This window comes from Pseudomonas sp. TR47 (assembly GCF_044143025.1).
Classification (GTDB): domain Bacteria; phylum Pseudomonadota; class Gammaproteobacteria; order Pseudomonadales; family Pseudomonadaceae; genus Aquipseudomonas; species Aquipseudomonas putida_E.
In genome coordinates this window covers 1-57,120 of record NZ_JBHFCS010000025.1, presented here as the reverse complement: position 1 = coordinate 57,120, position 57,120 = coordinate 1, and the positions used below count along the sequence as shown (strand labels likewise).

Here is a 57,120-nt window from a genome sequence, read left to right as displayed (position 1 = left end):
CGTGGGGCTTTCGCCAGATCGCATGCTGCAGGGCCGCGTGTTCGCCTATGCCGATGCGCATCGCTACCGCGTGGGCACCAACCATCAGCAGTTGCCCGTCAACGCGCCACGCTGCCCGGTCAATAGCTACCAGCGTGATGGTTCTATGGCTTTTGGTAGTTATGGCGGTGCGCCCAATTACGAGCCCAACAGCTATCGCGACGCGCCTAAGCAGTCGCCTGACCATGGCGAACCTGCATTGGCCCTCAATGGAGCAGCTGATCGCTACGATCACCGTGAAGACAACGACTATTACAGCCACGCCGGTGCACTGTTCCGCTTGATGAGCGACGAGCAAAAGGCACTGCTGATCAGCAATATCGCTGGAACCATGGCAGGCGTCAGTGAAGATGTCATCCAGCGTCAGTTGCAGTACTTCTTCAGGGCTGATCCGGCCTACGGTGAAGGCATCGCCAAGGCATTGGGCGTGAATCTCGCCTAACTCGAAGTGATAAGGAGAACCGCCCTCATTTGGGCGGTTTTTCAATGAATATCACTACTGTTTACCCGATTTTTTGCCCCTGATTGCGCAGTTTTCAGTGACCGCAAGCAATTCCTGGTTCAAACTATGTTTCATTAGACGTATCCACACGGAGAATCAGGGCGATGCAAGGTCACCCGGACGTAATCAATTATCTCGTCACGTTGCTGAAGGGCGAACTGGCCGCACGCGATCAGTACTTCATTCACTCGCGCATGTACGAAGACTGGGGCCTGTCCAAGCTCTACGAACGCATCAACCATGAGATGGAAGAGGAAACCCAGCACGCCGATGCGCTGATGCGGCGTATCCTCATGCTCGAAGGCACCCCCGATATGCGCGCGGATGACCTGGAAGTGGGCAGCACCGTGCCGGAAATGATCGAAGCGGACCTCAAGCTTGAGTACAAGGTTCGTGCCGCCCTGTGCAAGGGTATCGAGCTGTGCGAGCTGCACAAGGACTACATCAGTCGCGATATCCTGCGTGCCCAGCTGGCCGATACCGAAGAAGATCACACCTATTGGCTTGAGAAGCAGCAGGGCCTGATCAAGGCCATCGGCCTGGACAACTACCTGCAGTCGCAGATGTAAGTTATCCACAGACTAAAAAAGAGCCCCTGGCACCATCGGTAACCAGGGGCTTTTTCATGCACAGGCAGATCAGGCCCGGTCACGCTCCAGAAGCGGTTTGAGATAGTGCCCTGTGTACGACTGCTTCATCTTTGCCAGCTCTTCCGGTGTACCGCTGGCAATAATTTGCCCACCCTTTGAACCACCCTCCGGGCCCAGGTCAACCAACCAGTCCGCGGTCTTGATCACATCAAGGTTATGTTCGATAACCACCACGGTGTTGCCGTGGTCGCGCAGGCGATGCAACACATCCAGCAACTGCTGGATATCGGCGAAGTGCAGGCCGGTGGTCGGCTCGTCAAGGATGTACAACGTCTTGCCAGTATCGCGCTTGGACAGTTCGCGTGAGAGCTTGACCCTTTGCGCTTCACCGCCCGACAGCGTGGTCGCCGACTGCCCCAGTTTGATGTAAGACAGCCCCACATCCATCAGGGTTTGCAGCTTGCGCGCCAGTGCCGGCACCGCATCGAAGAATTCGCGAGCATCCTCGATGGTCATTTCCAGCACCTCGTGGATGTTCTTGCCCTTGTATTTGATCTCCAGGGTTTCGCGGTTGTAGCGCTTGCTCTTGCACACGTCGCACGGCACGTAGATATCTGGCAGGAAGTGCATCTCCACCTTGATCAGCCCATCGCCTTGGCACGCCTCGCAACGCCCGCCCTTGACGTTGAACGAGAAACGCCCTGGGCCGTAGCCGCGCGAGCGCGATTCCGGCACGCCGGAAAACAGCTCGCGAATCGGGGTAAAGATGCCGGTATAGGTCGCCGGGTTCGAACGCGGTGTGCGGCCGATCGGGCTCTGGTCGATATCGACAACCTTGTCCAGGAGCTGCAGGCCATCCATGTTGCTGTGCGGGGCGGCTTCCAGGCTGCTCGCACCATTGAGGGCTGTAGCGGCCAGGGGATACAGCGTGTTGTTGATCAACGTCGACTTGCCCGAGCCGGATACGCCAGTCACGCAGGTCAGCAGACCGATCGGGATTTCCAGATCAACGTTCTGCAGGTTGTTGCCACGCGCACCCTTGAGCTTGAGGGATAGCTTTTTGTCGCGGGGGGTGCGTTTGGCCGGTACAGCGATTTTCTTGCGCCCGGACAGGTACTTCCCGGTCAGCGAGTCGGGATGTGCCATGACTTCCTGAGGCGTGCCCTCGGCAACGATCTGGCCACCGTGTACGCCGGCACCCGGGCCGATGTCCACCACGTAGTCAGCCAGGCGAATGGCGTCTTCGTCGTGCTCGACCACGATCACGGTATTACCCAGATCGCGCAGGTGGTTCAGGGTGGCGAGCAGGCGGTCGTTGTCGCGTTGATGAAGACCGATGGACGGCTCATCAAGGATATACATCACTCCGACCAGCCCTGCGCCAATCTGGCTGGCAAGGCGGATCCGCTGCGCTTCGCCGCCGGACAGGGTGTCGGCACTGCGATCCAGGGTGAGGTAATCCAGGCCGACGTTGACCAAAAACTGTAGGCGTTCGCAGATTTCCTTGAGGATCTTTGCAGCGATTTCACCACGACGCCCGGTCAAGGTCAGCTCGCCGAAGTAGCTGCTGGCTTCACCGATAGGCAGGTTGGTCACCGCCGGCAGGGTTTTTTCGCCTACCCAGACATGACGGGCTTCCCGGCGCAGGCGGGTGCCGCGGCAGTCGGGGCAGGGCTGGGTGCCGAGGAACTTGGCCAGCTCCTCGCGCACCGTGGCCGACTCGGTCTCGCGGTAACGCCGCTCCAGGTTGGGCACGATCCCTTCGAACGGGTGCGAACGCTTGACGATATCGCCACGGTCGTTCAGGTACTTGAAGTCGACGCTCTGCTTGCCGCTGCCTTGCAGGATCACTTTCTGGTGTTCGGCCGACAGCTCGCCGAACGGCTCCTCCAGGCTGAAGCCGTAATGCGCTGCCAGCGAGCCAAGCATCTGGAAGTAATAGACGTTGCGCCGATCCCAGCCGCGGATAGCACCCTCGGCCAATGTCAGCTCGCTGTTGACCAGACGCTTGATATCGAAAAATTGCTTCACCCCCAGGCCGTCGCAGGTCGGGCAGGCGCCGGCCGGGTTGTTGAAGGAGAACAGCTTGGGCTCCAGCTCGCTGATCGCATGGCCGCAGACCGGGCAGGCGAAGCGGGCGGAGAAGATCGTCTCTTCGCCTTCTTCATCGTCCATCGGTGCAACCAGGGCGATGCCGTCGGCCAGCTTGAGAGCGGTCTCGAATGACTCGGCAAGGCGTTGTTGCAGGTCGGCGCGGACCTTGAAGCGGTCCACTACCACATCGATGCTGTGCTTCTTCTGCTTGTCCAGCTTGGGCAGTTCGTCGAGTTCGTAGAGCTTGCCGTTGACGCGTGCCCGAACGAAGCCCTGGGCACGCAATTCGTCGAACACGGCCAGGTGCTCACCCTTGCGCTCGCGGATCACCGGTGCCAGCAGCATCAGTTTGCTGCCTTCCGGGCGCTCCAGCACCAGGTCGACCATCTGGCTGATGGTCTGCGCCTCCAGCGGAATGTCGTGGTCCGGGCAGCGCGGCGTACCCACGCGAGCATAAAGCAGGCGTAGGTAGTCGTAGATTTCGGTGATGGTACCTACCGTCGAACGCGGGTTGTGCGAAGTCGACTTCTGCTCGATGGAGATGGCGGGCGACAGGCCTTCGATGGTGTCGACGTCAGGTTTTTCCATCATCGACAGGAATTGCCGGGCGTAGGCCGACAGCGATTCCACATAGCGGCGCTGACCCTCGGCGTACAAGGTATCGAATGCCAGGGAAGACTTCCCCGACCCGGACAAGCCGGTGATCACGATCAGCTTGTCCCGCGGCAGGGTCAGGTCGATGTTCTTCAGGTTGTGGGTACGTGCCCCACGAATCAGGATCTTGTCCACTGCGGCCTCGCTTGGCGGGCATAAACAAGGAAGTATACGGCGCGCTGCCAGTACGCGGCAAAGCGTCGCGTAGATGCCGTCAAGCTGTCGGACTGATAGAATCGCCGCCGGTTCACACGAGGTTAATCCATGCACGACACCCACAACGAGCGCATGAGTGGCAGCGAAACGCGCGCCGCTGGCGGCCTGGCCCTGGTCTTTGCCTTTCGTATGCTGGGCATGTTCATGGTCCTGCCGGTGCTGGCCACTTACGGCATGGACATGGCCGGCGCCACGCCCGCGCTGATCGGCCTGGCCATCGGTGCCTATGGCCTGACCCAGGCGTTTTTTCAGATCCCGTTCGGGATGATTTCCGACCGCATCGGGCGACGTCCGGTGATCTATCTGGGCTTGGTGATCTTCGCCCTGGGCAGTGTGCTGGCGGCTCAAGCCGACTCCATCTGGGGTGTGATTGCCGGGCGCATTCTGCAAGGCGCCGGGGCAATTTCTGCTGCAGTCATGGCGCTGCTGTCCGACCTGACCCGCGAGCAGCACCGTACCAAGGCCATGGCCATGATCGGCATGAGCATCGGCCTGTCGTTCGCCGTGGCGATGGTCGTCGGCCCGCTTCTCACCAGCGCCTTCGGCCTGTCAGGATTGTTCCTCGCCACGGCAGGACTTGCCCTGGTCGGCATTTTGCTGATCGCTTTTGTCGTGCCCAACACCCACAGCACTTTGCAGCACCGCGAGTCGGGTGTGGCGCGCCAGGCGCTCGGCCCAACCCTGCGCCATCCGGACCTTCTGCGCCTGGACACCGGTATCTTCATCCTCCACGCGATCCTCATGGCGAGCTTCGTCGCGCTGCCTCTGGCCTTCGTCGAGCGCGGCGGCTTGCCCAAGGAAGAGCATTGGTGGGTATACCTGACCGCGCTGTTCATCTCATTTTTTGCAATGGTCCCGTTCATCATCTACGGCGAAAAAAAGCGCAAGATGAAACGCGTATTGGCTGGAGCGGTCAGTGTGTTGCTGCTGGTGGAGGTGTTCTTCTGGCAGTGGGCTGACAACTTGCGCGGACTGGTGATTGGCACCGTGGTATTCTTTACTGCATTCAACCTGCTGGAGGCATCGCTGCCGTCGCTGGTTAGCAAGGTGTCGCCTGCTGGCGGCAAGGGGACGGCGATGGGGGTGTATTCCACCAGCCAGTTCCTTGGCGCAGCGCTGGGTGGAATCCTTGGTGGCTGGCTGTTCCAGCACGGTGGGCTGAACACGGTGTTCCTCGGTTGCGCGGTGCTGTGTGCCGTATGGCTGGTGGTCGCGTTGCGCATGAACGAGCCGCCTTATGTGACCAGCCTGCGCATGCCACTGACGCCTGAGGCAGTCCGGGAAGCCGGCCTGACCGAGCGCCTGATGGCCGTGCCGGGTGTGACCGACGCCGTTGTGGTGGCAGAAGAAGCTGCCATCTATATCAAACTGGATACGAAAATTTTGGACCGTGCGACCCTCGAGCGTCTGGTGAACCCAGCCTCATCGGCGTGCGAAGCCTAGGAGAACGTTATGGCCCGTGGGGTTAACAAAGTCATTCTGGTCGGCACCTGTGGCCAGGATCCCGAAGTCCGCTACCTGCCCAACGGTAACGCCGTGACCAACCTGAGCCTGGCTACCAGCGAGCAGTGGACCGACAAGCAGTCGGGCCAAAAGGTCGAGCGTACCGAGTGGCACCGTGTGTCGATGTTCGGCAAGGTTGCTGAAATCGCTGGCGAATACCTGCGCAAGGGTTCGCAGGTGTACATCGAAGGCAAGCTGCAGACCCGCGAGTGGGAAAAAGACGGCATCAAGCGTTACACCACCGAAATCATCGTCGACATGCAGGGCACCATGCAGCTGCTCGGTGGCCGTCCGCAGAACCAGCAAGGTGGCGGCGACCAGTACAACCAGGGTGGTGGTAACAACTACAACCAGGGTGGCCAGCAGCAACAGTACAACCAGGCCCCACCGCGTCAGCAGGCCCCGCGCCCGCAACAGGCCCAGCAGCGCCCAGCGCCGCAACAGCCCGCGCCGCAGCCGGCTGCTGACTTTGACAGCTTTGATGACGATATTCCGTTCTGATAAAAACGGTCAGGCGTCGCGCTACACCGAAACCCAGGGCATTTGCCCTGGGTTTTTTCATATGTGAGTTCATACCCCGCTGTCCAGCGCTGCTTAGGCAAATTGCGCGTCCAGCTCAGGCGTTGCGCCGCTGATACCGATACCGCCGATGTGTTCGCCGTTCGCGTCCAGGATCGGCAGACCGCCACCCAGCAGCGTGAAACCTGGCAGTGACGCGTATGGCTTTGCTGGCAGCGCAGCGCTTCGCCCGCCCGAGCTCGGCAGCGTTCTCAATGGTTTCGATGACGTCGCTTAGCAGTTCGCTGACGTGGGGCAGGACGTTGGGTGGATACATATCGGATTGGACGGTGAATAATGGTGTGATGGCAGGTTTGCGGGGGGGGACGATCTTTTCATGGCATGTGAACTTTGTTCGGCTTAAGGAAACTGCCACCTAAATCTTTCTCACGGATTATGGTTGGCAGCCGTGCACGGGGTGAGAAACCGAGGAACAAATGCAAACCTCGCCAGGACAAGCCTGCCTGCGCACGGCCGCAATAACTGCGATGCATTGTATCAGTCGAGTTCTCACGGCCGGTTGTCTAAACGACCCTAAAACGTTATCCCTGAGGCATTTCCCAGACAGCAGCGATACTTCAGCAGCGCGAGTAGGGCAATTCCCAAGCATGCTGATTCTGAAGCATTTGGTTTAAGGTTCAGAAATGTCTTACGGCAAATGGATGTATTGCTTCTGGGTGCATGGCAGGAAATGTGGTGGGGCCCGATGTGTTTGGCGCAAAAATTCAGCGCCCATGATATCGACCCGCCCGCGCGTCGCGGGCAAACCGCCTCATACTCGATCCGGCGTTTCTGAGTCGAAGAGCCCGGGTGAGTATAAGGGACATTTAAGAGTCCGATGTGCCGAATCAAAGAAGGTGCGATACTTTCAATAGGGCATTACATGGTTTGAGGAAGGAGTGCAAGTCTGCGTGTGGGGTATATCCGTGCAGGTTGAGGGGGTAGGATTTGAACGTGCCATTAAACACGTGACTCCTTAACAAATACGGAGTGTTCATATGTCAGAGCGTGCTGCTGTTAAACAAAATCTGGAGCAAGTCACAGATATACTGAGGTCAGATCCTTTCGAAGGGCGAGACTTTTTCTGGGAAACAGCATCGGTTTGCCAGGGATGGATACTTGAAGATTAATAACCTGATCCATCCTGAAGTACGCGATCAAATTTCTGTCGATGTGAAGTACCTCTTGGCAAATTTTTCAAAGCGCCGGGATTTTTTGATTGAATCGACGGGCAACACGCCGCGCTATTTGAGTAACGTTCCTCAGGAAAGCATCGAAGCCCATGGGCGGTATATTCCGCATGCTTATAGGTCTCGCTACCTGAGTAGTTTGATCAGTCACATAGTTAAGGAGGAGGTTATCCCAACCCCTTGGAAGTGGGATAACTTCATCATTAACAGTCAGCATAAGTCAGGTGATACCCATGGTTGGCATTGGGGCGACTACCCCTACACGATCATTTGGATCGTCGAGGCACCGGCACTCGAGGCAGGAGGTTTGTTGGAGTGCGTACCGCATACGTATTGGGATAAGCAGAACCCCCGAGTAGAAAACTTATTGGTGGAAAACAAGATCGACTCCTACTTCCACGTCACAGGTGATGTCTATCTGCTCAAGGCAGACACCACGCTGCATCGGGTTAAACCACTGACACAAGATGTCACCCGCATCATTCTCAACACCACGTGGGAAAGGGCGAGGGACAAGGATCGGGAAGTCGAGCACGAAACCTTCGTCTTCCGGGATTGAAGTTTGAGGATTAGCGCATGACCAAGGTCAAATACTCACACGCTAACCTGATCGCCACTGACTGGAAAAAGATAGCCAAGTTCTATGTTGATGTATTTGGCTGTGTTCCGGTCGGCCCTGTGCGTCGGCTTTCAGGGCAATCGGTGGCAGATGGTACCGGGTTGATAAAACCGGAGATCGAAGGCATACATCTTCGGTTGCCCGGTAACGGGGAGGGCGGGCCGACGCTAGAAGTATTTCAGTATTGTCATTTTCATGATGAACCGGAAAAGTTTGCCAATTCGCGCGGCTTTAGCCACATCGCATTTGAAGTTTCCGACGTGGAAGCTGTATGTGCAAAAGTGATCAGCTCAGGTGGATGGCTGCTAGGGAAGTTGGCGAGGCAGCCTGTCGAGGGGGTAGGTATTTGCACCTTCATATACGTCCGTGATCCCGATCGAAACATTATCGAACTCCAGGCCTGGGAGGCACCATGAAGCGTGTACTTGCACATTTCGATCTGGTGAAACCCAAGTTTCCCAAGGGAGACACCAGAATGGAAGAGTTCTATGCCTCGACCAGCTATGTGAACGCTCTAGCTGAGCAACATCCGGGGTTCATCTGGCGTGAGACCGAAGAGGATCAGCCGCTGCTGGATCAGTTATGGGGCGAGGGTTATCTCTACACGCTCTCGCTGTGGAGGGACGTCGAATCACTCAAGGACTTTCTCTATAACACCTCGCACAAGTCATTCATGCGGCGTGGAAGGGAGTGGTTCGAGCCCATCTTACGCCCCCGGGTAGTGTTGTGGTGGGTCGAGGAAAGTCATATCCCCACCTTACGCGAGGCCCATACCCGACTCACGCGATTGCACGAGGTTGGGCCATCTCATGACGCTTTTGACCTGCGCTGCAGCGAAGTACCGACCGTTCTGTACTGAGGAGTGGAGATGAAAGAATTAGCTCGGAATACACAACAGCAACTTGCCGACTATTATCGCTGTTTTCTCGGAGATCCGGCACAACTTGTGGCTGCACGGCAATCGGTCAGATTGGCCCGCAACATTGTGGAGCAGATGGAGGATGAATGGACCGCGGTCGAGGAGGGCCTAGTTGATCTGCGTGACCTGCCCACTACACAGGATGCATTTCTCTCGTGGTACGTCATGTACGAGAAGAGGATCAATGAAGATATTCGCTTCTTCGTGGACTTCATGCGCCACCAGGCCAGTTCTGAACAGGTCGCTTACTACATCTGCATGGAGGAAATGGTTGATGGTTCTTTCGATGACCTGATGGCAGTGGCTCAGTTGGGTATGCCGATTCGGTGCAAGATGGTCGCCGGCGAGAACTATTGGGATGAAATGGGCAATGGAGACTTCGCCGCCGTGCACACCACGATGTTCCGCACCTCTTCCAGCTACATGCGTGATCTGTTGGAAAAGGCGGGTGTCAGCGTGCAGGTGCCCCCCCTTGAGTGCCTGATGAATGGCAACATCCTGCTGATGTGGGCCGTACGCCGCGAGTTCAACATGCGCCTTATCGGTGCGATGGGGTTGGTGGAGGGATCGGCGCCGGTACGCTTTGGTGCCACCACGGCGGCCATGGAGCGCTTGGGCTTGCCAAAAGACGTGATCGCCTATCACAAGGCCCATATCAGCATCGACACCCGGCACAGCGCCGCCTGGTACGAAACAGTGCTGCAGCATTACGCGGCGGGTGGTGAGGATGTAGTGCGCGAACTCTCTCTGGGCGTGATGATCCGCTACAACGTCGCGCTGCGTTACTACCACTACATGTATAAGACCATGCGGAGCCTGGGATGATAACTCATCGACAGACGGTGGTCGTCATCGACCCGATCAGTTCGGCCCGGCGCTATGGACATGATATTCGCCATAAGGGTTATCACGCGTTGGCCCTAGTGACCCGCAAGCAATTTCCCGGGCGTTTGCAGAAGCTGCATGGAGTCGACGAATTCGACGAGGTGGTGCATGTCGAGAACCTGGAACAGGCGAAGATCAGCATGGCCGGAAGAGAGGTGCATGCGGTCATCCCCGGTTCCGATTCTGCATTGCGAATAAGCGACGGGTTGGCGGCTTACTTGGGCTTGGCGGGCAACCCGATCCCAACCTGTGCTGCGCGGATCAACAAGCTTGAAATGAAGCGTCGTCTGCAACACGAGGGCGTCCCGGTCATGCCTGCGTTCAGGCTTTCCATGAATGACCTGGCCGAGGGCCATGATCCGGGTATTGCTTTCCCCGTGGTGGTTAAGCCGACCGAGGGCACAGGTGCGAGGAATGTTAGGGTCTGCCAGTCCAGAGGTGATATGTACAAGGCTCTGGGGGCCATCGAAAGCAATTTCGAGCCTGGAGCGCAGGAGGAAAAGCGTGCTTTGGTGGAGGCGTATGTCGAAGGCCCTGAATACTTTATTGTTACTGCAAATCTGGGGGTGTCGGGGCGACAGATTCTCTGCTTCGCCGAATACGAAAAGATTCGCGTCGGCGACCACCCCAGTGTCTATCGCAACATTCGATCCATTTCGCCCTTAAGCGATCAGGCGCGCCAGGCATTTGCCTACATATCCGAAGTCAACTCGGCCATCGAGGCCAACATTGGCATCAACGATATTGAGTTCAAGATCAACTCGGCGGGACACTTCATTATCGAACAGAACGGCCGCCTGCCCGGTGCAAATGTGCCTTCATTGATCGAGTTGTGCACCGGGCTTAACTGCTACGACCTCAACATAGATATCTATTTGGGTCATGCGCCGCTCACCTTGGCAGTCCCGCACTACGACAAGCATTTCTGTATCTGTTGCCTGATTTCTGAACAGAGCGGCACTGTGACGGGAATTGAAGGTATCACGCTGATCGAAGAGCTCGATTCGTTTCATGAGCTTGGCTTTTTTGTGAAGAAAGGCGAGGCCATCAAGGCGACACGAGACTTTCTGTCGGCTTGGGGTTTTGTCTACCTCATCCATAAGGATCCTGAAGTACTGCGCAGGCATTCGGATACCGTTCATGAGCGTCTGAAGCTGGCGTTTGCCTAGCTAGAGGATCAACGGCAGGTGTTGGTTAGGGCAAATCCATGTCGAACTGGTTAGTGCTGGTGTGTTTGATCTTGCTCGCCTGTGCAGTCTGCGGGCGTGTGGCTACGATGCTTGGCCAGAACCGGGTAATCGGGGAAATCGTTGCCGGTATACTGCTGGGTCCCACTTTGTTAGGGGCTTGGTTTCCGCAAGTGTCGGCAAAGGTGCTGACACCTGAATCGATAGAGATTGTCCGAGCGCTCGGCGAACTGGGGCTGATCATGCTGATGGTCGAAGTTCCCTGGCATGCCGCAGGTGTCGGAGAGTGGCGGGGAGGGCAACGTGCCCCGGCCTTGATCGCGAGTCTCGGAATCGTGCTGTCGTTCTTCATCGGCTGTGTCATCGGCGCCTGGTCGAAACCGTCTATTGCGCCGACGCCGCCCTATTGGTCCTACGTGATCTTCTGTGGGGTCGCACTGTCGGTGACAGCGCTGCCGGTGTTGGTGAGGATTATCCAGGAGCATGGAGGCATTGATGGGCAAGCCGGTCGATTGTCGCTCTCGGCGGCGGTGTATACCGATGTGTTCGCCTGGTTTGCACTGGCGATGGTGTTGGCATTGCACTTAGGTGGGGCGGGCGGCGTGTCCGAGAGCTTACTCAAGGTATGCGGTCTTTTAGCTTATGCCGGTCTGATGTTCGTAGTGGTCCGCCCATGGCTGAAAAACCGCATCGCTCACACTGCATTAAGTGAGCGTTCCCGTGTCGCAGTTGCCTTGGTCTATTGCCTGGGATCAGCGCAGGTTACCGCGATGCTCGGGTTCCACCAGGCCATCGGCGCGGTCATGGCGGCCTACGTGTTTCACGACCTGTTCTCGATGGAGCAGGCATGGCGCCGCTGGATCGGCAGGTTCGGTCATCTTTTTCTTACCCCGATTTTCTTTGCCTGCTCAGGTATTCAGGTTTCGCTGGCCGCTTTCGGGGAGCCTAGTCTTTGGTTGTGGCTGCTGTTGTTCCTGCTGGGTGGGACTATCGGCAAAGTGCTGGGCTCATATATAGGTGCTAGGGCATCGGGGTTGAGACCAATTGTTTCCATTGAAGTCGGCGTACTGATGAATACGAAAGGTCTTGTGGATTTGGTTGTGCTTGGCGTAGGACTCGAGGTAGGAGTGTTGTCGGAAAGTTCCTATAGTGTTCTTTTGGTACTGGCTGTTGTTTCAACTGCATTGACTAATCCGCTAATTTCGTTGCTAGCTTCGCGCTCGCGAAAGAGTATGCCGGGTTTATAAGGCCCCGTCCCGCGGGGTTTGATTTTTGTCATAAACCCGACTACTGTCTGGAGCGATCAGGGATCATTTATAATAAGGAACATTGCCTTGGACGTATTCATGGGGTTGCTGGCGGCGGCGTTCTGGGGAGCGACGGACTTTTTGGTCGGCGTGAACGCACGAGCAGTTGGGGTTAAACGAGCGGTGTTTTTCGGGCAGTTGCTGGGCTTTGTTCTAATGGCAATTATTATTGTCTTTTCAGCCAGTCAGTTGGAAAAGTTCATGTCTGCGCCTTGGCGCGCGCTAGGTGTTGGGGTAGTAGCATCTTTATGTACCGTTGTGGGGGCATTGGCGCTGTCGAAGGCATTTGCTGCTGGCAAAACTGCAGTTGTGGCGCCCCTAGTCACCTCGTATGGCGTTTTTACCACCCTGTTGGCGTGGCTGGGGGGGGACGCCCTGTCAGGGTGGCAGGTGAGCGGTATTCTCGTTTGCTTCTTCGGGGTTTTACTGGCCAGCCGAAGTCATCATGACGGTGATTTCGAGCGCAGGATCACCAGCACGATATCTGTAGGGTTTGCCTTGCTGGCGGCCATGCTTTACGGCATCAGCTTCTGGATTCAGGGCAAGTACGCCTTGCCGCAGCTGGGGCCGGTTAACATGTTGGCGCTGGGCTATGCAGTGGGGGTCATGTTTCTAATCCCTGAGGGATTCAAGTTGCTGCGGGACCACGCGACGATCAGCTTGAAGACCTTCGGTTCACTGTGCGGCGCCAGTCTTTTGAACCTGGGCGGGTTCTCCGCGTTTTCTTGGGGCGCACTCAATGGCTCGGTTTCCGTCGTCACCGTCATCAGTACCCTGTCGGGCGGCATTGCTGCGATCCTAGGGTACTTCTTTTATCGCGAGCGGCTGTCGGTCACTCAGGTTGGTGGGGTCAGTCTGGTGTTGTTAGGGGCTGTGCTTCTGCATCTTTACGGATGAAGCTTTTTCGCAGCGATGCAATTTTTTGCGGTGATTTCTTTTGGGGCCCTTTGCCAAGGGCGTATGTTTTAGTTGCTGGCCTAAAGATATGAGTGGTCATAATAATGGACTATCGAGGCTATCTTCCAAAAAGTCATGTAGATATGTTGCCTTGCATGGCGGCATTTGCTGTTGTTGTTGAAGCGGGAAGCTTTGTGGATGCGTCGGCCCGGCTAGGACTGACTGCATCCGCAGTCAGCAAGCAAGTATCGAAGCTTGAGAATGCATTATCGATTCGATTGCTCGAACGCAGCACTCGGCAGCTGAAAGTCAATGCCGAGGGGGCTCAGGTCTATTCACATTGCAAAGAGCTGCTTGAGTCTTCGGCGAATATATTTAGGCTCAAGGAGCGATTTCTTGAGAGTCCGCAAGGACTTATTCGCATCGCGGTCCCACGGTCCTTGTATGGAACATGTCATCAACTTATTCCCGAATTTCTCGAGCGTTACCCGGGTGTGAATGTGCAGCTCATTTCGAATGAGGGAGCTTTGGACTTCATCGCTGAAAGCATAGACATCGGTATCAGAATTACCGATACCCCGCCGTTAGGGTTGGTCGCGCGCAAGTTATTCCCTGTCGACTTTGTAGTCTGTGCTGCAGGCAGCTACATAGAAAAATATGGTCGACCGGTACACCCTTCCGAGTTGGCGGAGCACAGTTGCATACCTTTTTCCGACTTCAGCGAAAGCCAGACCTGGGAATTTTTATCGGCGCAAGGTGCTTGTGACGTCAGTTTTTCAGGTCGCTACGTTTCAGACAGTGCGGAAGCTGTATTGAACGCAACCCTCTCGGGGCTGGGTATTTCCTGTCTTACTGCCAGGCTGGCTGGCCAAGCGATTGCCGTCAACGACTTGGTGGAAGTGCTGCCCGAGTGGAAGTACGTGGGGGCTTTGCAGGGAATGGCGTGGATCCTCCATCAACCTGGGCGACATGTGTCACAGAAGGTCAAGGTGATGGTCGATTACCTGGTCTGCGCATTACGCAGGACAGGGCGAGCCTGAGAGCAGGATCACTGACGCAGTCGACAAGGAGATAGCGATGAAGGCACGGGTTGCCGAGTACTATTGTGAAACCTGCTGGTATTCCTACGACCCGGCACGGGGTGATCCGGAAAATGGTATCGAACCGGGTACGGCATTCGAAGATGTTCCGCAGCAATGGTGCTGTCCCGACTGCGGCCTGGGCAAGGAGGCTTTCGTCCCCCAGGAGCGTTGAGCGCTGGGCAGTGACACTCGCTGCCGATTCCCTGACCCATGTCATCGCACCTTCCCGATTTTTGACTAGTCTTGCCTACTGGCGACCAGCAAAAATCCGCCACCGTGACTACCTAGAGGCGTCGGTCATGTTCCGTGCGTCCACCACACTGGCGCAAGCCCTGTGGGTGCAGGTTTACCCGCGAAGAAACCAGCACCTGCCTCAAGGCCTGCGTTCGAAGTTCTTCGCCGCCGCCGCCGCCAGGTCCGGTGGCAGGAAGTCCTTGTCCGGGTTGTAGTCCGCCTTCAGGTACCGCTTGAGGTCCACCAGGTCCTGTGGGCTCAAGGTGCCGGCCGCCTGCTTCAGGCTCAGGTTGTCGAGAATGTAGTCGTACCGGCTGTTGTTGTAGTCGCGAACCGAGGTGTACAGCTGGCGCTGGGCATCGAGCACGTCGACGATGTTGCGGGTACCGACCTGGTAACCGATCTCGGTGGCTTCCAGCGCGCTCTGGTTGGAAATGATCGACTGCTTGCGCGCTTGCACCTGTTCCACATCGGTATTCACGGCACGGTGCAGGTTGCGTGTGTTCTCCACCACCTGGCGGCGCAGGCTCTCGCGTTGTTGCTCGCTCTGGCTCAGGCGCTGGTATGCCTCGCGTACCTGCGAGCTGGTCAGGCCGCCGCTGTAGATCGGAATGTTCAGTTGCAGGCCGATGCTGGTCTGCTCCACGTCACCGCTGTAGGGCACGCCCAGTTGCGAAGGGTTGGTGAAGCCCAGGCTGTCGTTGTCGCCTTTCTGGTACTTGGCTACCGCATCCAGGGTCGGGGCGTGGCCGGCCTTGCGCTGGCGCAGGGTTTCTTCGGCGGCATCGACTGCGTAGTTGGTTGCCAGCAGGCTGAGGTTCTGCCGCCCGGCAGTCTCGACCCAGGCCTTGGCATCGTTGGGCGTGGGCACCTGTATGGGCAAGGTGTGGACAACGCCCTGGATCGACGTGTATTCGCGGTTGGTGAGGGTCACCAATGCCTCGAAGGCATCCTGCACCTGGCGTTCGGCGATGATCCGGTTGGCCCGGGCGGTGTCATAGCTGGCCTGGGACTGCAGCACGTCGGTCTTGTCGGACAGGCCGACATCGAAACGTTCGTTGGACTGGTCGAGCTGGCGCTTGAAAGCCGATTCTTCGGCCTTGGTGGCTGCAAGGTTGTCCTGGGCTCGCAGCACGGCAAAGTAGCTTTGCGCGGTCTGCAGGATCAGATTCTGTTCGGTGGCAGACAACTCCAGCGCTGCCTGCTCATTGACAGCTTCGGCGGCCTGCAACTGGAACCAGCGGTCGGCGCGGAAGACAGGTTGCGCCAGGGTTGCACTCCAGGCGTTGCCGCTGCGGTTGGAGGTGATCGAGGGTTCGTCGAGCTTGGTGCGGGTGTTCATCATTTCGGCACCTGCCGACAGGTTGGGCAGCAGGCCGGCGCGGGCCTGGGGCACCACTTCGCGGCGCGCGCCATAATCGGCGCGCGCGGCGGCAAGATCGGCGTTGTTGTCGACCGCTTCCTGGTAGACGCTGACCAGGTCAGTCTTGACCGTCATGGGCACATCCGCTGCCCAGGCCACTCCGTTGGACGCACAAGACACGGCAATCGCCAGTGAAAGTTTGCGCAGCATAGAGGCAATCCTTGTACGAAATTTAATTACTGAACTGTTGAGTATCGAGCGTTGAGGCAGTGTAGTGCCATGCGCAACTGGCAACAATCGTTGGCTGTGCCTTTCATCATCCCCCCGTTTTACACGCTTGGCTTTGCCGGCCACTCCAGTCTAGACTGCGCACGTTCTTGTCGGGGTGCCTTGAAGCAAAGGCTGAGATCGCATAGGTGCGGATCCCGTTGAACCTGATCAGGTTAGCGCCTGCGTAGGGAACAAGATTGCTCGCCTTCCCGGGGAGCCTCTTGTGCCAGGTCCGGGAATGTCGCAGCTGCAAGCAGCTCAAGGCACTCCATGTATCCGGCACTGCATGCCCGCCAAGGGGTGCGTCCGCGTCTTTCAGGTTCTCCCCGACATTCCACCGCTAGGAAGCTGTCTGGAGCCTGTGATGAGCAAACAAGAAAAAACGATCAACCTCAGCGAGTCGGCGCAAGTCGATCAGCAGTCCGTGCAACCCTTCCCGCGTTCGCGCAAGGTCTATGTCGAGGGCTCGCGCCCGGACATACGCGTGCCGATGCGCGAAATCAGCCTGCACGACACCCCCACCGACTTTGGCGGCGAAGCCAACGCGCCGGTGATGGTCTATGACACTTCCGGCCCCTACACCGATCCTGACGTCATCATCGATGTGCGCAAAGGCCTGGCCGATGTGCGTTCGGCCTGGATCGACGCCCGTGGCGATACCGAGCGCCTAGGTGGGCTGAGCTCGAACTTCGGCCAGCAGCGGCTGAACGACGCCGAACTGGCCAAGCTGCGCTTCAACCATGTGCGCAACCCGCGCCGCGCCAAGGCTGGCGCCAACGTCTCGCAGATGCACTACGCCCGCCAAGGCATCATCACCGCCGAGATGGAATACGTCGCCATCCGCGAGAACATGAAGCTGCAGGAGGCCCGCGCTGCTGGCTTGCTCAAGCAGCAGCACGCCGGCCACAGCTTCGGCGCCAACATCCCCAAAGAGATCACCGCCGAATTCGTGCGCGAGGAAATCGCCCGCGGCCGCGCGATCATCCCGGCCAACATCAACCACACGGAACTGGAGCCGATGATCATCGGCCGCAACTTCCTGGTGAAGATCAACGGCAACATCGGCAACAGCGCCCTGGGTTCCTCGATCGAGGAGGAAGTGGCCAAGCTGACCTGGGGTATTCGCTGGGGCTCGGACACGGTCATGGACCTGTCGACCGGCAAGCACATCCATGAAACCCGCGAGTGGATCATCCGCAACTCGCCGGTACCCATTGGTACCGTACCGATCTACCAGGCCCTGGAGAAGGTCGGCGGGGTTGCCGAGGACCTGACCTGGGAGCTGTTCCGCGACACGCTGATCGAGCAGGCCGAGCAGGGCGTGGACTACTTCACCATCCATGCTGGCGTGCTGCTGCGCTACGTGCCACTGACCGCCAAGCGGGTCACCGGTATCGTCAGCCGCGGCGGTTCGATCATGGCCAAGTGGTGCCTGGCGCATCACCAGGAGAATTTCCTGTACACGCATTTCGATGAGATCTGCGAAATCATGAAGGCTTACGACGTGAGCTTCTCGCTCGGTGACGGGCTACGCCCAGGCTCGATTGCCGATGCCAACGACGCTGCGCAGTTCGGTGAGCTGGAAACCCTTGGCGAGCTGACCAAGATCGCCTGGAAGCACGACGTGCAGTGCATGATCGAAGGCCCTGGCCATGTGCCGATGCAGCTGATCAAGGAGAACATGGACAAGCAGCTGGAGTGCTGCGACGAAGCGCCGTTCTACACCCTCGGCCCTTTGACCACCGACATTGCGCCTGGTTACGACCACATCACCTCGGGCATCGGTGCGGCCATGATCGGCTGGTTCGGCTGCGCCATGCTGTGCTACGTCACCCCCAAGGAGCACCTGGGCCTGCCGAACAAGGATGACGTCAAGACCGGCATCATCACTTACAAGATCGCCGCGCATGCAGCCGACCTTGCCAAGGGCCATCCGGGCGCGCAGATCCGTGACAATGCCCTGTCCAAGGCGCGTTTCGAGTTCCGCTGGGAGGACCAGTTCAACCTGGGCCTGGACCCTGACACCGCACGGGCCTTCCACGATGAAACCCTGCCGAAGGAATCGGCCAAGGTCGCGCACTTCTGCTCGATGTGCGGGCCGAAGTTCTGCTCGATGAAAATCACCCAGGAAGTACGGGAATACGCCGCCAACCTGCGCATCGATGCGGTGGATGTATCGGTTGAGGAGGGGATGCGCGAGCAGGCCGAACGGTTCCGCCAGGAAGGCAGCCAGCTGTACCACAAGGTGTAAGCCGCAGCGCTGATCTGTTGCAGGAGCGGCCTTGCCGGTGCGCCGCTCCTGCAACGACCGTGTCGATTTGTTTTCTTTTGTCGAGTAACAACAATGACAACTCCCAGCCATTTTTCCCCCGACCACCCTGTCCCCACCAGCCAACGCCCGTTCGGTGGTCGCGACCTGTTCTCGCTCTGGTTTTCCCTCGGTATCGGCCTGATGGTCCTGCAGGTTGGCGCGATGCTCGCTCCAGGCCTGGGCCTGGCCGGCGCGGTGCTGGCCATCGCCCTGGGCACCGGCGTGGGCGTGCTGCTGCTTGGGGCGGCAGGCGTGATTGGCAGCGATACGGGCCTTTGCGCCATGGCCACCCTGCGCCTGAGCCTGGGCAGCCAAGGCGTGCGCCTGCCAGCGCTGCTCAACCTGCTGCAACTGGTCGGTTGGGGCGCGTTCGAGATCATTGTCATGCGTGACGCCGCCAGCCTGCTCGGCGCGCGCACCTTCGGTGAAGGCAGTCTATGGAACAGCCCGATGTTCTGGACCCTCTGCTTCGGTGGCCTGGCTACGCTGCTCGCGGTCAGCGGGCCGCTGGCATTCGTGCGCAAGGTGCTGCGCAAATGGGGGATCTGGCTGTTGTTGGGCGCTTGCCTGTGGCTGACCTGGAACCTGTTCGCCAAGGCTGACCTGGGCGAGCTGTGGCGGCGCAGCGCAGATGGGTCGATGTCGCTGGCTGTGGGCTTCGACATCGTCATCGCCATGCCGCTGTCCTGGTTGCCATTGATCGCCGACTACTCACGTTTTGCCCGCAGCGCCAAGCGAGTGTTCGGCGGGACCGTGCTGGGTTACTTCATTGGCAATACCTGGTTGATGAGCCTTGGCGTGGCCTACACCCTGGCCTTTGCGCCGAGCGGTGAGGCCAATGCGCTGCTGCTGGCCCTGGCCGGTGCCGGGCTGGGTATTCCGTTGCTGCTGATTTTGCTGGACGAGTCGGAGAAGGCCTTTGCCGATATCCACTCGGCTGCGGTATCGACCAGTCTGCTGGTACGCCTGAAGGTCGAGTACCTGGCGTTGGGCATCGGTGTGCTATGCACCCTGATTGCCCTGCTGGCGCCGCTTGCCCAGTACGAAAACTTCCTGCTGCTGATCGGCTCGGTGTTCGCGCCGCTGTTCGGTGTGGTGCTGACGGACCACTTCGTGATCCGCCGCCGCCGCCTTCCAGCACAAATTGATGGTTTGCACTGGCAGGCGCTGCTGGCCTGGGCGGTGGGTGTGGTGGCCTATCACAGCATCGCTGCGCAAGCGCCAGAGTTCGGCGCTACCCTGCCGGCATTGTTGCTGGCGGGTGGGCTGCATGCGCTACTGAGTCTCAGCCGCGGCCGGGGAACAGTTCGGGCTTGAGCACGCCGTTCAGGCGTGGGTAGGGGATTTTCAACTCCACGTGGCCCATGGAGTAGGGCGCGATGGTATAGACCTCATATTTGACCACCACTGCGCCGTACGTCAGGGCGATGTGCGGCGACTTCTTGAATGGCCAGGTTTTGACGAACTCGGCATCCTTGTCCATGCCCACGCTGATCAACCAGGCGCGGTGCGATTCTTCTACCGTTTTCCAGAAGGTATCTTCCTGGCCCGGGACCAGCATGTCTTGCAGGGCCAGCACCTTGTCCAGCTTGCGCGAATAGTTGATGAAGCCCCGGCCTGGCATGCCATGGGCGCCGCCGCTGTCGAGGTAGCTGGACAGCTCGATGATCACCAGCCCGTCATGCTGTTCACGTACCTTGGCTTGCAGGTAGCTGCTGTTGCGTTTGTCGGCGGTGGCCAGGTATTGCTGCTCATACGCCTGCAAAGTGCTTGGTGCGGTGCCATGCTGGTTGTCTTCGGTCAGTTGCAGCAGGCGTTTTTCGACGATGCCGTCGAGCTTGGGCAGGTCCGGGAAGTGAATGGTGTCAATGTTCACCAGTGGGCAGTCACTCTCGCTGCAACCTGGCTTTACGTGCTCCCAGGCCTCGCGCTTTACCTCCAGTGGGGCACGGTAATTCGGCGCGAACAGGCTCTGGCAGGCACCGAGGGCCAAGGCCAGCACAGCCACGGCAGTCAGTTTGACAAGTGTCATGATGATCCTTGCAATACAGGGAAAAGTCGGCCTTTGACCGCCTGCGCGGCCTTCAGTTCGCCACTAAGCTAACAGAGAGAAGAGCCGCTGTCCCGACTGCGCGAACGGTTACCGGAAAGGGGTGAAACAGGCAGGCGTGCAGAGTAGGATGGCGCGAAGCAGTATTTGAGGTAATGAGGATTTCCATGTCAGACGCGTTGAATTCAGTGCCCAAGGGCTTCGACATCATCGAACGGGCCAATTGCTTCCAGGGCTTCTACAAGCTCGACAAGCTTCGCCTGCGCCATGAGCTGTTTGCCGGGGGCATGGGCCGCGAGATCAGCCGCGAACTGTTCGTGCGCCATGATGCCGTTTGCGTGCTGCCTTACGATCCACTGCGTGATGAAGTGGTGTTGATCGAGCAGTTTCGCGTCGGCGCGCTGGATAAAGTCGACAATCCCTGGCTGATCGAGATGGTCGCCGGCCTGATCGACAAGGACGAACAGCCTGAAGAGGTCGCGCATCGTGAAGCCGAAGAAGAAGCCGGTCTGACCTTCAGCGCCCTGTGGCCGATGACCCGTTATTTCCCATCGCCCGGCGGCAGTGATGAATACGTGCACCTGTTCCTTGGCCGCTGCAGCAGCGAAGGCGCCGGGGGGCTGCACGGCCTGGAAGAAGAGGGCGAGGATATCCGCGTGCGGGTCTGGTCGTTCGAAGATGCCTTGCAGGCCGTGCGCGACGGGCGCATCTGCAATGCGGCGACGATCATTGGCCTGCAATGGCTGGCGCTCAACAGAGATGAAGTACGAGGTATGTGGAAGTGAACCTGCTGCGTGAGCGTTATCGGGTCGATCTGGCCGGGCTGCAGGCAGCCTGTGAGGCCAACTACGCCCGGCTCATGCGCCTGCTTCCCGACATGCGTACCACGCAGAGTTCGCGCCGCATCGGCATGACCCAGGGCGACCAGATGCTCGGCGTGCTGGTGCTCGATGTGGTGCTGGCCTGCCCCTACACCACCACCCTGCGGGTGCGCCAGGAGCACAGCCTGCCTTGGCTGCCGGTGCCCCACCTGGAGGTGCAGGTGTACCACGATGCGCGCATGGCCGAAGTGGTCAGCGCCGAGCATACCCGGCGCCTGCGCAGCATCTACCCGTATCCCAACCAGTCCATGCACCAGCCGGATGAAAAGGCCCAGCTCAATCTGTTTCTCGGGGAATGGCTGAGCCACTGCCTGGCCTGTGGTCACGAGCTGGCAAGTGTGCGCTGAAATGTGATGCCGGTCGGTTTCGACTATTTGCTCGCAACCAATCCCCCGCCATAATTCGTGCTGAATTCCCCGAGGAGACGGCCGGTGCCGCACCCAGACCCCTCTCAGGCACCCGTATGCGTGGTGCAATTGACTGACGCTCACCTGTTCGCTGACCCTGCGGGCACGCTGCTGGGGCTGCGCACGCGCGACAGCCTGCGCCATGTGATCGCCCAGGTGCGCCGCGAACAGCCGTGTATCGATTTGCTGCTGTGCACCGGTGATCTTTCGCAGGATGGCAGTGCTGCCTCGTATCAGGCGTTCCGTGATCTGACGGGTGACTTCGCCGTACCGGCGCGCTGGTTGCCGGGTAATCATGATGAAGCCAGGGTCATGGCCGAGGTGGCGCCGGAGCTGGTGCAGGCGGTAACCGATATCGGCGCCTGGCGTATCATCATGCTCAATTCGGCGGTGCAGGGTGCGACCCATGGGCTGCTTGAGCCGTCACAGCTGTCGCTGCTCGATGATGCGCTCTTGTCGGCAGGTGGGCGCCATTGCCTGATCTGCTGTCACCATCAACCTGTGGATATCGGCTGCGCCTGGATCGCACCGATCGGTTTGCGCAATGCTGACGAATTGTTGCGCCGGCTTGAGGGTTATCCACAGGTGAAGGCGCTGCTTTGGGGGCATATTCATCAGGAGTGGGATGAGCTGCGTGGCGGTTTGCGCCTGCTGGCCACGCCATCGACCTGCATACAGTTCGCCGCTCGTAGCGAAGACTTCAAGGTGAGCGAGGAGCAGCCGGGTTACCGGTGGTTGCGCCTGCATGCCGACGGGCGGCTGGAGACCGGGGTGCAGCGGGCCACGGACTTTGAGGTGAAGCTCGATTTTGATAGCCCGGGCTATTGAAACCAGGGGCCGCCGTGCAGCCCAAAAATTGTTGCGAAAAACCCGCCGCAGCGCCAAAACACGGCGAACACGCTACACTGCGCATCCCTGCGCCTCCACCATCGGGCGCGAAGCCAAAGATTCCGGGGGCAGCATGTCGGGTTCCATCCTCTATATCCATGGCTTGAACAGCTCACCGCTCTCCACCAAGGCGCGTCAGCTCCAGGCTGTGATGCAGCAGCTAGGCCTGTCAGGCCAGTTGCGCGTACCCGCCTTGCACCATCACCCGCGCCAGGCCATTGCACAGCTCGAAGCCGCCATCGCCGAACTGGGGGCGCCCCTGCTGGTCGGCAGTTCGCTCGGCGGCTACTATGCCACCCATCTGGCCGAGCGCCATGGCCTCAACGCCCTGCTGATCAACCCGGCGGTCACCCCGCACAAACTGTTCGACGGCTACCTGGGCACCCAGCGCAACCACTACAGCGGCGAAACCTGGGAACTGACCCACGATCATGTCCAGGCCCTCGCTGAACTGGAAGTGCCGGCCCCAGCGGACGCCAGCCGCTATCAAGTGTGGTTGCAGACCGCCGATGAAACCCTGGACTATCGTCACGCCGAGCGTTATTACCGGGCGTGCGCGTTGCGTATCCAGGCCGGTGGCGACCATGGCTACCAGGGTTTTGCCGAACAGATACCAGCCCTGCTTGCCTTCGCCGGAGTTGCCCGGGGGCAGTATGCGGCGCTCGATTTTTCTGTATTTTGATTTTTTCGCATTCACCAGACTGACGACGAGAACCCATGGCCAATCCCAGCGCTAGCGCCTATAACGCAGACGCCATCGAAGTCCTCTCGGGCCTTGACCCGGTCCGTAAACGGCCGGGCATGTACACCGATACCAGCCGGCCGAACCACCTGGCCCAGGAAATCATCGACAACAGTGTCGACGAAGCCCTGGCTGGCCACGCCCGTTCGGTGCAGGTCATCCTGCATGCCGACCACTCGCTGGAGGTCAGCGATGATGGCCGCGGCATGCCGGTGGATATCCATCCGGAAGAGGGTGTATCGGGGGTCGAGCTGATCCTCACCAAGCTGCACGCCGGCGGCAAGTTCTCCAACAAGAACTACCAGTTCTCCGGGGGCCTGCACGGCGTCGGCATCTCGGTGGTCAATGCCCTTTCGACCCAGGTGCGCGTGCGCGTCAAGCGGGACGGCAATGAATACCAGATGACCTTCGCCGATGGCTTCAAGGCCAGCGAGCTGGAAGTGGTCGGTACGGTCGGCAAGCGCAACACCGGTACCAGTGTGTACTTCAGCCCCGACCCGAAGTATTTCGATTCACCCAAGTTTTCCATCAGCCGCCTCAAGCACGTGCTCAAGGCCAAGGCCGTATTGTGCCCGGGCCTGTTGGTCAGCTTCGAGGACAAGGCCAGCGGCGAGAAGGTCGAATGGCACTACGAGGATGGCCTGCGTTCCTACCTGGTCGACTCGGTCAGCGAGTTCCAGCGCCTGCCGGACGAGCCCTTCTGCGGCAGCCTGGCCGGTAACAAGGAAGCCGTGGACTGGGCCTTGCTGTGGCTGCCAGAAGGTGGTGACAGTGTTCAGGAAAGCTACGTCAACCTGATCCCCACCGCCCAGGGCGGTACCCACGTCAATGGCCTGCGTCAGGGGCTGCTCGATGCCATGCGCGAGTTCTGCGAGTTCCGCAACCTGCTGCCGCGTGGGGTCAAGCTGGCGCCCGAAGACGTCTGGGAACGCATCACTTTCGTGCTCTCGATGAAAATGCAGGAGCCACAGTTCTCTGGGCAGACCAAAGAGCGCCTGTCGTCCCGCGAGGCTGCGGCATTCGTTTCGGGCGTGGTCAAGGATGCCTTCAGCCTGTGGCTCAATGCACACCCCGAGCTGGGCATGCAACTGGCGGAACTGGCCATCAGCAACGCCGGCCGCCGCCTCAAGGCCAGCAAGAAAGTCGAGCGCAAGCGCGTCACTCAGGGCCCTGCGCTGCCGGGCAAGCTGGCCGACTGCGCAGGCCAGGACCCAATGCGGGCCGAGCTGTTCCTGGTCGAGGGTGATTCGGCCGGTGGCTCTGCCAAGCAGGCTCGTGACAAGGAATTCCAGGCGATCCTGCCGCTGCGCGGCAAAATCCTTAATACCTGGGAAGTGGACGGTGGCGAGGTACTGGCCAGCCAGGAAGTGCACAACATCGCCGTGGCCATCGGTGTCGACCCGGGCGCTGCCGACCTGTCGCAATTGCGCTACGGCAAGATCTGCATCCTCGCCGACGCCGACTCCGACGGCCTGCACATCGCGACCCTGCTGTGCGCGCTGTTCGTCCAGCACTTCCGTCCGTTGGTCGAAGCAGGCCACGTCTATGTCGCCATGCCGCCGCTGTACCGTATCGACCTTGGCAAGGAAATCTACTACGCCCTCGACGAGGCTGAACGCGACGGCATTCTCGACCGCCTGGTGGCCGAGAAAAAGCGTGGCAAGCCACAGGTCACCCGCTTCAAGGGGCTGGGCGAGATGAACCCGCCGCAATTGCGCGAAACCACCATGGACCCGAACACCCGGCGCCTGGTCCAGCTGACACTGGATGACCTGCAGGGTACTACCGAAATCATGGATATGCTGCTGGCCAAGAAACGCGCGGGCGATCGCAAGAACTGGCTGGAGACCAAAGGCAATCTGGCCGAGGTTCTGGTTTGATTCGTCTGTTTGTCGCGGTTTTATTGACGCTGGTTACTCTGCCGAGCCTGGCAGCCGACTGGCCGGAGCTGAAGCTGGCATCCGAGCATCCGATTGACGGCATGCGCGGCGGCAATCTGTCCGGGCTGGCTTTTTGCCGGGGTGCGCTGTGGGGTGTTTCAGACCGTGATGATGACCGTATCTACCGCTTCGACCAGCACAATGAGGTGTGGCGCGCCCAGCCTTTGACCTTTTCCCCGCCCCCGGTGCCGGAGAGCGGGCTGCCTTGGGGGCTGAAGTCGCGCAACTGGGCGGTGTCGTACATTCGTGGTGGCCAGTTTGATTACGAAGGTATCACTTGCGATCAGGCCGGTAATATCTACCTGGTCAGCGAAGCGCATGTGGCCGTGCTGCAACTGCCGGTCGTAGGCGCGCCTGCCTGGCTCAGGGTTGACCCGGCGATGATGCGCCAGGCCAGGGCCACTGGCATGCTGCTGAACTTCAATGCCCTGTTCGAAGGCCTGGCGATCAACCCTGCCGGTGACCGCCTGTGGCTTGCGGCCGAGCGTGAGCGCCGCGGCTTGGTAAAGATAGAGCGCCAGCAGTCGGTATGGACGTGCGGACGCACTTGCGTACTGCTCAGTGAAGCCGGGGTCGAGATGCAACCGCCTCAAATGCCCAATGCCCGTGCGCTTTCGCGTGATTTCGCCGACCTGGCCTGGTTCGAGGGCAAGCTGTTCACCCTCGAACGTAATGCATACCGTGTGTGCCGACGCCATGCCGACAGCGGTGAGGTCGAGCGCTGCTGGTCGTTCGCAGCCGATGCTCTGGTACCCGAGCGACGCTATGATCAGCCGTTCGGCCTGGCCGAAGCGCTGGTCATCGATACCAAGGGCGCATGGATCGGTCTTGACAACAACAACGCTGACCGCGCCGATGGTGAAAGCCGGCCGGTCGTCTGGCGCTTCGCCGCGCCGCAGGGCGGTTGGAGTGCCACACCATGAGCCAGCCACCGGGCAAGCGTGCGGGCAGGGTACTGATGATCGTCGCCTGGGCGGCGGCGATGTTCCTGGCTACGCGCTTTTTCGGTGAGTGGGAGGCGCGCGAGCGCAACCCCAATACCCAGGTGCAGTCCGAGCACGGCGAAGGCTTCATCGAAGTGCGCCTGCTGGGTAATGGCCAGGGCCATTTCGTGGCAGATGGCGCGATCAACGGCAAGGCTGTGCATTTCATGCTCGATACCGGGGCCACCGACGTGGCGATCCCCGAGGCGCTGGCCCGTGACCTGAGCCTGCAACGTGGCAGCCCGGTCATCCTCAGCACCGCCAACGGTCGCACCGAAGGGTACCGCACGCGTCTGGACAGCCTGCAACTGGGGGACATCCGCCTGCAGGGCGTGCGCGCCCTGGTGGTGCCGGGGCTGGATGGGCAGACGGTGCTGCTCGGCATGAGCGCTCTGAAACAACTTGAATTTACCCAGCGCGGCGGCACCATGCTGCTGCGCCAGAACCTGAAATGACGAGGCCCGCATGAGCGACTCACTGGAACTCAGCCTCGACGGCGTCGAACGCCGTTCGCTGGCTGACTTCACCGAACAGGCCTACCTCAACTATTCCATGTACGTGATCATGGATCGGGCCTTGCCGCACATCGGCGACGGCCTCAAGCCTGTGCAACGACGCATCGTCTATGCCATGAGCGAGTTGGGGCTCGATGCCGATGCCAAGCACAAGAAGTCGGCGCGTACCGTCGGCGACGTGCTCGGTAAATTCCACCCCCACGGCGATTCGGCCTGCTACGAAGCCATGGTGCTGATGGCGCAGCCGTTCAGCTACCGCTACACGCTGGTCGATGGCCAGGGTAACTGGGGTGCGCCGGACGATCCGAAGTCGTTCGCGGCGATGCGTTACACCGAAGCGCGCCTGTCGCGCTACTCCGAGGTGCTGCTCGGTGAGCTGGGCCAGGGTACCGTGGACTGGGTGCCCAACTTCGACGGTACCCTGCAGGAGCCTGCAGTATTGCCGGCACGGCTGCCGAACATCCTGCTAAACGGCACCACCGGTATTGCCGTCGGCATGGCCACCGACGTGCCGCCACATAACCTGCGCGAAGTGGCCAGTGCCTGTGTACGCCTGCTCGACGAGCCCAAGGCCACCCTTGAGCAACTGTGTGAACACATCCAGGGGCCGGACTACCCGACCGAAGCCGAAATCATCACGCCGCGTGCCGAGATCCTCAAGATCTACGAAAGCGGCCGCGGTTCGATCCGTATGCGCGCCGTATACCGGGTCGAGGACGGCGACATTGTCGTCACTGCGTTGCCGCACCAGGTCTCCGGGGCCAAGGTGCTGGAGCAGATCGCCGCGCAGATGCAGGCGAAGAAGCTGCCGATGGTCGCTGACCTGCGTGACGAGTCGGACCATGAAAACCCCTGCCGTATCGTGATCATCCCACGCTCCAATCGGGTGGATGCCGATGAACTGATGCAGCACCTGTTCGCCACTACCGAGCTGGAAAGCAGCTATCGGGTCAACGTCAACATCATCGGCCTGGATGGCCGGCCGCAGCTCAAGAACCTGCGTGCCTTGCTCCTGGAGTGGCTGCAGTACCGTATCGGTACCGTTCGTCGCCGCCTGCAGCATCGCCTGGAGAAGGTCGAGAGGCGCCTGCACCTGTTGGAAGGCTTGCTCACTGCATTCCTCAACCTCGATGAAGTCATCCACATCATCCGTACCGAGGAGCATCCCAAGCAGGCATTGATCGCTCGTTTCGACCTCACCGAAATCCAGGCCGACTACATCCTCGAGACGCGCCTGCGCCAGCTGGCCCGTCTGGAGGAGATGAAAATCCGCGGTGAGCAGGACGAACTGCTCAAGGAGCAGGCCAAGCTGCTGGCCCTGCTCGGCAGCGATGCCAAGCTACGCAAGCTGGTGCGCAGCGAACTGATCAAGGATGCGGAAACTTACGGCGACGACCGCCGGTCGCCGATCGTCGCGCGCGCCGAAGCCAAGGCGCTGTCGGAAAACGAGCTGATGCCGACGGAGCCAGTCACGGTCGTGCTGTCGGAAAAAGGCTGGGTGCGTTGCGCCAAAGGCCACGATATCGATGCAACCGGCCTGTCGTACAAGGCCGGGGATGGCTTCAAGGCTGCAGCGGCGGGGCGTTCCAACCAGTTTGCCGTGCTCATCGACTCCACCGGGCGCAGCTACTCTGTGGCGGCGCATACCTTGCCATCGGCGCGTGGCCAGGGCGAGCCGCTGACCGGTCGCCTGACGCCGCCGCCGGGGGCTACCTTCGAGTGCGTGCTGTTGCCGGACGATGATGCGCTGTACGTGGTGGCATCGGATGCCGGTTACGGCTTTGTGGTCAAAGGTGAGGACCTGCAGGCCAAGAACAAGGCCGGCAAGGGGCTGCTCAGCCTGCCTAACGGTGCCAAGGTCATCGGCCCGCGCCCGGTGGCCAACCGTGAGCAGGACTGGCTGGCGGCAGTGACCACCGAAGGCCGCTTGTTGGTGTTCAAGGTCGCTGACCTGCCACAACTGGGCAAAGGCAAGGGCAACAAGATCATCGGTGTGCCCGGTGATCGGGTCGCCAGCCGTGAAGAATATGTTACAGATCTGGCGGTGATCCCCGAGGGCGCGACCCTTGTATTGCAAGCTGGCAAGCGTACCCTGTCTTTGAAGCCGGACGACCTTGAGCATTACAAGGGCGAGCGTGGACGGCGGGGTAGCAAGCTGCCGCGCGGGTTCCAGCGCGTTGACGGTTTGCAGGTGGAAGTTCCGGCGTAACCGGTAGAAATGTCTGGGGCGGCAATTTCAGCGCCGTTCCAGGCAGAAATGCTGGAGTCGGACCGACATTTCGCGGATGATAGTGCCCTTGTGGTGCCGGCGTGGCCGTGTGCCCGATTGAATCTATATCAGTATCAATGCGGTTAGCCTGGTGGCGACCGCCTGGATGGGATGAATGAAATTTCTGCGCCTTCCATTTGCGCTATTGATGACGGGCCTGCTGGGGCTGAGCGGATGCAGCATGCATCAGCCGGTTGCCCTCTATCAGCTCGACAGCGGTGATCCTGGCCAGCCCTCGCAGAGTGCGGGCATGGCCGTGGTGCTCGGCCCGGTATCGGTTGCCGATTACCTGCAGCGTGAAACCTTTTTGCAGCGCCAGGCTGATGGCAGCCTGAGTTCGGCGACGGACGGTCGTTGGGCCGGTAGCCTGTCGGCAGACATCGATCAACTGTTGGTGCGTCAGCTGGCCTGGCGCCTGGACAGCCAACGGGTGGTTCTGGCGCCGGCCAGCAGTGGCTTCTCGCCTGACGTACAGGTATTGCTGTCGATCACCCGCCTGGACTCGGGCAAGAACCAGCCGGCCATCCTCGACGCGCAATGGCGTTTGCTGGACCGTCGCGGCAATGTGCGCGACAACCGTATCGTTCACCTCGAGCAGCCGCACGAAGGCAGCGAGTCGTCGCAGGTGCAGGCTCAGGGGCAGTTGTTGCAGAAGCTGGCAGAGCAGTTGAGCGCTGCAGTCAAACCCTTGGCCAACCAGCCAGCGATTGCCGAAGAGTCGCGCAAGAAGCCTGCAGCACCGGTTCAGGTCAAGAAAACACCGGAGAAGTCGAAGATCCCCATGGCTTCCCCTATCCGGACCGATATGGAAGTTTATCGGTTCTGATGTTTGCCCCCAGATACAAAAAAGCCCGCACATGTGCGGGCTTTTTTGTGGGTGTCAGAGCAGGGGGCTCGATATCAGGCCCTGCGCTCGTGCATCCGCGCCAACTGTCGCTCCAGCATCGAGGGGTAAGGCTCCATCAAGCGCTCGACACAGCAGGCGCCTTCAGGGCTGGCAATCGGCCGAATCCGCGCACGCTGGCGAATCAGCGAGTCATCACTGATCTGCCGCTCCACCAGCAGTAGGTTGCGGCTGTGCTGGGAAAGAGCCAGGGCGTCCTGGGCTTTTTCGGTCATCAGCAGGTCTACCTGTTCCAGCCCATGCAGGTCATCGCCCAAGGCCAGGCCCAGTTGCAGTTGCAAGGTGATGCCGCTGTCGGCTACCTCGATCTGCAGGGCGTGGCCGAGGGCGCGCAGCAGCTCGCCGCAGCAGATTGCGTTGGTCAGGTAATCCTCGCCGCAGTCGCGGCTGTGGAACAGCACCAGAGTGCTGCCGTCGTTGAGCGTGTGGGTCTCGCCATCGTACAGCGACGCGGCCTGCTCCAGGCAGTCGCGGTAGCGTTCCAGCAGCTCGGTCAGGCGGGTGCGTGGCAGCCGGCGCAGTTGCTCCTGCGAGCCTAGCTGAACGGCCAGCACCGCAGTGCTCTGCGGCTCGTCGGAGTCGACTACGGCGGCCTTCGGCGCGCTTTCTTCGTGGTCCAGCAGGCCGGCAAAGGCTTCATCGTCGTCTTCGTCGTCTACCTGGGCGGCAACCTTGGCCCGTGGCGCGGCTTTGACCGGCGCAGGGGTATCGTGCAGGTCGTCGAAGTCGTCTTCGTCTTCGTACTCATCCGGCTCAGGCTCCGGAGGTGGCGGCGGGGCCAGGCGGGCATGCAGCTGGCGGGCAATATCGCCGATCTCATCCTGACGATCGATTGCCGGGGTGTAGGGGTGCGGGTCGCGCAACCATACGCGCAGTTGCAGCAGCGGCAGGGTGATGTGGCGGCCTTGGCGCAGGCTCAGGCTCAGCGCCAGGGCCAGCAGGATCGCGGCCAGGATGCCCATGCTCTGCAGGCTGATCAGCATCGGCTGCTGGAACTGGCTCATGTCCAGGCTGATGCGCAGTTGCCCGGCGGTCACGTCCTGGAAGGTGATCTTGGTCTGGTACAGGCCTTCGGCCTCACCCAGCAGGCTGTTGCGTGGGCGCTGCCCGGCCTCGGCCAGGATGCGGCTATCCACGCTATATATAGCCGCATGGGCCACCAGCGGGTTCTTCACCAGGTTGCCCAACAGCACGTTGAGGCTGAGGATGTCGTTGGACACCAGCAGCTCGGTCGCCGATGTGGCTGTCTGGGTGGTCAGGCTCTGGCCAAGGGCGTCAGCCTGCTCGTGCATGGCCTGCTTGAACTGCAGACCCATCACGCAGGCATAGATCACCAGCGCCAGCGCCACCAAGAAAATGTTGGTGCTGGCGATGCGCAGTGCCAGGGGAACGCGACGTTGGCGCAGGGCACGGAAGATCATGAGGAAGAAGTTGTCTGGTTTGACGGGCGTGGGCCGGTTCACAGAGCGCGGCTCTTAATGGCATGAAAGTGCGCGCAGTATAGCGACCCGAGTTTTGTCGGCAAAGTATCGTTGGCGCCCGATGGTCACGGAAAATCGGTAGAATGCGCATTTTTCATCGAAGTCGGAGCCAGGTTGTGCGCGAAATCGTTCTGATCAACATCACCGGTGAGGACCGCCCGGGTCTCACTGCCGCCATCACCGGCGTCCTGCTCCAGGGCGGTGTGAACATTCTCGACATCGGCCTGGCTGTCATGCACGGCACCCTGTCGTTCGGCATTCTGGTCGATATACCGGACAACGAAGTGGCCACCAGCCTGTTGCAAAGCGTGCAGTCCAAGGCCCATGAGCTGAATCTGCAGGCCCGCTACACGCCGATTTCCGAGTCCGATTACCAGCACTGGGCCGATGGTCAGGGCGAGGCTCGCTATATCGCTACCGTCCTCAGCCGCAAGATCACCCCGGAGCAACTGCAGAGTGTCAGCGCGGTCATCAGCCAATATGGCCTGACCATCGAGCGGATCGAGCGCCTGTCTGCACGTGTTGCGCTGGGCGCGCAGCGCGAGAAAGGCAAGGCTGCCCTGGAAATTTCCGTCCGCGGTGAGCCAAGCGATGCCCAGGCGCTGCGCGCCGACTTCTTTGCATTGTCCGAAGCGCTGAACATCGACATCGCCTTCCAGAAGGACGACCTGTTCCGTCGCAACCGCCGCCTGGCCGTGTTTGACATGGATTCGACCCTGATCGAGGCCGAAGTCATCGACGAACTGGCCAAGGCTGCAGGTGTCGGCGAGCAGGTGGCGGCGATCACCGAACGTGCAATGCGCGGCGAACTGGACTTTCGCGCCAGCTTCAAGGAGCGCATGGCGCTGCTCAAAGGCCTGGATGTTGGTGTGCTGGACCAGATCGGTGCTTCGCTGCGCCTCACCGAAGGTGCCGAGAACCTGTTCGCCGAGCTCAAGCGCATGGGCTACAAGACTGCAATCCTTTCGGGTGGCTTCACCTACTTTGCCAAGCAGGTGCAGGCACGCTTGGGCATCGATTATGTGTTCGCCAACGAGCTGGAAGTGGTCGATGGCAAGGTGACCGGCGTGGCCGTCGAGCCCATCGTCGATGCCCAGCGCAAGGCAGAACTGCTGCAGCATTTGGCGAGCGAAGAGGGCCTGCAACTGGAGCAGACCATTGCTGTAGGTGACGGTGCCAACGACCTGCCGATGCTGTCGCTGGCCGGCCTGGGCGTCGCCTTCCGCGCCAAGCCACTGGTACGTCAATCGGCCAAGCAGGCCATCTCGACTCTGGGGCTGGACGGCGTGCTGTATCTGCTGGGGCTGCGCGACCGCGACGCGCGGGGTTGACACAAGCCTCGCTGACAAAAAGGCCCTGCATGACTTCAGTCATGCCGGGCCTTTTCATTTTTTGCCAGAATCAAGCCTGCGCGGGAACCGCCAACAGCTCACCCATGCGCGTTGCCGAACCGGCACCCAGGGTTTCAGCCCACTTCACCTGCTCCGGCCCAAACAGCACGATAGCCGTGGAGCCCAGCTTGAAGCGGCCCAGTTCCGCACCCTTCTCCAGATGGATCGGCGCACGGCTGCCTTCGTCATAGCGGAAGGTTTTAAGTTCGCGCTTGGGCGGAGTGACCAGGCCGGCCCACACGGTCTCGATCGAGGCAACGATCATCGCCCCCACCAGCACGACGGCCATCGGCCCGCGCTCGGTGTCGAACAGGCACACCACACGCTCGTTGCGGGCAAACAGCTCGGGGACGTTTTCTGCGGTGGTCTGGTTAACCGAGAACAGGCGACCTGGCACATAGACCATTTCGCGCAGGGTACCGGCCAGCGGCATGTGCACGCGGTGGTAGTCCTTCGGTGACAGGTAGATGGTAGCGAATTCACCACCCATGAACGGGGCGGCCAGCGCCGGGTCGCCGCCGAGCAGCTCCAGAGCGCTGAAGCTGTGGCCCTTGGCCTGGAAGATGCGACCGTGCTCGATCGGGCCCAGCTGGCTCACAGCGCCATCGGCCGGGCACAGGATTGCCCCCGGGGTTTCATCCAGCGGGCGTGCACCCGGCTTGAGGGCACGGGTGAAGAAGGCATTGAAGTGCTCGTAGGCGGTGAGGTCTTCGACCAGTGCCTCGTTCATGTTCACCTGGTAGCGCTTGGCGAACCAGGCGGTGAAGGCATTCTTGAACCAGCGTGAGCGGCACTCGGCGACGCAGCCGGCGAGCCGCGACAGAAGATGGTGCGGCAGCAGGTACTGGCTGATGATGAACAGACGGGATTTCATGCAGGTTCCTTAAACTTCTACAGGCGTGTCCGGGTGGTTGCCCCATTCGCTCCACGAGCCGGCATAGGCCTTGACGCGTGGATAGCCGAGGGCTTTGGCCACCAGGTAGGTAAAACCGGAGCGGCGGTGGGACTGGCAATGGGTGATCACCTCCTTGTCGGGGGTGATGCCCAGTTGCTGGAGGACTTCGGCGATGTCCTTGCGGATGCGCAGATGGTCGTTGAGGTCCATGCCGGCCGTCCATTCAAAGTTGACCGCGCCGGGTATATGGCCACCCCTGGCTGCCAGGACCTTTTCACCAGAGAATTCTTGCGGGGCGCGGGCATCCCAGATCACCAGGTCATCGGCGCCCAGGCGGCTTTGCAGGTATTCGCGAGTGGCAGTCGGTTCGCTGTGCAATTGCAGGCGTACCGGTGCGGTGGCGGGCGCGGGTGCCTCCGTCGAGAGCTTGTCCGCCGGCCAGGCCTGGATGCCGCCATTGAGGTAATGGCAGGCCTTGTGGCCGATGACGTCGAGCAGCCAGATGAAGCGCCCGGCCCAGCCGCCGCCCTCATCGTCGTACACCACGTAGACCGCATCATCCCGGTGGCCGAGTTCGCTGAACAGTTTTTCCAGGTCGCCAATGGCCGGCAAAAGCCCCGGCGCGGGCGGCATGCCCAGCTGGGTGCGCTTGCCTTCGACGAAGCGGGCGCCCGGGATATGACCGCTGACATAGCGGTTGGCGCTGCTCAGGTCGACCAGGATCAGCTGGGGGGAAGCCAGGCGCGCAAGCAGGTCCGCGGGCTCGATCACCAGCGGTAGTCCGGCAAAATCAGTCATCCACGGTCTCCAGTGTGGAAAGAGGGGCGATTGTAGCGCAAGGGTCAGGCATTGCGGTTGGCAAACACCGCAAGGGCGCGCTCGATACATTGCGCGGTTTTGCCGAACGCCTGGACACTGACATCGGCCAGCGGTTTGCCGCCTTGGTCGGCCACCGCCAGCATCAGTACCTGGTTGTTGACTGCCAGCGAGCGCAGCAACAGGTGTTCGCTACGGAAGAACGCACGCAATGGGGCCGGCAGCAGGGCCGCGAACTGGGCATGGTTGTCTGGTGACAGGCGCAGCTGCGCGGCCTGCCCGACCAGTTTCTGCAAAAGCTTGCTCTGTGTGACAGGCAAGGCGATGGCTGCAGCCTCCTTGGGCAAGCCGGCAGTTTGCTGCACGCGCAGGTAATCACTGGCCTTGTCCAGGGTCAGCAGCATGATGCGCTGCATGCCGCAGGCCAACAGTGCTTCGCGGGCCTGGGTGGCCAGATGCACGGTATTGGTGAACGGGCTGGGCTGTGCCAGCAGCTCCTGGCACAGCTTGCGCCAATGGCCGAGCGCCTCGCTGGAAGGCGGTGGTGGCGTCAGCATGTCCGGATGCGGGCGACGCTGTTCCCAGGGCCAGATCAAGGCCTCGGCAGGGTGGAACAAGGCATGCCTGGCGTGCCGGCGGGCACTGGCGGCGGCTTGTTGGTGAACTTGCTGTTGCACGTCCTCCAGTGTGGTCTGCAGGTACAGCGCGGTGAGCAATTGCCAGCGCAGCAGGTGCGGGTTGTCCCAGCCTACCTGTGCCGCCAGGGCCAGGTTGTTGGCCAGCAGCACGGTATTGGCCGGCTGGTTGAACCAGCGGCTCAGTGCCGGCGCCTCGTCCAGGCGGTGCTGTTGGCTGAGCAGGTCTTCGTCGCGGGCGATGCTCAGTATCTGCCCCAGCTGCTCACGCTCTTCGAGCAGCATGCGGTAACCCTGGGTTACCCATTGCGACAGGCGCCAGTGTTCAGCCATGGCTTGGCACAGTGCCAGGATGCGCACGCCAAACAGCTCGAGCTCGACCTCTTGCGCCACTTCGCCCTTGTGGATAACCCGCAGTTCCCAGGCATCGAGCAGCTTGGGGTAGGCCAGGGCCATCGGCCATAGGGGCGAGAGGAACAGCAGGCTACCCCAGTGAATTTCCTGCCACAGCCGCGCCAGGCGGCTGGCGAACAGGCCGCTGGCTTGCTGCGAAGCATGCTGGCTGATCAGCAGGAACTGCCGCAGTACCGGCGGTATGTCGTCGTCCGGCAGCGCTGGCAGGCGGGTAAGCAATTCCCTGCTGCGCGCCAGGCCCAGCCTGTTAAGGGCGATTTCCAGGCTTTCGGCGGGTTCTGCCTGGCTGGCGTTGGCGGGATGATTGGCCTCGCGCATCACCGACAGCACCAGGGCCGGGCTGTCCTGCATCAGTTCGGCGATATCGCGAAGCGAACGGCGGCTATCGTTGATAGCGCCCATGACCCGGTCGTAACTCTGCTTCGGTACCGGAACACGAATACCGTCGAGCAGCTTTACCCAGGCCTCTAGCGTACGCGGATTCTGAGTGGGCACCTTGGATTCCATTGGCATTTTGACATCAGTCCGAACTGGCTTTTCGCTTTGAGTGGCTATAGTCTGGCGCAGTTCTGCCGATAAGTAGAAGAAGAGTTTTAAAGCTCCCGTCCCTCATCCTGACCACGACAGCAAGTGCTTTGAACCTATGGCTAAAATTATCGGCATCATCGTCGTATTCGCGAGCGTGCTCGGCGGATATGTGCTCTCCCACGGCAAGATCGCGGCACTGATCCAGCCGTTCGAAGTGCTGATCATCGGCGGTGCAGCCTTTGGCGCCTTCATGCAGGCCAACCCCGGTTACATGACCATGCATGTAATCAAGAAGTCGCTGAAGATGTTCGGCACGCGCTTCACCCATACTTTCTACCTGGAAGTGCTGGGCCTGGTGTACGAAATCCTCAACAAGAGCCGTCGCGAAGGCATGATGGCGATCGAGGGCGATATCGAGGACGCCGCGGCCAGCCCGATCTTTGCCAAATACCCAGCGGTGCTGGGTGATGAACGCATGACTGCCTTCATCTGCGACTACCTGCGCATCATGTCCACCGGCAACATGGCCCCCCACGAGCTCGAAGGCTTGTTCGACATGGAACTGTTGAGCATGAAGGAAGAGCTCGAGCACCCGTCGCATGCGGTCAACGGCATTGCCGACGGCATGCCCGGTTTCGGTATCGTCGCGGCAGTACTGGGTATCGTGGTGACCATGGCGTCTCTGGGCGAAGGCGACCAGGCCTCCATCGGCCTGCACGTCGGCGCCGCGCTGGTCGGTACCTTCTTCGGTATCCTTGCAGCCTATGGTTTCTTCGGCCCGCTGGCCAAGTGCCTGGAGCACGATGCTAAGGAAGAGCTCAACCTCTATGAGTCGATCAAGGCTTCGCTGGTCGCTTCGGCCTCTGGCATGCCACCTTCGCTGGCCGTTGAATTCGGGCGCAAGGTGCTGTATCCGAAGCATCGCCCGAGCTTTGTCGAGCTGGAACAAGCAGTTCGCGGTCGCTGAGCCATGGAAAACAATCAGCCGATAATCATCAAGCGCGTCAAGCGCTACGGTGGTGGCCACCATGGCGGCGCCTGGAAGATCGCTTTCGCTGACTTCGCCACGGCGATGATGGCGTTCTTTCTGGTGCTGTGGCTGCTGTCCACCGCAACGCCGGAGCAGAAGATCGCCATTGCCGGCTACTTCAAGGACCCGATCGGTTTCTCCGAAAGCGGTACGCCCTACGTGATCGACCTTGGCGGCTCGCCCCAGCTGGCGCCGGAAAAGACCATCAACCCGGAGGAGAAGTCCGAGCCTACGCCCGATACCAGCATTCAGCTGGACAAGGACCAGGTCGAGACCTTGGCTGAACAGGTTGAGCGAGAACGCCTCGAACTGCTGTTGCAGGAGCTGCAGAACAAGGTCGAGGAAAACCCCCAGCTGCAGAAGTTCAAGGACCAGATTCTCTTCGAGATCACTCAGGACGGCCTGCGCATCCAGATCATGGATGCCGAGAACCGGCCGATGTTCGACATCGGCAGCGCCCGCCTGCAGCCGTATTTCGAGGACATTCTGCTGGCCATGGCCGACACCATCAAGGCGGTGCCGAACAAGATCAGCGTCAGTGGTCACACCGATGCCAAGCCTTATTCGGACAGCGGCGAGTTCGGCAACTGGGAGCTGTCGGCCAATCGCGCCAATGCCGCACGGCGTGCGCTGGTTGCCGGTGGCTATCCGGATGACCAGGTCGCGCGGGTGGTGGGTTATGCGTCGTCTTCGCTGTTCGACCGCAAAGACCCGTTCAACCCGGTAAACCGCCGTATCGACATCATCGTCCTGACCAAGAAGGCCCAGCGCAACATTGAGGGTGAGCAGGGTACGTCGCCTGCACAGCCAAGCCAGCCAGCGCCGCCTGCCGGCGCTGCGCCTGATGCTTCGGCGGCACCAGCTGTGCAGGATGCACCGATGCAGCCGCGTGAACTGCGCCAGAAGCTGAACATCTTCGAGGAAGGCACCTTGAGGATGGACGAGCCCAACGACCAGTGACGCAGGGGCCGCCCAGCGGCCCCGATTCATCAGAACCCCCGCCGGATCTTGGCCTTCAGATCCGCATGAAAGAAGTCAGCATTGTCCCTGTCAGCGCAGCTTCCGCGCCCCGGCGGCAACGTCATGGCGCGGGTGAACGTGCACTCATCGTGATAGGCCCGCACAAACAGGTCGATGTGCCTGCGCTCGCGCATTACCGGCCATTTGCCAAAGCACTCAGGCAGAGCGCCGCCGTTTCTTTGATAAAAGCTGACACGCCGGCTGCTCATGACTGCAGCCCCCAGCAGCCAGGGTGTCCACCAGTCTGCGGCGGCCCATTCGGACAAAAGCCCAATCCAGTGGGTTGCATCGCTCATGTATCGACAGAAGCTGCCATACAGATCTTCGCGGGTCTGCCCTTGGCAGTCGAACAGGACCAGCTACGCGGGAATGCTTTCGAGCAGCAAGCGTTCATTGAGGATAAAGGCGTCAAGCCGCTCTTCGTGGCGGTAAGTGATTAAAACCGGCATCGCGGTTGCCCTCCCTGATAGGAAGTCATGACCATCAGGGAAAGCTGCAGGCGGGGCAATAGATGACGGCAAAACCGGAATAGCCCTACGCGCCCCGGTAATATTTCCTACGAATCAGTAGCTGTCTTCCGGCAGGCTGGCAATGATCGAGCGGTAGCTGTTCATGCGCTGCTGCTTGATACGGCCGTCTTCCAGTGCCGTGAGCAGCGCACAGCCTGGCTCGCGATCATGCTTGCAGTCGCGAAAGCGGCAGGTGCCGAACAGGTCGCGGAACTCGATGAAGCCATCTTCCACATCGTCGCGGCTGACATGGCCAAGGCCGAACTCCCGGATGCCTGGCGAGTCGATCAGGTCGCCGCCATTGGGGAAGTGGTAAAGGCGCGCGGTGGTGGTGGTGTGGGTGCCTTGGCCCGACCATTCGGACAGGTCACCGACCCGGGTGTCGGCAGCCGGCAGCAGGCTGTTGACCAGAGAAGACTTGCCCACACCCGACTGGCCGACGAACACGCTGATATGGCCGTCCAGCATTTGCTGCAGGCGCTGCATGCCGTCGCCATGGTGGGCGGAAACCTCCAGCAGCGGGTAGCCGAGGTCGCGGTACACCTCGAGCAAGGCATGCAGGGCCGGGCCGTTTTCGTCGTTGATCAGGTCGGCTTTGTTCAGCAGCAGCAGTGGGCGGATACCCGCGTGCTCGGCAGCGACCAGGTAACGGTCGATCAGGTTCGGGTGCGGTTCGGGCGCTGGCGCGAAGACGATCACGATGAGGTCGACGTTGGCGGCAACCGGCTTGAGCTGACCGTGGTTGTTAGGCCGGCACAGCTCGGTGCTGCGCGGCATCTGCGCGACGATTACGCCAATGCCCTGGTTGCCGGCACGCCAGACCACGCGGTCACCGGTGACCAGCGCCGGCAGGTTTGCGCGCAGGTGGCAGCGGAATACCTGGCCTGCAGACTCGCCGTCCTTGGCCTCCACCTCGACCTGCACGCCAAAGTGAGCGATCACCAGGCCCAGTTGCTCCGGCCCCAGGTCGCCCCCTTCAAGCTCCTGCAGCGCATGCTGCTCGCGTTTGGCAGCGCGAGCGGCGCGTTCGTTCTGGATCTTTTCGATACGCCAGTTTTGGCGGCGATTGAGCTGGCGTTTGGCCATTAGTGTTCCGTGCGAGTTGCGTGAGAGAGCCGTGGTGGGGCATTGAAAACGGCAGGCAGTTTAGCACGACGGGCGGCGGACCATTCTGGTTACCTTTGCGCCGGGAATGCGCGGGGCTATGCCGCTAGGCTAATATGACGGCCTATACGAGGAGCCCTTCATGCAGAACCCACAGAACCTGATCTGGATCGATCTGGAAATGACCGGCCTGGATCCGGACAACGACGTCATCATCGAGATGGCCACCATCGTCACCGACAGCGAGCTGAACACGCTGGCCGAAGGGCCGGTGATCGCCATCCACCACAGTGACGAAGTGCTGGCGCGCATGGACGAGTGGAATACCCGCACCCATGGCGGCTCGGGGCTGACCCAGCGTGTACGCGAAAGCAAGGTCGGCATGGCCGAGGCCGAAGCGCAGACCATCGCCTTCCTGGAACAATGGGTTCCCAAAGGCAAGTCGCCGATCTGTGGCAACAGCATCTGCCAGGATCGCCGCTTTCTCTATCGCCATATGCGCAGCCTGGAAAACTACTTCCACTACCGCAACCTCGATGTCTCCACCGTGAAGGAGCTGGCTGCGCGCTGGGCACCGGACGTGCGGGACAGCTTCAAGAAGGGCAGCACCCACCTGGCGCTGGACGATATCCGTGAGTCGATTGCCGAACTGCGCCACTACCGCACGCACTTCATCAAGGTGTGAGTCGAAAAAGGGCGCACAGAATGTGCGCGCGCCCTCTTTTGGTGCCTTGGGCAACTGGTTAGACTGCGCGCCTTTCCCGCACGGACCCGCGCCATGTTGTTGATGCTCTACCTTATCGCCATCACCGCCGAAGCCATGACCGGCGCCCTGTCTGCCGGGCGCCGGGGCATGGACTGGTTTGGCGTGGTACTGATCGCCTGTGTGACTGCCCTGGGTGGTGGCTCGGTGCGTGATGTGCTGCTCGGGCACTACCCACTGACTTGGGTGAAGCATCCGGAATACCTGGTGCTGACCAGCTTTGCCGCGCTGCTGACGATTTTCATCGCACCGATGATGCGCCGCCTGCGGTCACTGTTCCTGGTGCTGGATGCCTTGGGGTTGGTGGCCTTTACCCTGATTGGCTGCATGACTGCGCTGGAGATGGGGCAGGGCATGTTGGTGGCGTCGATCAGCGGAGTCATTACAGGGGTGTTCGGCGGGATCCTTCGGGATATTTTCTGTAACGACATCCCGCTGGTGTTCCGGCGTGAACTGTATGCCAGCGTGTCTTTTGCCGCGGCGTGGTTTTACCTGGGCTGTGTGTATTTCAAGGTGCCGGCAGAGCAGGCAATGCTGCTGACCTTGTTTGGTGGGTTCCTGGTTCGGCTATTGGCGATCCGCTTCCATTGGGAAATGCCGAAGTTTCACTACAACGACCAGCAGTGAGACCTCAGGGGCTGCTTGGCGGCCCCGGCTATGTAATGCCATGCCGCGCCAGCGCCCACTCCACATGCTCACGCACCAGCTCCGACGGGTCTTCCCGGCGCGCCTTCAAGGCTTCCAGCACCGGAATCGTCGACGGCGCATTGCCCAGGCCCACCGCCAGGTTGCGTAGCCAGCGCTCATACCCGGCGCGCCGCAAAGGCCCGCCCTCGGTCTTGCGTAGAAAAGTCTTTTCATCCCACAGGAACATCTCGGCCAGCTCGGCATTCTCCAGGCCATGCCTGGGCTGGAAGTCGTTTTCCTGGGTTGGACGTGCAAAACGATTCCACGGGCAGACGATCTGGCAGTCATCGCAACCGAACACCCGATTGCCCATCATCGAGCGCAACTCCACGGGGATGGCGCCCTTCAACTCGATGGTCAGGTAAGAAATGCAGCGCCTGGCATCCAGCACATAGGGCCCGACAAAGGCCTTGGTCGGGCAGATGTCCAGGCACGCCTGGCAGCGTCCGCAATGCTCGCTGGCATGCGCCTCGTCTACCGGCAGCGGCAGGTCGACGAACAGTTCGGCCAGGAAGAAATAGCTGCCGGCCTTGCGATTGAGCAGCAGGGTGTTCTTGCCGATCCAGCCTAGCCCCGCCTGTTCGGCAATGGCCTTTTCCAGCACCGGGGCACTGTCGACGAACGCCCGGTAACCGAACGGACCGATGTCTTCCTGGATGCGATCGGCCAAGTGCTGCACGCGTTTGCGCACCAGCTTGTGGTAATCGCGGCCAAGGGCATAGCGCGATACGTAGGCTTTTTCCGCCTGGGCCAGGCGTTGAGCCATCTGTGTATCGCCGGGCAAGTAGTCCATACGCAGCGAAACCACCCTCACGGTGCCAGGGATCAACTGGTCGGGGTGGGCGCGTTTGCCATCGTGGGCGGCCAGGTATTCCATTTCGCCCTGGTAGCCGGCGTCGAGCCAGCGCTGCAGGTGCTGTTCGTGCTCGCCAAGGTCCACACCGGCGATGCCGACGTGGGCAAAACCGAGTTCTCGGCCCCAATTTTTGATCGATTGGGCCAGGGCGGCGAGGTCAAGTGTGCAAGCGGACATGGATGGGCAAGGCAATACGGGCTCAGGTGCGTATAATTCTGCCAGACATTGGAGCCTTTGACCCCATGCCGCAGACCAAACACCCAAGCCATGCCCCGCTCCTGCTAAGCAGCGTGACCGTCACGCGCCTGCCCGCCAGGCATCCGCACGCCCATAAAGGTGACTTCGGCCACGTGCTGGTGGTGGGCGGCGACCTTGGTACCGGTGGCGCAGTGCTGCTGAGCGCCGAAGCCGCGCTACGCTGCGGCGCCGGGCTGGTCAGCGTGGCGACTCGCCCCGATCACGTGGCCGCAAGCCTTGCCCGCTTGCCCGAAACCATGTGCCTGGGGGTCGATTCGGCCAATCAGCTGATGGGGGTATTGGAGCGCGCTTCGGTGCTGGTGGTCGGCCCGGGCCTGGGCCAGGCCGCCTGGGGGCGCAGCCTGCTGTCGGCTGTTGCCAATGCCGAGCGGCCGCAAGTGTGGGATGCCGATGCACTCAACCTGCTGGCGCGCACGCCCCTGGCATTACCCAGTGGCAGTATCCTCACTCCGCACCCGGGGGAGGCCGCGCGGCTGCTGGGCATTTCCACCGAGGCGGTACAGGCCGACCGGCCGGGCGCTGCTCGCAAGCTGGCGCGCCGCTATGCCAGTGTCTGCGTGCTCAAGGGCGCCGGTACGTTGGTGGCGGACCCGTCGGGGCAGTTGGCGCTGTGCCAGCGCGGGCATCCGGCAATGGCAGGGGCAGGCTTGGGTGACGTGCTCACCGGTGTACTGGCGGCGTTATTGGCTCAAGGGCTGGACGCCTGGCAGGCCGCGAGTCTTGGGGTGTGGTTGCACGCGTGTGCCGGCGAGCGGTTGGGTGTGAAAGGTAGAGGCCTGGCGGCCAGTGATCTGGCGCCGGTCATTCGTGAGTTGTTGGAGGAGCATTCTGCGTGTCTGGCATAACCCTGTTTCTGGCCGATGAAGAGGCCACGGTCAAATTCGGTGCATCACTGGCCGAGGTGACCGGCGGTCGCGGCATCATCTTTCTCGAGGGCGACCTGGGCGCGGGCAAGACTACGCTGTCCCGTGGCCTTATTCGCGGCTTGGGCCATACTGGTGCAGTGAAAAGCCCGACCTTCACCGTGGTTGAACCCTACGAGATCGGTGAGGTGCGCGCCTACCATTTCGACCTGTATCGCCTGGTCGATCCGGAGGAACTGGAGTTCATGGGCATTCGCGACTATTTCGAGGGAGATCCGCTGTGTCTGTTCGAGTGGCCAGAAAAGGGTGCGGGCGTTTTGCCAAAGCCTGACCTGACCATTACCATAAGCCCCCAAGCGGGCGGACGCTCGCTGATCCTTGCGCCGCAGGGGGCTCGCGGCGAGGCCTGGTGCATTGCGCTGGCCAAACACTATAAACAGTAAGTGGGGTAGGTATGCGCATACGCGCACTGGTCGCTGTCGTTGGTCTGCTGCTGACAGCGGTGACTGTTGACGCTCTGGCCGTCACTCAAGTCAAGAGCATGCGCCTGTGGCGCGCGCCGGACAACACGCGGCTGGTCTTCGACCTGTCTGGCCCCGTGCAGCATAGCGTCTTCACCCTCAGCGCACCGGATCGCCTGGTAATCGATATCAACGGGGCGACCCTGGCCGCGCCACTGAACGTGTCCACCTCGAATACACCCATCAGCAACGTGCGCTCGGCCCAGCGTACGGCGACTGACCTGCGGGTGGTGGTCGACCTGAAAAAGTCGGTCACGCCCAAGAGTTTCACCCTGGCGCCCAATGCTCAATACGGCAACCGCCTGGTGGTCGACCTCTATGACCAGGAAGCCGATGCCATCGCCGCCACGGCGCCTGCTGCACCGCCAACGCCTGTGCGAACCCCGGCGACCACGCCGGCGGTGCCGGTAAGCCCGGCCCAGCCGGCGATCAAGCTGCCGCCTGTGCCCAGCGGCAAGCGCGACATCGTGGTCGCCATCGACGCCGGTCATGGCGGTGAGGACCCGGGTGCTTCGGGATCGCGTGGCCAGCATGAGAAAGACATCGTGCTGCAGATCGCCAAGGAACTGCAGCGCCAGATCAATACCGAGAAGGGCTACCGTGCCGAACTGACTCGCACCGGTGACTACTTCATTCCGCTGCGTAAACGTACCGAGATCGCCCGCAAGAAAGGCGCCGATCTGTTCATCTCGATCCACGCCGACGCTGCACCGTCGCGGGCCGCTTTTGGCGCCTCGGTGTTCGCCCTGTCGGACCGTGGCGCCACGTCCGAGACCGCCCGCTGGCTCGCCGATGCGGAAAACCGCTCCGATCTGATCGGTGGCGCTGGTAACGTCAGCCTCGACGACAAAGACCGCATGCTTGCAGGCGTGCTGCTCGACCTGTCGATGACCGCGACGCTCAGTTCCAGCCTCAACGTCGGGCAAAAAGTGCTGGGCAACATGGGGCGCATCACCTCGCTGCACAAGCAGCGTGTCGAGCAAGCAGGTTTCATGGTGCTGAAGTCGCCGGACATTCCGTCGATCCTGGTCGAAACCGGGTTCATCTCCAACAACAACGAAGCCGCCAAGCTGGCCACGCGCAGCCATCAGCAGGCACTGGCCCGCTCGATCCATACCGGTGTGCGCCAGTACTTCCAGCAGAACCCGCCGCCTGGTACCTACATCGCCTGGATGCGCGACAGCGGCAAGATCGCGCAGGGGCCACGTGAGCACACGGTACGTCCGGGCGAGACCCTGGCGATGCTTGCCGTGCGCTACCAGGTCAGCGTGGCTAGCCTGCGCAACACCAACAGCCTCAAGAGCGATGAGCTGAAGGTCGGTCAGCACCTCAATATTCCCTCTACGACCCTGGCCTCGCAGCAATGAGCGGGGGGGCGCGCATCCAGCTGCTCAGCCCGCGGCTGGCCAACCAGATTGCCGCCGGTGAGGTGGTCGAACGCCCGGCTTCGGTGGCCAAGGAGTTGCTGGAGAACAGTCTGGATTCCGGTGCCCGACGCATCGATGTCGAAGTGGAGCAGGGCGGCGTCAAGTTGTTGCGGGTACGTGACGACGGCAGCGGCATTTCCGCTGACGACCTGCCATTGGCTCTGGCCCGGCACGCCACCAGCAAGATCCGTGAGCTGGAAGACCTCGAAGGTGTGCTGAGCCTGGGCTTTCGTGGCGAGGCCCTGGCTTCCATCAGCTCGGTGGCGCGCCTGACCCTGACGTCGCGCACCGCCAGTGCTAGCGAAGCCTGGCAGGTCGAGACCGAAGGTCGCGACATGACTCCGCGTGTGCAGCCTGCCGCACACCCTGTCGGCACCTCGGTGGAAGTGCGTGACCTGTTCTTCAATACCCCGGCCCGTCGCAAGTTTCTCAAGGCCGAAAAGACCGAATTCGATCACCTGCAGGAAGTCATCCGGCGCCTGGCCCTGGCCCGCTTCGATGTGGCCTTCCACCTGCGGCACAACGGCAAGAGCATCCTCAGCCTGCACGAGGCGCATGATGAAACGGCCCGTGCGCGGCGGGTCGGCGCCATTTGTGGCGGGGGCTTCATGGAGCAGGCGCTGCCGATCGATGTCGAGCGTAACGGCCTGCGTCTGTGGGGCTGGGTCGGCCTGCCGACTTTCTCGCGCAGCCAGGCAGACCTTCAGTACTTCTTCGTCAACGGCCGTGCGGTGCGCGACAAGCTGGTAGCCCATGCGGTGCGCCAGGCTTACCGTGATGTGCTGTTCAATGGCCGTCACCCCACGTTCGTGCTGTTCCTTGAGCTTGAGCCCAACGGCGTCGACGTCAACGTGCACCCGACCAAGCACGAAGTGCGTTTCCGTGAGGGGCGTTCGGTTCACGATTTTCTCTACGGCACGCTGCACCGTGCCTTGGCCGACGTGCGCCCGGAAGACCATCTGGCGTCGGCGCCTGCCGCCGCTGCCGAGGTCGTCCGCCCGACGGGGCAACAGGCGGGCGAATTCGGCCCGCAAGGCGAGATGCGCCTGGCCTCGCCGGTGCTCGAACAGCCCCAGGTGCCCCAGCATTCGATTTCCAACGGCGGCAGTGGCGCCGGTTACCAGTACCAGTACACCCCCCGGCCATCACAGCCGTTGCCCGCTGCCGAGGCCCAGGCGGTCTACCGCGAGTTCTACAAGCCGCTGAACGATGACGCTGCCGGGCCTGCGACGTTGCCGCAGAGCCAGGGCGACATCCCGCCCTTGGGGTACGCTCTGGCCCAGCTCAAAGGCATCTACATTCTCGCCGAGAATGCTGCCGGCCTGGTGCTGGTCGACATGCATGCAGCCCACGAGCGGATCATGTATGAACGGCTCAAGGTGGCGATGGCCAGCGAGGGCCTGAGTGGCCAGCCGCTGCTGGTGCCCGAGTCGCTGGCGCTGAGCCAGCGCGAGGCCGATTGCGCCGAGGAGCATGCCCAGTGGTTCCAGCGCCTGGGCTTTGAGTTGCAGCGCCTGGGCCCCGAGACGCTGGCAGTCCGCCAGATTCCTGCCCTGCTCAAGCAGGCCGAGGCCAACCGCCTGGTCCAGGACGTGCTTGCCGACCTTATGGAGTACGGCACCAGCGATCGCATTCAGGCGCACCTCAACGAACTGCTCGGTACCATGGCCTGTCACGGCGCCGTACGTGCCAACCGGCGCCTGGCGATTCCTGAAATGAACGCCCTGTTGCGCGACATGGAAAACACCGAGCGTAGCGGCCAGTGCAACCATGGCCGACCGACCTGGACCCAGATGGGCCTGGACGACCTGGACAAACTTTTCCTGCGCGGTCGATGACATGAGCGGCAAGCCCCCAGCAATATTCCTCATGGGCCCGACGGCGGCCGGCAAGACCGACCTTGCCATCGAGCTGACCAAGGTCCTGCCCTGCGAGCTGATCAGCGTCGACTCGGCCCTCGTCTACCGCGGCATGGACATCGGCAGCGCCAAACCCTCCAAGGAGGTATTGGCTGCCCATCCACATCGTCTTATCGATATTCGCGACCCTGCCGAGAGCTACTCGGCTGCGCAGTTTCGCACCGATGCCCTTCAGGCCATGGCCGAAATCACCGCGCGCGGCAAAGTCCCGCTGCTGGTCGGTGGCACCATGCTCTACTACAAGGCATTGATCGATGGCCTGGCGGACATGCCGCCGGCTGACGCTGCGGTGCGTGCCGAACTCGAGGCCCGGGCGCAGGCGCTGGGTTTGGCCGAGTTGCACCGCCAGCTCGCCGAAGTGGACCCGGAGTCGGCCGCACGCATCCACCCCAACGACCCGCAGCGCCTGATCCGTGCGTTGGAGGTCTATCAGGTGAGTGGCGAGAGCATGACAGCCCATCGCCAGCGTCAATTCGCGGAAAGTAGCGGCGCAGACGCAGGCGCTGGCGGGCATTTGCCCTATACTGTCGCGAGTTTGGCGATTGCTCCTACAGATCGTCACATTCTGCATCAGCGAATTGCGTTACGATTTTCGCAGATGCTGGAACAGGGCTTCGTCGACGAGGTCCGATCGCTGCGAGCCAGAAGTGACTTGCACGCCGGGCTGCCGTCTATACGGGCAGTGGGATATCGGCAGGTCTGGGACTACCTCGACGGCAAGCTGACTGAGAATGAGATGCGCGAACGCGGTATCATTGCTACTCGCCAGCTGGCCAAGCGTCAGTTCACCTGGTTGCGCGGTTGGTCCGACGTGCACTGGCTCGACAGCCTGGCCTGCGACAATCTGTCCCGCACCTTGAAATACCTTGGGGCCATCTCCATATTGAGCTGAGTCCCTGCTGATTGCCGTCTATTCTTCCGAAGGGGCGGCCTAACTTATCGATTTTTTTGATTTTCTACTATTTATCCTTACAGGAGTGCGGCATATGTCAAAAGGGCATTCGCTACAAGACCCTTACTTGAACACCTTGAGAAAAGAAAAGGTCCCGGTTTCGATCTATCTGGTCAACGGGATCAAGCTGCAGGGCTCGATCGAATCGTTCGACCAGTTCGTGGTGCTGCTGAAGAACACCGTCAGCCAGATGGTCTACAAGCACGCGATTTCGACCGTGGTTCCAGCCCGTCCGGTTCGCCTGCCAAGCCCGTCCGATTCCGAACACGGCGACAGCGAACCAGGCAACGCCTGATAGGAGCCTGCATTGTTCTTTGAGCGCCACGGTGGTGGTGAGCGGGCGCTGCTCGTTCACTTGGAAGGTCAGAACCCTGAGGCGCGCGAAGACCCGCAGGAGTTTCAGGAACTGGCATTGTCGGCCGGAGCCGACATCGTCTCGCTGGTCACAGTGGCAAGGCATCAGCCTACCGCCAAATACCTGATTGGCAGCGGCAAGGTCGAGGAATTGCGCGACCTGGTCAAAGCCGAACAGGTTGACCTGGTGATTTTCAATCACACCCTCACGCCCAGTCAGGAGCGCAACCTCGAACGAGTCTTCGAGTGTCGCGTGCTTGATCGTACCGGGCTGATTCTCGACATCTTCGCCCAACGGGCGCGTACCCATGAAGGCAAGCTGCAGGTCGAACTGGCCCAGCTCGAGCACATGAGCACGCGGCTGGTGCGCGGCTGGACCCACCTCGAGCGTCAGAAGGGTGGTATCGGTATGCGCGGCCCGGGTGAAACCCAGCTGGAAACCGACCGGCGCCTGTTGCGGGTGCGCCTGCGGCAGATCAAGTCGCGCCTGGAAAAAGTCCGCAGCCAGCGTGAGCAGGCTCGCCGAGGTCGTCGCCGCGCGGATATCCCGTCGGTATCGCTGGTGGGTTACACCAACGCCGGCAAGTCCACGTTGTTCAACGCGCTGACCGAATCCGACGTGTACGCCGCCGACCAATTGTTCGCCACCCTCGACCCGACCCTGCGCCGGCTCCAGCTCGACGACCTTGGGCCTATCGTGCTGGCTGACACCGTTGGCTTCATTCGCCACCTTCCGCACAAGCTGGTCGAGGCATTTCGGGCTACGCTCGAAGAGTCGAGCAACTCCGACCTGCTGCTGCATGTGATCGACGCCCATGAGCCTGAGCGCATGGAGCAGATCGAGCAGGTGCTGGCAGTATTGGGCGAGATCGGTGCCGAAGGCTTGCCGATCCTCGAGGTCTATAACAAACTCGACCTGCTTGAAGATGTCGAGCCGCAGATCCAGCGCAATGCCGATGGCAAGCCGGAGCGGGTCTGGGTATCGGCTCGAGATGGCCGTGGCCTGGAGTTGGTTGGTCAGGCCATTGCCGAGTTGCTGGGGGATGATCTTTTTGTCGGTACCCTGTGCCTGGAGCAGCGTTTTGCCCGCTTGCGCGCGCAATTCTTTGACTTGGGTGCGGTGCAGAGTGAAGAGCATGACGAAGAAGGGCGCAGCCTGCTGAGTGTGCGATTGCCCAGGGTCGAGTTGAATCGCCTGGTCAGCCGCGAAGGCATGGAGCCGCAAGTGTTTGTCGAGCAACACACTTTGCAATAAATGCCCGCCGAGGTCGTCGGGCAGCAGTGGCAGGCATTCTGTAGCATTGGACGGCGCGCCGTGGGCGCGTCTTTGCTTTATCAGATGGAGAGCGCTATGGCTTGGAACGAGCCGGGTGGCAACTCGAACAATCAGGATCCCTGGGGCGGCCGCCGCGGTGGTGGTGGCGGTGGTGGCGATAAAAAAGGCCCGCCGGATCTGGACGAGGCCTTCCGCAAACTGCAGGACAGCCTTAACGGCATGTTCGGCAGCGGCAAGAAACGTGGCGGCGGTGACCGCAATGTCGGCAAGGGCGGTGGCTACGGCCTGCTGGGCATCGGCCTGGCGGTACTGGCTGCCATCTGGCTGTACAGCGCCGTGTACGTGGTCGACGAGCAGGAGCAGGCCGTTGTGCTGCGCTTCGGCAAGTACTATGAAACGGTCGGTCCCGGCCTGAACATCTACTTCCCGCCGATCGATCGCAAGTACATGGAAAACGTCACGCGCGAGCGTGCCTATACCAAGCAGGGCCAGATGCTCACCGAAGACGAGAACATCGTCGAGGTGCCACTGACCGTCCAGTACAAGATCACCAACCTGCAGGACTTCGTGCTCAACGTCGACCAGCCCGAGGTCAGCCTGCAGCATGCCACCGAAAGCGCCCTGCGCCACGTGGTGGGTTCCACCTCGATGGACCAGGTGTTGACCGAGGGTCGTGAGCAGATGGCCGTGGATATCCGCGAACGCCTGCAGCGCTTCCTCGACAACTACCGTACCGGTATCACGGTTACCCAGGTCAACGTACAGAGCGCGGCAGCCCCGCGTGAAGTGCAGGAAGCCTTCGACGACGTGATCCGCGCCCGCGAAGACGAGCAGCGTGCCCGTAACCAGGCCGAATCCTACGCCAATGGCGTGGTGCCGGAAGCCCGTGGTCAGGCCCAGCGCATCATCGAGGACGCCAACGGTTACCGCGACGAAGTCATCGCCCGCGCCAAGGGTGAGGCGGACCGCTTCACCAAGCTGCTCGCCGAGTACCGTAAGGCACCGGACGTGACCCGTCAGCGTCTGTATCTGGAGACCATGCAAAAGGTTTACAGCAATACCAGCAAGGTCATGGTGGCAACCAAGGACGGGCAGAACAACCTGCTCTACCTGCCGCTGGACAAGATGGTCGAAGGCGGCCGCAACACGTCCGCGCCGGCTGCCAGTGTGTCGCCGTCGGCCAATGATGCTGCCGCACGTGCGGCGCAGGACCTGCAACAGCAACAGCAGCAGATGCGCACTAGGGAGAGCCGCTGATGAGCAATAAATCGCTGATCGCCCTGATCGCAGCTGTGGTGCTGGCCGTCGTGGCCTGGAACAGCTTCTACATCGTGGCCCAGACCGAACGTGCGGTACTGCTGCAATTCGGCCGTGTGGTCCAGGCGGATGTCCAGCCTGGCCTGCATGTGAAGATTCCTTATGTGAACCAGGTGCGCAGGTTCGACGCCCGCCTGATGACCCTCGACGCCCCGACCCAGCGGTTCCTGACCCTGGAGAAAAAAGCGGTGATGGTCGACGCCTACGCCAAGTGGCGCGTTCAGGATGCCGAGCGTTTCTATACCGCGACTTCCGGCCTCAAGCAGATCGCCGATGAACGTCTGTCTCGTCGCCTGGAAAGCGGCCTGCGTGACCAGTTCGGTAAGCGTACCCTGCACGAAGTGGTTTCCGGTGAACGTGACGCGCTGATGGCTGACATCACGGCATCACTGAATCGCATGGCCAGTAAGGAGCTGGGTATCGAGGTGGTGGATGTGCGCGTCAAGGCCATCGACCTGCCGAAGGAAGTCAACCGCAGTGTGTTCGACCGTATGAGCACCGAGCGTGAGCGCGAAGCCCGCGAGCATCGTGCCAAGGGTAACGAGCTGGCAGAGGGTATCCGTGCGGATGCCGACCGTCAGCGCCGCGTACTGCTGGCCGAAGCCTATCGTGAAGCGGAAGAAACCCGCGGTGATGGTGATGCCCAGTCGGCCGCCATCTATGCCAAGGCTTACACCCAGGACGCTGAGTTCTATGCGTTCTACCGTAGCCTTCAGGCATACCGCGAGAGCTTCTCCAGCAAGAGCGATGTCCTGGTCCTGGATCCGAAGAACGAGTTCTTCCGCTTCCTGGACAAGAGCAGGCCCTGATGCTCTGATCGGGAAATGCCCCGCCTGGCAGCTAAAACACCAGGCGGGGTGCATCCTGATTAAAAAGGGGTGTATGATGAGGCAGCCGGGAAATTTCCCGGCTTTTTTGCGTCTGCAAGGTTGATTGGCAAAGCGCCAGTTGACGGTTTGGTCAGTTCGCAAGGCAATTCGAGGGTATTGGGTACGGTGGCGGCGCTGGGATCAGTGCTGCCTGCTGCTGTGCGCCAATGCCTGCTTCACTGACGGCTCGCCTGCAGGCAAGCCGCCCGGACCAGAGGGGAAATGGCGTAATGGCAACGGTAGACCGCTGGCTACTGCCAGATGGCATCGAGGAAGTACTGCCACCTGAGGCTGCGCGTATCGAGATCGCGCGTCGTCAGGTGTTGGACCTGTTCCAGAGTTGGGGCTACGAACTGGTCGTCACCCCGCATATCGAGTACCTGGAGTCGCTGCTTACCGGCGCCGGCCAGGACCTGGATCAGCGCACCTTCAAGGTGGTGGACCCGCAGTCCGGTCGCCTGATGGGCTTCCGTGCCGACTTTACCCCGCAGGTGGCGCGCATCGACGCCCACACCCTGCGCCGCGAAGGCCCGAGCCGCCTGTGCTATGCCGGCAGTGTGCTGCACGCCCAACCGCGTGCGCTGTCCACTTCGCGCAGCCCGATCCAGCTGGGTGCCGAGCTGTACGGCGATGCCAGCCCTACCAGTGATGTCGAAGTCATCAGCCTGATGCTCGCCACGCTGCAGCTGACCGACGTCGCGGATGTGCACATGGACCTCGGCCATGTCGGCATCTACCGTGGCCTGGCGCGCGCCGCCGGTTTGTCCGGCGCAGTCGAACAGCAGCTGTTCGATGCCCTGCAGCGCAAGTCGGTCGATGAAGTGCAGGCACTGACTGCCGACTTGCCGAAGGACCTGGGCAACATGCTGCGCGCTCTGGTCGAGCTGTGCGGTGGCCGCGAAGTGCTGGCCGAAGCGCGTGTGCGCCTGGGTCGTGCCCCGGCCAGCGTGCTGGCGGCGCTTGACGACCTGTTGGCGATCGCTGATCGCCTGGCGTCGCGCTATCCGGAGCTGCCGCTGTACTTCGACCTTGGCGAGTTGCGTGGTTACAACTACCACACCGGTGTGGTGTTCGCCGTGTTCGTGCCTGGTGAAGGCCAATCGATCGCCCAGGGCGGGCGCTACGACGACATCGGCGCAGATTTCGGTCGGGCACGCCCGGCCACCGGTTTCTCTACGGATTTGAAGACCCTGGTCACACTGGGGCGAGCGGAGGTCGTATTGCCAGCTGGCGGCATCTGGATGCCCGACAGCGGTGACGCGGCCCTCTGGCAGCAGGTCTGCCAGTTGCGCAACGAGGGCCAGCGTGTGGTCCAGGCTCTGCCTGGCCAGCCGTTGAGTGCTGCTCTCGAGGCGGATTGTGATCGGCAATTGATTCAGCAAGACGGGCGCTGGCAGGTTCTGCCGCTGACCCATTGAGTTTCTGCGTCGGCAGTAGGCCGGCAACCAAGTTTGCGTGAATGAGGACCAATGTAATGGGTAAGAATGTCGTCGTCCTGGGCACCCAGTGGGGTGATGAGGGCAAAGGCAAGATCGTCGATCTGCTGACCGAACATGCTGCCGCCGTAGTGCGCTACCAGGGTGGCCACAACGCGGGCCACACGCTGGTGATCAACGGTGAAAAAACCGTTTTGCACCTGATCCCGTCCGGCATCCTGCGCGAAGGCGTGCAGTGCCTGATCGGCAACGGCGTGGTCGTTGCGCCCGATGCCCTGATGCGTGAAATCACCAAGCTGGAAGAGAAGGGCGTACCAGTGCGCGAGCGCCTGCGCATCAGCCCGGCTGCTCCGCTGATCCTGTCGTACCACGTGGCCCTGGACCAGGCCCGCGAGAAAGCCCGTGGCGAAGCCAAGATCGGCACCACCGGCCGTGGTATCGGCCCAGCCTACGAAGACAAGGTTGCCCGTCGCGGCCTGCGCGTTGGCGACCTGTTCCACCGTGAGCGTTTCGCCGCCAAGCTGGGTGAGCTGCTGGATTATCACAACTTCCAGCTGGTGAACTACTACAAAGAGCCGGCCATCGACTTCCAGCAGACCCTGGACGAGTGCATGGCTTACGCCGAGCAGCTCAAGCCGATGATGCTCGATGTCACCGCCGAACTGCACAACCTGCGTCGCGCTGGCAAGGACATCATGTTCGAAGGTGCCCAGGGCTCGCTGCTGGACATCGACCACGGTACCTACCCGTACGTCACCAGCTCCAACACCACTGCTGGCGGTATCTCCACTGGTTCTGGCGTTGGCCCGATGTACCTGGACTACATCCTCGGCATCACCAAGGCCTACACCACCCGCGTCGGTTCCGGTCCGTTCCCGACCGAACTGTTCGACGAGACGGGCGCCACCCTGGCCAAGCGTGGCCACGAGTTCGGTTCGACCACCGGCCGTGCCCGTCGTTGCGGCTGGTTCGATGCCGTCATTCTGCGTCGCGCCATCGACGTCAACAGCATCTCGGGCATCTGCCTGACCAAGCTGGACGTACTGGACGGCCTGGAAACCATCAACATCTGTGTCGGCTACAAGAACGAGAACGGCGCGGTCATCGACGCACCGTCCGACGCTGACAGCTACATCGGCCTGGAGCCGGTGTATGAAGAGATGCCAGGCTGGAGCGAGTCGACCCTGGGCGCCAAGACCCTGGAAGAGCTGCCAGCGGCTGCCCGCGCTTACATCAAGCGCATCGAGGAGCTGACCGGCGCACCGATCGATATCATCTCCACCGGCCCGGACCGCAACGAGACCATCGTGCTGCGTCATCCGTTCGCCTGATCTGCCACCTGGCTGATCTGACGCCGCGCTCTTGAAAGGGAGCGCGGCGTTTTTGCATCTGCTCGGTGCTGACAATGGCACTGCTTAACCTTGGCGTTTATCCCTGCTGTGTCCGGCACAACCCTTGCTGTAAGAAGTTTCTGTAGATGCCATCAAAATAGTGGCGCCAGAAAGCACGAGGGTTTCACCGTGTCTGCCATCCTCTCACTGTTACGAAGCCGCCTCTTGCGGCCTGTGTTTGTTGCCCTTGGTATCGCTCTTTTGGTGCAGGTAGTGGTTGCCGTTGCGCTGACCCGAAGCACTGTCACCGCCCTTGAAGCCGACCTGGGCGAGCGCCTGGGCAGCGATAGCCGTAAGCTCGCCAGCGACCTTGAGCAAGCTGGGCAGGACGTACGCGCCGGTCTGGACAGCCTCTCCAGCAGTACACGACAGCGCCTAAGCGCCGGGCTGTCCGAGCGGCTGCAAAGCGAGCAGCAGCAACTGCGCACCACGCTGGAAAAGAACCTCAAGGACTCGGCCAACGACATGGCCCAACTGCTGGCATCGGTCGCCCCGCGGGCTATCTGGGACAACGACGTGCCAGTGCTGTCCGATTTCGCACGTCGGGCCCAGCGCAACCCCAACGTACTGTTCGTGATCTATGACGACGCCCAGGGTCAGCACTTGACCCGCTACCTGAACCGGCAGAACCCGATCAACCAGGCCTTGATGGAAAAGGGCCAGGGTGAACGGGCATTGGACAAGGTACTGGATGCCGCTCGCCGCGACCCTTCGGTGTATTTCGTCGAGGCCTCGATCAGCCCCAACGGCGCGGAAATCGGCAAGGTGCTGATGGGGGTATCCACTGCCGGTGTCGATCAGGAACTCAAAGCCTTGGACCAGCGCTTCGCTGCCTTGATCACCAGCGGTGAACAATTGGTGGGCGACAGCCTCGGTGCAGCCGCAGCCGACAGCGGCAAGGCCTTGCGCGAGCGCCTGGAAACCGCACAGGGCAGTGCTACGGCGATGCAGGCCAATACCGCACAAACCGTGCGCGACGCTGCGGCAGAGCTGCGTTGGCGCATAGGCCTGGGCCTTGTGGTGGTGGGGGTTGGCGTGCTGCTGGTAGTGGCCCTGGTGCTGGGTCGTCGCGTGCTCAGCAAGCTGCGCCTGCTGATTATCGCGCTCAACGATTTGGCTGCCGGCGAAGGTGACCTGACCAAGCGCGTCAACCTCGACAGTCGCGACGAGATAGGCGACATGGCCTCGGCGGTCAATCGTTTCGTCGACAAGTTGCAGCCGATTGTCCGTGAGGCGGGCGAGGTGGCACAGCGTACAGGGATCGAGATCGGCAGCATGACGCAGCGCAATGCAGGCGCTGATGCTGCCGCAGCGCTGCAACGCGACGAAGTGGCTGCCAGCTTGCGCGATCTGTCGAGCATGGCTGATGAGGCTCAGGCTGAAAGCCAGGCCATGCAGGCGGCGCTGCAGCAGGTGGTTGATATCCGCCAGGCGACCGATGAGAACAGCCGCGCTTCGACGCAACTTGCCGGCATGATCGAGAACCTGGCTGGCCAGGTCGAAACCGGCTCGCAGGTAATCGAGCGGCTGGCCAAGCAGAGCGAACAGATCGAAGTGGTGCTGACCGTGATCCACGGTATCGCCGAGCAGACCAACCTGCTGGCGCTCAACGCAGCCATTGAAGCCGCAAGGGCCGGTGAGACCGGGCGCGGGTTTGCCGTAGTGGCCGATGAGGTGAGGGCGTTGGCGAGCAAGACACAAAGCTCTACCGGCGACATCCAGGCGCATATCGCGGCGCTGCAGAAGGGCGCCAAGGAGGCCGTGACAACCATCGGCCAGGCCGGCCTCAAGGCCAGCGAAGGCCTGCGAGTGCTGCGCGACAACGAGCGCCGGCAGCAGTCGGTGCAGGCGGCAGTGGAGCAGGTGCATGCGGCGATCGGCCTGGCGACTCGGGCGGCGGAACAGCAGGCATATGGCGCTCAGGCGGTGCGTGGGCGGGTCGAGAATATTCATGCCCAGGCAGAGCGTTCGGCAGAAGTGGTGATGCAGACCACAGCAAGCAGCAAGGTGCTGGATGACTTGGCGGCGCAGCTGCGGGCGAGCCTGGGGCAGTTCAGGGCTTGAGTCGAGGTGGGTTCGGGTTGTTCGCTTTTGGTTTTTTTGTGCGCCTTTGGGACGTAGCGCCGCCCGCGCGGCGCTAGGTTTCATAAACGCTGGAGATGTCGAGGCGAGCACCTGCGCCCTGATACGTTCCTCTCATCACCACTAAATATCGTTCAGCCCGATCAAGCGCCTTTATCGTCAAATTTGTAGGCTATTTCCTAATTTGACCTCCAACATCTGCGTACTATTGCGTCTGCAGTTAGGTACGACTAGTGTCAACTGGGCCTCAAGCCTGGCGGCATGCTCTGCTTCGCCTCTTGAGGAACAACTCCAGATCGACGCTGTCCGAACACCGTCGTTTTCAGG

Annotated in this window: 52 protein-coding genes, 1 pseudogene and 1 riboswitch (1 of these 54 only partly in view); of the genes and pseudogenes, 42 read left to right on the top strand and 11 right to left on the bottom strand. The window is 61.2% G+C overall.

The features are described from left to right. Window positions 1–481 carry the final stretch of a catalase gene (locus ACEWE8_RS21955; protein WP_046788134.1) on the top strand. Its footprint begins 959 nt before the window's first position, so the window shows 481 of its 1,440 coding nt (coding positions 960–1,440); its start codon lies off the left edge, out of view; the stop codon is at window positions 479–481. Window positions 482–645: 164 nt separating this feature from the next. Further along, a complete protein-coding gene (bfr, locus tag ACEWE8_RS21950; RefSeq protein ID WP_046788133.1) occupies window positions 646–1,110 on the top strand; it encodes a bacterioferritin in 465 nt (154 codons plus the stop codon). 69 nt (window positions 1,111–1,179) lie between these two features. On the opposite strand, the gene uvrA is transcribed toward bfr, so the two are convergent. Further along, a complete protein-coding gene (gene uvrA / locus ACEWE8_RS21945; RefSeq protein ID WP_046788132.1) occupies window positions 1,180–4,014 on the bottom strand; it encodes an excinuclease ABC subunit UvrA in 2,835 nt (944 codons plus the stop codon). A 129-nt stretch (window positions 4,015–4,143) separates the two neighbouring features. Here uvrA and ACEWE8_RS21940 point away from each other — a divergent pair, with 129 nt between their 5' ends. Both ACEWE8_RS21940 and ACEWE8_RS21935 read left to right on the top strand, forming a co-directional pair. Further along, window positions 4,144–5,538, top strand: a complete 1,395-nt coding sequence (locus ACEWE8_RS21940; RefSeq protein WP_046788131.1) for an MFS transporter — start codon at window positions 4,144–4,146, stop codon at window positions 5,536–5,538. Between the two features lie 9 nt (window positions 5,539–5,547). Then, window positions 5,548–6,099 (top strand): single-stranded DNA-binding protein, encoded by a 552-nt coding sequence (locus tag ACEWE8_RS21935; RefSeq protein WP_012316509.1) that lies wholly within the window; start codon window positions 5,548–5,550, stop codon window positions 6,097–6,099. 93 nt (window positions 6,100–6,192) lie between these two features. Here the strand turns inward: ACEWE8_RS21935 and ACEWE8_RS21930 are convergent, their stop codons facing one another. After that, window positions 6,193–6,372 carry a heme-binding protein gene (locus tag ACEWE8_RS21930; RefSeq protein ID WP_223255171.1) on the bottom strand — a complete coding sequence of 60 codons (180 nt, stop codon included), beginning with the start codon at window positions 6,370–6,372 and terminating at the stop codon, window positions 6,193–6,195. Window positions 6,373–7,275: 903 nt separating this feature from the next. Here ACEWE8_RS21930 and ACEWE8_RS21925 point away from each other — a divergent pair. The 9 genes from ACEWE8_RS21925 (at window position 7,276) to ACEWE8_RS21885 (ending at window position 14,414) form a co-directional block, all read left to right on the top strand. Further along, the gene (locus ACEWE8_RS21925; protein WP_395589367.1) at window positions 7,276–7,905 is read left to right on the top strand and encodes an ArpA protein; all 630 of its coding nucleotides are present in this window, start codon (window positions 7,276–7,278) and stop codon (window positions 7,903–7,905) included. Between the two features lie 17 nt (window positions 7,906–7,922). Continuing rightward, entirely contained in the window at window positions 7,923–8,381 is a 459-nt protein-coding gene (locus ACEWE8_RS21920; protein WP_046788129.1) for a VOC family protein, read from the top strand. Then, complete coding sequence (locus ACEWE8_RS21915) at window positions 8,378–8,824, top strand: DUF3291 domain-containing protein (RefSeq protein ID WP_046788128.1); 447 nt, start codon at window positions 8,378–8,380, stop codon at window positions 8,822–8,824. The genes ACEWE8_RS21920 and ACEWE8_RS21915 overlap by 4 nt, the downstream gene beginning before the upstream one ends. 9 nt (window positions 8,825–8,833) lie before the next feature. Further along, window positions 8,834–9,709 carry an iron-containing redox enzyme family protein gene (locus tag ACEWE8_RS21910; protein ID WP_080952214.1) on the top strand — a complete coding sequence of 292 codons (876 nt, stop codon included), beginning with the start codon at window positions 8,834–8,836 and terminating at the stop codon, window positions 9,707–9,709. After that, window positions 9,706–10,938 (top strand): ATP-grasp domain-containing protein, encoded by a 1,233-nt coding sequence (locus ACEWE8_RS21905; RefSeq protein ID WP_046788127.1) that lies wholly within the window; start codon window positions 9,706–9,708, stop codon window positions 10,936–10,938. The genes ACEWE8_RS21910 and ACEWE8_RS21905 overlap by 4 nt, the downstream gene beginning before the upstream one ends. Before the next feature lie 38 nt (window positions 10,939–10,976). Further along, window positions 10,977–12,203 carry a cation:proton antiporter gene (locus ACEWE8_RS21900; protein WP_046788126.1) on the top strand — a complete coding sequence of 409 codons (1,227 nt, stop codon included), beginning with the start codon at window positions 10,977–10,979 and terminating at the stop codon, window positions 12,201–12,203. 87 nt (window positions 12,204–12,290) lie between these two features. After that, window positions 12,291–13,160, top strand: coding sequence for a DMT family transporter (locus ACEWE8_RS21895; RefSeq protein ID WP_046788125.1), 870 nt, complete (start codon window positions 12,291–12,293; stop codon window positions 13,158–13,160). Window positions 13,161–13,264: 104 nt separating this feature from the next. Then, window positions 13,265–14,200 (top strand): LysR family transcriptional regulator, encoded by a 936-nt coding sequence (locus ACEWE8_RS21890; RefSeq protein WP_367903870.1) that lies wholly within the window; start codon window positions 13,265–13,267, stop codon window positions 14,198–14,200. Window positions 14,201–14,237: 37 nt separating this feature from the next. Further along, the gene (locus ACEWE8_RS21885; protein ID WP_046788123.1) at window positions 14,238–14,414 is read left to right on the top strand and encodes a rubredoxin; all 177 of its coding nucleotides are present in this window, start codon (window positions 14,238–14,240) and stop codon (window positions 14,412–14,414) included. Between the two features lie 201 nt (window positions 14,415–14,615). Here the strand turns inward: ACEWE8_RS21885 and ACEWE8_RS21880 are convergent, their stop codons facing one another. Then, a complete protein-coding gene (locus ACEWE8_RS21880; protein WP_046788122.1) occupies window positions 14,616–16,049 on the bottom strand; it encodes a TolC family outer membrane protein in 1,434 nt (477 codons plus the stop codon). Between the two features lie 161 nt (window positions 16,050–16,210). Then, window positions 16,211–16,317, top strand: a riboswitch (TPP riboswitch). 156 nt (window positions 16,318–16,473) lie between these two features. Between ACEWE8_RS21880 and thiC the strand changes: the two genes are divergently transcribed. Then, the gene (gene thiC, locus ACEWE8_RS21875; RefSeq protein WP_046788121.1) at window positions 16,474–18,360 is read left to right on the top strand and encodes a phosphomethylpyrimidine synthase ThiC; all 1,887 of its coding nucleotides are present in this window, start codon (window positions 16,474–16,476) and stop codon (window positions 18,358–18,360) included. Window positions 18,361–18,453: 93 nt separating this feature from the next. After that, window positions 18,454–19,737 carry a putative hydroxymethylpyrimidine transporter CytX gene (cytX, locus tag ACEWE8_RS21870; protein ID WP_046788120.1) on the top strand — a complete coding sequence of 428 codons (1,284 nt, stop codon included), beginning with the start codon at window positions 18,454–18,456 and terminating at the stop codon, window positions 19,735–19,737. Here the strand turns inward: cytX and ACEWE8_RS21865 are convergent. Then, a complete protein-coding gene (locus ACEWE8_RS21865) occupies window positions 19,706–20,452 on the bottom strand; it encodes an RsiV family protein (RefSeq protein WP_046788119.1) in 747 nt (248 codons plus the stop codon). The two genes, cytX and ACEWE8_RS21865, sit on opposite strands and share 32 nt — an antisense overlap. Before the next feature lie 185 nt (window positions 20,453–20,637). On the opposite strand from ACEWE8_RS21865, the gene ACEWE8_RS21860 reads away from it, so the two are divergent. The 9 genes from ACEWE8_RS21860 (at window position 20,638) to ACEWE8_RS21820 (ending at window position 29,921) form a co-directional block, all read left to right on the top strand. Next, on the top strand, window positions 20,638–21,255 hold the full coding sequence (locus ACEWE8_RS21860; RefSeq protein ID WP_012316503.1) for an NUDIX domain-containing protein: 618 nt from the start codon (window positions 20,638–20,640) through the stop codon (window positions 21,253–21,255). Beyond that, entirely contained in the window at window positions 21,246–21,698 is a 453-nt protein-coding gene (locus ACEWE8_RS21855; RefSeq protein ID WP_042111790.1) for a DUF1249 domain-containing protein, read from the top strand. The genes ACEWE8_RS21860 and ACEWE8_RS21855 overlap by 10 nt, the downstream gene beginning before the upstream one ends. Window positions 21,699–21,782: 84 nt before the next feature. Further along, entirely contained in the window at window positions 21,783–22,586 is an 804-nt protein-coding gene (cpdA, locus tag ACEWE8_RS21850) for a 3',5'-cyclic-AMP phosphodiesterase (RefSeq protein ID WP_046788118.1), read from the top strand. 133 nt (window positions 22,587–22,719) lie between these two features. After that, the gene (locus tag ACEWE8_RS21845; protein ID WP_046788117.1) at window positions 22,720–23,328 is read left to right on the top strand and encodes a YqiA/YcfP family alpha/beta fold hydrolase; all 609 of its coding nucleotides are present in this window, start codon (window positions 22,720–22,722) and stop codon (window positions 23,326–23,328) included. A 35-nt stretch (window positions 23,329–23,363) separates the two neighbouring features. Beyond that, complete coding sequence (gene parE / locus ACEWE8_RS21840) at window positions 23,364–25,268, top strand: DNA topoisomerase IV subunit B (protein ID WP_046788116.1); 1,905 nt, start codon at window positions 23,364–23,366, stop codon at window positions 25,266–25,268. Next, complete coding sequence (locus tag ACEWE8_RS21835; protein ID WP_046788115.1) at window positions 25,265–26,251, top strand: esterase-like activity of phytase family protein; 987 nt, start codon at window positions 25,265–25,267, stop codon at window positions 26,249–26,251. Before parE ends, ACEWE8_RS21835 begins: the two co-directional genes overlap by 4 nt. Beyond that, on the top strand, window positions 26,248–26,766 hold the full coding sequence (locus ACEWE8_RS21830) for a TIGR02281 family clan AA aspartic protease (protein ID WP_046788114.1): 519 nt from the start codon (window positions 26,248–26,250) through the stop codon (window positions 26,764–26,766). The genes ACEWE8_RS21835 and ACEWE8_RS21830 overlap by 4 nt, the downstream gene beginning before the upstream one ends. Window positions 26,767–26,776: 10 nt before the next feature. Continuing rightward, window positions 26,777–29,035, top strand: coding sequence for a DNA topoisomerase IV subunit A (gene parC / locus ACEWE8_RS21825; RefSeq protein WP_046788113.1), 2,259 nt, complete (start codon window positions 26,777–26,779; stop codon window positions 29,033–29,035). 175 nt (window positions 29,036–29,210) lie between these two features. Then, a complete protein-coding gene (locus ACEWE8_RS21820; RefSeq protein ID WP_046788112.1) occupies window positions 29,211–29,921 on the top strand; it encodes a membrane integrity-associated transporter subunit PqiC in 711 nt (236 codons plus the stop codon). 74 nt (window positions 29,922–29,995) lie between these two features. Here the strand turns inward: ACEWE8_RS21820 and ACEWE8_RS21815 are convergent, their stop codons facing one another. Beyond that, the gene (locus ACEWE8_RS21815) at window positions 29,996–31,462 is read right to left on the bottom strand and encodes an AhpA/YtjB family protein (RefSeq protein ID WP_367903869.1); all 1,467 of its coding nucleotides are present in this window, start codon (window positions 31,460–31,462) and stop codon (window positions 29,996–29,998) included. Between the two features lie 134 nt (window positions 31,463–31,596). Between ACEWE8_RS21815 and serB the strand changes: the two genes are divergently transcribed. Then, window positions 31,597–32,811, top strand: a complete 1,215-nt coding sequence (serB, locus tag ACEWE8_RS21810) for a phosphoserine phosphatase SerB (RefSeq protein ID WP_046788110.1) — start codon at window positions 31,597–31,599, stop codon at window positions 32,809–32,811. A 70-nt stretch (window positions 32,812–32,881) separates the two neighbouring features. Here serB and asd read toward each other — a convergent pair whose 3' ends face one another. The 3 genes from asd to ACEWE8_RS21795 are packed head-to-tail and all read right to left on the bottom strand — an operon-like array spanning window position 32,882 to window position 36,144. Further along, window positions 32,882–33,745, bottom strand: a complete 864-nt coding sequence (gene asd / locus ACEWE8_RS21805; RefSeq protein ID WP_046788109.1) for an archaetidylserine decarboxylase — start codon at window positions 33,743–33,745, stop codon at window positions 32,882–32,884. Between the two features lie 9 nt (window positions 33,746–33,754). Next, window positions 33,755–34,564 (bottom strand): rhodanese-like domain-containing protein, encoded by an 810-nt coding sequence (locus ACEWE8_RS21800; protein WP_046788108.1) that lies wholly within the window; start codon window positions 34,562–34,564, stop codon window positions 33,755–33,757. A 44-nt stretch (window positions 34,565–34,608) separates the two neighbouring features. Then, window positions 34,609–36,144 (bottom strand): HDOD domain-containing protein, encoded by a 1,536-nt coding sequence (locus ACEWE8_RS21795; protein ID WP_046788107.1) that lies wholly within the window; start codon window positions 36,142–36,144, stop codon window positions 34,609–34,611. Window positions 36,145–36,274: 130 nt separating this feature from the next. Here ACEWE8_RS21795 and motA point away from each other — a divergent pair, with 130 nt between their 5' ends. Next, window positions 36,275–37,126, top strand: coding sequence for a flagellar motor stator protein MotA (gene motA / locus ACEWE8_RS21790; protein WP_046788106.1), 852 nt, complete (start codon window positions 36,275–36,277; stop codon window positions 37,124–37,126). A gap of 3 nt (window positions 37,127–37,129) precedes the next feature. Further along, on the top strand, window positions 37,130–38,149 hold the full coding sequence (gene motB / locus ACEWE8_RS21785; protein ID WP_046788105.1) for a flagellar motor protein MotB: 1,020 nt from the start codon (window positions 37,130–37,132) through the stop codon (window positions 38,147–38,149). 29 nt (window positions 38,150–38,178) lie between these two features. Here the strand turns inward: motB and ACEWE8_RS21780 are convergent, their stop codons facing one another. Next, window positions 38,179–38,505, bottom strand: coding sequence for a hypothetical protein (locus tag ACEWE8_RS21780; RefSeq protein WP_223255170.1), 327 nt, complete (start codon window positions 38,503–38,505; stop codon window positions 38,179–38,181). Between the two features lie 267 nt (window positions 38,506–38,772). Next, window positions 38,773–39,804, bottom strand: coding sequence for a small ribosomal subunit biogenesis GTPase RsgA (gene rsgA, locus ACEWE8_RS21775; protein WP_046788104.1), 1,032 nt, complete (start codon window positions 39,802–39,804; stop codon window positions 38,773–38,775). Between the two features lie 160 nt (window positions 39,805–39,964). On the opposite strand from rsgA, the gene orn reads away from it, so the two are divergent. Beyond that, complete coding sequence (orn, locus tag ACEWE8_RS21770) at window positions 39,965–40,507, top strand: oligoribonuclease (protein ID WP_046788103.1); 543 nt, start codon at window positions 39,965–39,967, stop codon at window positions 40,505–40,507. 93 nt (window positions 40,508–40,600) lie between these two features. Next, window positions 40,601–41,212, top strand: a complete 612-nt coding sequence (locus ACEWE8_RS21765) for a trimeric intracellular cation channel family protein (RefSeq protein WP_003249516.1) — start codon at window positions 40,601–40,603, stop codon at window positions 41,210–41,212. Window positions 41,213–41,240: 28 nt separating this feature from the next. On the opposite strand, the gene queG is transcribed toward ACEWE8_RS21765, so the two are convergent. Beyond that, window positions 41,241–42,305, bottom strand: coding sequence for a tRNA epoxyqueuosine(34) reductase QueG (gene queG / locus ACEWE8_RS21760; RefSeq protein ID WP_046788102.1), 1,065 nt, complete (start codon window positions 42,303–42,305; stop codon window positions 41,241–41,243). Window positions 42,306–42,370: 65 nt separating this feature from the next. Here queG and ACEWE8_RS21755 point away from each other — a divergent pair, with 65 nt between their 5' ends. From ACEWE8_RS21755 to ACEWE8_RS21695, 13 genes and pseudogenes are all read left to right on the top strand, one after another. Further along, a complete protein-coding gene (locus tag ACEWE8_RS21755; RefSeq protein WP_046788101.1) occupies window positions 42,371–43,231 on the top strand; it encodes an NAD(P)H-hydrate dehydratase in 861 nt (286 codons plus the stop codon). Next, window positions 43,228–43,692, top strand: coding sequence for a tRNA (adenosine(37)-N6)-threonylcarbamoyltransferase complex ATPase subunit type 1 TsaE (gene tsaE, locus ACEWE8_RS21750; protein WP_371316839.1), 465 nt, complete (start codon window positions 43,228–43,230; stop codon window positions 43,690–43,692). Before ACEWE8_RS21755 ends, tsaE begins: the two co-directional genes overlap by 4 nt. An 11-nt stretch (window positions 43,693–43,703) precedes the next feature. Continuing rightward, window positions 43,704–45,137, top strand: a complete 1,434-nt coding sequence (locus tag ACEWE8_RS21745) for an N-acetylmuramoyl-L-alanine amidase (RefSeq protein WP_046788099.1) — start codon at window positions 43,704–43,706, stop codon at window positions 45,135–45,137. After that, the gene (gene mutL / locus ACEWE8_RS21740; RefSeq protein WP_046788098.1) at window positions 45,134–47,035 is read left to right on the top strand and encodes a DNA mismatch repair endonuclease MutL; all 1,902 of its coding nucleotides are present in this window, start codon (window positions 45,134–45,136) and stop codon (window positions 47,033–47,035) included. Before ACEWE8_RS21745 ends, mutL begins: the two co-directional genes overlap by 4 nt. Window position 47,036: 1 nt before the next feature. Beyond that, a complete protein-coding gene (gene miaA, locus ACEWE8_RS21735) occupies window positions 47,037–48,008 on the top strand; it encodes a tRNA (adenosine(37)-N6)-dimethylallyltransferase MiaA (protein WP_046788097.1) in 972 nt (323 codons plus the stop codon). 94 nt (window positions 48,009–48,102) lie between these two features. Beyond that, window positions 48,103–48,363 (top strand): RNA chaperone Hfq, encoded by a 261-nt coding sequence (hfq, locus tag ACEWE8_RS21730; protein WP_003258160.1) that lies wholly within the window; start codon window positions 48,103–48,105, stop codon window positions 48,361–48,363. Window positions 48,364–48,375: 12 nt separating this feature from the next. Continuing rightward, on the top strand, window positions 48,376–49,677 hold the full coding sequence (gene hflX, locus ACEWE8_RS21725) for a ribosome rescue GTPase HflX (protein WP_012316478.1): 1,302 nt from the start codon (window positions 48,376–48,378) through the stop codon (window positions 49,675–49,677). Between the two features lie 96 nt (window positions 49,678–49,773). Further along, window positions 49,774–50,955 carry an FtsH protease activity modulator HflK gene (gene hflK / locus ACEWE8_RS21720; protein ID WP_046788096.1) on the top strand — a complete coding sequence of 394 codons (1,182 nt, stop codon included), beginning with the start codon at window positions 49,774–49,776 and terminating at the stop codon, window positions 50,953–50,955. Then, complete coding sequence (gene hflC / locus ACEWE8_RS21715) at window positions 50,955–51,824, top strand: protease modulator HflC (RefSeq protein WP_046788095.1); 870 nt, start codon at window positions 50,955–50,957, stop codon at window positions 51,822–51,824. Before hflK ends, hflC begins: the two co-directional genes overlap by 1 nt. Before the next feature lie 290 nt (window positions 51,825–52,114). Then, window positions 52,115–53,302 (top strand): ATP phosphoribosyltransferase regulatory subunit, encoded by a 1,188-nt coding sequence (locus tag ACEWE8_RS21710; protein ID WP_012316475.1) that lies wholly within the window; start codon window positions 52,115–52,117, stop codon window positions 53,300–53,302. Between the two features lie 56 nt (window positions 53,303–53,358). Further along, window positions 53,359–54,651, top strand: a complete 1,293-nt coding sequence (locus tag ACEWE8_RS21705) for an adenylosuccinate synthase (RefSeq protein WP_012316474.1) — start codon at window positions 53,359–53,361, stop codon at window positions 54,649–54,651. 525 nt (window positions 54,652–55,176) lie between these two features. Then, window positions 55,177–55,869, top strand: a pseudogene (locus ACEWE8_RS21700) (methyl-accepting chemotaxis protein); the annotation flags it as partial. A 21-nt stretch (window positions 55,870–55,890) separates the two neighbouring features. Then, on the top strand, window positions 55,891–56,775 hold the full coding sequence (locus ACEWE8_RS21695) for a methyl-accepting chemotaxis protein (RefSeq protein WP_395589368.1): 885 nt from the start codon (window positions 55,891–55,893) through the stop codon (window positions 56,773–56,775). The last annotated feature ends 345 nt before the right edge of the window (window positions 56,776–57,120 follow it).

Excerpts from the sequence above, each read along its gene's own strand:
- bfr (WP_046788133.1), top strand. The coding sequence starts at position 646 with ATGCAAGGTCACCCGGACGTAATCAATTATCTCGTCACGTTGCTGAAG.
- ACEWE8_RS21940 (WP_046788131.1), top strand. The coding sequence starts at position 4,144 with ATGCACGACACCCACAACGAGCGCATGAGTGGCAGCGAAACGCGCGCC.
- ACEWE8_RS21935 (WP_012316509.1), top strand. The coding sequence starts at position 5,548 with ATGGCCCGTGGGGTTAACAAAGTCATTCTGGTCGGCACCTGTGGCCAG.
- ACEWE8_RS21920 (WP_046788129.1), top strand. The coding sequence starts at position 7,923 with ATGACCAAGGTCAAATACTCACACGCTAACCTGATCGCCACTGACTGG.
- ACEWE8_RS21915 (WP_046788128.1), top strand. The coding sequence starts at position 8,378 with ATGAAGCGTGTACTTGCACATTTCGATCTGGTGAAACCCAAGTTTCCC.
- ACEWE8_RS21910 (WP_080952214.1), top strand. The coding sequence starts at position 8,834 with ATGAAAGAATTAGCTCGGAATACACAACAGCAACTTGCCGACTATTAT.
- ACEWE8_RS21905 (WP_046788127.1), top strand. The coding sequence starts at position 9,706 with ATGATAACTCATCGACAGACGGTGGTCGTCATCGACCCGATCAGTTCG.
- ACEWE8_RS21900 (WP_046788126.1), top strand. The coding sequence starts at position 10,977 with ATGTCGAACTGGTTAGTGCTGGTGTGTTTGATCTTGCTCGCCTGTGCA.
- ACEWE8_RS21890 (WP_367903870.1), top strand. The coding sequence starts at position 13,265 with ATGGACTATCGAGGCTATCTTCCAAAAAGTCATGTAGATATGTTGCCT.
- ACEWE8_RS21885 (WP_046788123.1), top strand. The coding sequence starts at position 14,238 with ATGAAGGCACGGGTTGCCGAGTACTATTGTGAAACCTGCTGGTATTCC.
- ACEWE8_RS21880 (WP_046788122.1), bottom strand. The coding sequence starts at position 16,049 with ATGCTGCGCAAACTTTCACTGGCGATTGCCGTGTCTTGTGCGTCCAAC.
- thiC (WP_046788121.1), top strand. The coding sequence starts at position 16,474 with ATGAGCAAACAAGAAAAAACGATCAACCTCAGCGAGTCGGCGCAAGTC.
- cytX (WP_046788120.1), top strand. The coding sequence starts at position 18,454 with ATGACAACTCCCAGCCATTTTTCCCCCGACCACCCTGTCCCCACCAGC.
- ACEWE8_RS21865 (WP_046788119.1), bottom strand. The coding sequence starts at position 20,452 with ATGACACTTGTCAAACTGACTGCCGTGGCTGTGCTGGCCTTGGCCCTC.
- ACEWE8_RS21860 (WP_012316503.1), top strand. The coding sequence starts at position 20,638 with ATGTCAGACGCGTTGAATTCAGTGCCCAAGGGCTTCGACATCATCGAA.
- ACEWE8_RS21845 (WP_046788117.1), top strand. The coding sequence starts at position 22,720 with ATGTCGGGTTCCATCCTCTATATCCATGGCTTGAACAGCTCACCGCTC.
- parE (WP_046788116.1), top strand. The coding sequence starts at position 23,364 with ATGGCCAATCCCAGCGCTAGCGCCTATAACGCAGACGCCATCGAAGTC.
- ACEWE8_RS21830 (WP_046788114.1), top strand. The coding sequence starts at position 26,248 with ATGAGCCAGCCACCGGGCAAGCGTGCGGGCAGGGTACTGATGATCGTC.
- parC (WP_046788113.1), top strand. The coding sequence starts at position 26,777 with ATGAGCGACTCACTGGAACTCAGCCTCGACGGCGTCGAACGCCGTTCG.
- ACEWE8_RS21820 (WP_046788112.1), top strand. The coding sequence starts at position 29,211 with ATGAAATTTCTGCGCCTTCCATTTGCGCTATTGATGACGGGCCTGCTG.
- asd (WP_046788109.1), bottom strand. The coding sequence starts at position 33,745 with ATGAAATCCCGTCTGTTCATCATCAGCCAGTACCTGCTGCCGCACCAT.
- ACEWE8_RS21800 (WP_046788108.1), bottom strand. The coding sequence starts at position 34,564 with ATGACTGATTTTGCCGGACTACCGCTGGTGATCGAGCCCGCGGACCTG.
- ACEWE8_RS21795 (WP_046788107.1), bottom strand. The coding sequence starts at position 36,144 with ATGCCAATGGAATCCAAGGTGCCCACTCAGAATCCGCGTACGCTAGAG.
- motA (WP_046788106.1), top strand. The coding sequence starts at position 36,275 with ATGGCTAAAATTATCGGCATCATCGTCGTATTCGCGAGCGTGCTCGGC.
- motB (WP_046788105.1), top strand. The coding sequence starts at position 37,130 with ATGGAAAACAATCAGCCGATAATCATCAAGCGCGTCAAGCGCTACGGT.
- ACEWE8_RS21780 (WP_223255170.1), bottom strand. The coding sequence starts at position 38,505 with ATGAGCGATGCAACCCACTGGATTGGGCTTTTGTCCGAATGGGCCGCC.
- rsgA (WP_046788104.1), bottom strand. The coding sequence starts at position 39,804 with ATGGCCAAACGCCAGCTCAATCGCCGCCAAAACTGGCGTATCGAAAAG.
- orn (WP_046788103.1), top strand. The coding sequence starts at position 39,965 with ATGCAGAACCCACAGAACCTGATCTGGATCGATCTGGAAATGACCGGC.
- ACEWE8_RS21765 (WP_003249516.1), top strand. The coding sequence starts at position 40,601 with ATGTTGTTGATGCTCTACCTTATCGCCATCACCGCCGAAGCCATGACC.
- queG (WP_046788102.1), bottom strand. The coding sequence starts at position 42,305 with ATGTCCGCTTGCACACTTGACCTCGCCGCCCTGGCCCAATCGATCAAA.
- ACEWE8_RS21755 (WP_046788101.1), top strand. The coding sequence starts at position 42,371 with ATGCCGCAGACCAAACACCCAAGCCATGCCCCGCTCCTGCTAAGCAGC.
- ACEWE8_RS21745 (WP_046788099.1), top strand. The coding sequence starts at position 43,704 with ATGCGCATACGCGCACTGGTCGCTGTCGTTGGTCTGCTGCTGACAGCG.
- mutL (WP_046788098.1), top strand. The coding sequence starts at position 45,134 with ATGAGCGGGGGGGCGCGCATCCAGCTGCTCAGCCCGCGGCTGGCCAAC.
- miaA (WP_046788097.1), top strand. The coding sequence starts at position 47,037 with ATGAGCGGCAAGCCCCCAGCAATATTCCTCATGGGCCCGACGGCGGCC.
- hfq (WP_003258160.1), top strand. The coding sequence starts at position 48,103 with ATGTCAAAAGGGCATTCGCTACAAGACCCTTACTTGAACACCTTGAGA.
- hflK (WP_046788096.1), top strand. The coding sequence starts at position 49,774 with ATGGCTTGGAACGAGCCGGGTGGCAACTCGAACAATCAGGATCCCTGG.
- hflC (WP_046788095.1), top strand. The coding sequence starts at position 50,955 with ATGAGCAATAAATCGCTGATCGCCCTGATCGCAGCTGTGGTGCTGGCC.
- ACEWE8_RS21710 (WP_012316475.1), top strand. The coding sequence starts at position 52,115 with ATGGCAACGGTAGACCGCTGGCTACTGCCAGATGGCATCGAGGAAGTA.
- ACEWE8_RS21705 (WP_012316474.1), top strand. The coding sequence starts at position 53,359 with ATGGGTAAGAATGTCGTCGTCCTGGGCACCCAGTGGGGTGATGAGGGC.
- ACEWE8_RS21695 (WP_395589368.1), top strand. The coding sequence starts at position 55,891 with ATGGCCTCGGCGGTCAATCGTTTCGTCGACAAGTTGCAGCCGATTGTC.